At 58.7% G+C, this 57,671-nt stretch carries 47 protein-coding genes, 1 tRNA gene and 1 pseudogene (2 of these 49 only partly in view); 18 read left to right on the plus strand and 31 right to left on the minus strand.

Going from position 1 to position 57,671, the window contains the following annotated elements; genetic code table 11:
* On the plus strand, positions 1-590 hold the 3' portion of the coding sequence (locus tag E8M78_RS03510; protein ID WP_137133738.1) for a queuosine precursor transporter. The gene continues 46 nt to the left of window position 1, outside the view; 590 of the gene's 636 nt are visible here — the last part of the coding sequence; the start codon falls outside the window, past its left edge; the stop codon is at positions 588-590.
* 992 nt (positions 591-1,582) lie between these two features.
* Here the strand turns inward: E8M78_RS03510 and E8M78_RS03520 are convergent.
* The 4 genes from E8M78_RS03520 to E8M78_RS03535 all read right to left on the minus strand — a co-directional run bounded on the left by E8M78_RS03520 (position 1,583) and on the right by E8M78_RS03535 (position 6,214).
* Positions 1,583-2,575 carry an esterase-like activity of phytase family protein gene (locus E8M78_RS03520; RefSeq protein WP_137133841.1) on the minus strand — a complete coding sequence of 331 codons (993 nt, stop codon included), beginning with the start codon at positions 2,573-2,575 and terminating at the stop codon, positions 1,583-1,585.
* 13 nt (positions 2,576-2,588) lie between these two features.
* On the minus strand, positions 2,589-4,484 hold the full coding sequence (gene cobT / locus E8M78_RS03525; RefSeq protein WP_137133840.1) for a cobaltochelatase subunit CobT: 1,896 nt from the start codon (positions 4,482-4,484) through the stop codon (positions 2,589-2,591).
* A gap of 41 nt (positions 4,485-4,525) precedes the next feature.
* Positions 4,526-5,518: a cobaltochelatase subunit CobS gene (cobS, locus tag E8M78_RS03530; protein WP_137133739.1), complete on the minus strand. Its 993-nt coding sequence runs from the start codon at positions 5,516-5,518 to the stop codon at positions 4,526-4,528.
* A gap of 72 nt (positions 5,519-5,590) precedes the next feature.
* Positions 5,591-6,214: a J domain-containing protein gene (locus E8M78_RS03535; RefSeq protein ID WP_137133740.1), complete on the minus strand. Its 624-nt coding sequence runs from the start codon at positions 6,212-6,214 to the stop codon at positions 5,591-5,593.
* A 106-nt stretch (positions 6,215-6,320) separates the two neighbouring features.
* On the opposite strand from E8M78_RS03535, the gene E8M78_RS03540 reads away from it, so the two are divergent.
* Entirely contained in the window at positions 6,321-6,602 is a 282-nt protein-coding gene (locus E8M78_RS03540) for a BolA family protein (protein WP_137133741.1), read from the plus strand.
* Positions 6,603-6,610: 8 nt separating this feature from the next.
* Here the strand turns inward: E8M78_RS03540 and E8M78_RS03545 are convergent, their stop codons facing one another.
* The 3 genes from E8M78_RS03545 to E8M78_RS03555 are packed head-to-tail and all read right to left on the minus strand — an operon-like array spanning position 6,611 to position 9,651.
* A complete protein-coding gene (locus E8M78_RS03545; protein ID WP_137133742.1) occupies positions 6,611-7,915 on the minus strand; it encodes an HlyC/CorC family transporter in 1,305 nt (434 codons plus the stop codon).
* On the minus strand, positions 7,915-9,048 hold the full coding sequence (aroB, locus tag E8M78_RS03550; protein WP_137133743.1) for a 3-dehydroquinate synthase: 1,134 nt from the start codon (positions 9,046-9,048) through the stop codon (positions 7,915-7,917). Before aroB ends, E8M78_RS03545 begins: the two co-directional genes overlap by 1 nt.
* A gap of 3 nt (positions 9,049-9,051) precedes the next feature.
* Entirely contained in the window at positions 9,052-9,651 is a 600-nt protein-coding gene (locus E8M78_RS03555) for a shikimate kinase (protein WP_170973307.1), read from the minus strand.
* A 174-nt stretch (positions 9,652-9,825) separates the two neighbouring features.
* Between E8M78_RS03555 and E8M78_RS03560 the strand changes: the two genes are divergently transcribed.
* The 5 genes from E8M78_RS03560 to E8M78_RS03580 all read left to right on the plus strand — a co-directional run bounded on the left by E8M78_RS03560 (position 9,826) and on the right by E8M78_RS03580 (position 13,780).
* A complete protein-coding gene (locus E8M78_RS03560) occupies positions 9,826-10,029 on the plus strand; it encodes a hypothetical protein (RefSeq protein ID WP_137133744.1) in 204 nt (67 codons plus the stop codon).
* Positions 10,026-10,973 (plus strand): site-specific tyrosine recombinase XerD, encoded by a 948-nt coding sequence (gene xerD / locus E8M78_RS03565; RefSeq protein WP_137133745.1) that lies wholly within the window; start codon positions 10,026-10,028, stop codon positions 10,971-10,973. Before E8M78_RS03560 ends, xerD begins: the two co-directional genes overlap by 4 nt.
* A 39-nt stretch (positions 10,974-11,012) precedes the next feature.
* Positions 11,013-11,966 carry an acetyl-CoA carboxylase carboxyltransferase subunit alpha gene (locus E8M78_RS03570; protein WP_062556049.1) on the plus strand — a complete coding sequence of 318 codons (954 nt, stop codon included), beginning with the start codon at positions 11,013-11,015 and terminating at the stop codon, positions 11,964-11,966.
* A 189-nt stretch (positions 11,967-12,155) separates the two neighbouring features.
* Positions 12,156-13,547: a murein L,D-transpeptidase family protein gene (locus tag E8M78_RS03575; protein ID WP_137133746.1), complete on the plus strand. Its 1,392-nt coding sequence runs from the start codon at positions 12,156-12,158 to the stop codon at positions 13,545-13,547.
* 8 nt (positions 13,548-13,555) lie between these two features.
* A complete protein-coding gene (locus E8M78_RS03580; protein ID WP_137133747.1) occupies positions 13,556-13,780 on the plus strand; it encodes a sulfurtransferase TusA family protein in 225 nt (74 codons plus the stop codon).
* A gap of 21 nt (positions 13,781-13,801) precedes the next feature.
* Here the strand turns inward: E8M78_RS03580 and E8M78_RS03585 are convergent, their stop codons facing one another.
* Positions 13,802-14,971, minus strand: coding sequence for a GTP-binding protein (locus E8M78_RS03585; protein WP_137133748.1), 1,170 nt, complete (start codon positions 14,969-14,971; stop codon positions 13,802-13,804).
* Between the two features lie 23 nt (positions 14,972-14,994).
* Positions 14,995-16,056: a D-alanyl-D-alanine carboxypeptidase family protein gene (locus E8M78_RS03590; protein WP_137133843.1), complete on the minus strand. Its 1,062-nt coding sequence runs from the start codon at positions 16,054-16,056 to the stop codon at positions 14,995-14,997.
* A gap of 202 nt (positions 16,057-16,258) precedes the next feature.
* On the opposite strand from E8M78_RS03590, the gene E8M78_RS03595 reads away from it, so the two are divergent.
* Together E8M78_RS03595 and E8M78_RS03600 are read left to right on the plus strand one after the other, a co-directional pair.
* A complete protein-coding gene (locus E8M78_RS03595; RefSeq protein ID WP_137133749.1) occupies positions 16,259-17,422 on the plus strand; it encodes a M20 aminoacylase family protein in 1,164 nt (387 codons plus the stop codon).
* A 64-nt stretch (positions 17,423-17,486) separates the two neighbouring features.
* Positions 17,487-17,563 (plus strand) — tRNA-Arg (locus tag E8M78_RS03600).
* Between the two features lie 60 nt (positions 17,564-17,623).
* Here E8M78_RS03600 and E8M78_RS03605 read toward each other — a convergent pair.
* The 3 genes from E8M78_RS03605 to E8M78_RS03615 form a co-directional block, all read right to left on the minus strand.
* Positions 17,624-18,256, minus strand: coding sequence for an exopolysaccharide biosynthesis protein (locus E8M78_RS03605; RefSeq protein ID WP_170973308.1), 633 nt, complete (start codon positions 18,254-18,256; stop codon positions 17,624-17,626).
* Positions 18,257-18,438: 182 nt separating this feature from the next.
* Positions 18,439-18,786: a hypothetical protein gene (locus tag E8M78_RS03610; protein ID WP_137133751.1), complete on the minus strand. Its 348-nt coding sequence runs from the start codon at positions 18,784-18,786 to the stop codon at positions 18,439-18,441.
* A gap of 293 nt (positions 18,787-19,079) precedes the next feature.
* Positions 19,080-20,303 carry an FAD-dependent oxidoreductase gene (locus E8M78_RS03615; protein WP_137133752.1) on the minus strand — a complete coding sequence of 408 codons (1,224 nt, stop codon included), beginning with the start codon at positions 20,301-20,303 and terminating at the stop codon, positions 19,080-19,082.
* Between the two features lie 138 nt (positions 20,304-20,441).
* On the opposite strand from E8M78_RS03615, the gene dxr reads away from it, so the two are divergent.
* The gene (gene dxr / locus E8M78_RS03620) at positions 20,442-21,608 is read left to right on the plus strand and encodes a 1-deoxy-D-xylulose-5-phosphate reductoisomerase (protein WP_137133753.1); all 1,167 of its coding nucleotides are present in this window, start codon (positions 20,442-20,444) and stop codon (positions 21,606-21,608) included.
* A gap of 3 nt (positions 21,609-21,611) precedes the next feature.
* Here the strand turns inward: dxr and scpA are convergent, their stop codons facing one another.
* Positions 21,612-23,750, minus strand: a complete 2,139-nt coding sequence (gene scpA, locus E8M78_RS03625) for a methylmalonyl-CoA mutase (protein WP_137133754.1) — start codon at positions 23,748-23,750, stop codon at positions 21,612-21,614.
* A gap of 106 nt (positions 23,751-23,856) precedes the next feature.
* Here scpA and E8M78_RS03630 point away from each other — a divergent pair, with 106 nt between their 5' ends.
* Both E8M78_RS03630 and E8M78_RS03635 read left to right on the plus strand, forming a co-directional pair.
* Positions 23,857-24,126, plus strand: a complete 270-nt coding sequence (locus tag E8M78_RS03630; protein ID WP_137133755.1) for a type II toxin-antitoxin system ParD family antitoxin — start codon at positions 23,857-23,859, stop codon at positions 24,124-24,126.
* The gene (locus E8M78_RS03635) at positions 24,116-24,478 is read left to right on the plus strand and encodes a type II toxin-antitoxin system RelE/ParE family toxin (protein ID WP_137133756.1); all 363 of its coding nucleotides are present in this window, start codon (positions 24,116-24,118) and stop codon (positions 24,476-24,478) included. The genes E8M78_RS03630 and E8M78_RS03635 overlap by 11 nt, the downstream gene beginning before the upstream one ends.
* A gap of 26 nt (positions 24,479-24,504) precedes the next feature.
* On the opposite strand, the gene E8M78_RS03640 is transcribed toward E8M78_RS03635, so the two are convergent.
* The 5 genes from E8M78_RS03640 to E8M78_RS03660 form a co-directional block, all read right to left on the minus strand.
* Positions 24,505-26,520 carry an acetyl/propionyl/methylcrotonyl-CoA carboxylase subunit alpha gene (locus E8M78_RS03640; RefSeq protein ID WP_170973309.1) on the minus strand — a complete coding sequence of 672 codons (2,016 nt, stop codon included), beginning with the start codon at positions 26,518-26,520 and terminating at the stop codon, positions 24,505-24,507.
* A gap of 1 nt (position 26,521) precedes the next feature.
* Positions 26,522-26,896 carry a hypothetical protein gene (locus tag E8M78_RS03645; RefSeq protein WP_137133758.1) on the minus strand — a complete coding sequence of 125 codons (375 nt, stop codon included), beginning with the start codon at positions 26,894-26,896 and terminating at the stop codon, positions 26,522-26,524.
* A gap of 39 nt (positions 26,897-26,935) precedes the next feature.
* Positions 26,936-27,313, minus strand: a complete 378-nt coding sequence (locus E8M78_RS03650) for a hypothetical protein (RefSeq protein WP_137133759.1) — start codon at positions 27,311-27,313, stop codon at positions 26,936-26,938.
* A 68-nt stretch (positions 27,314-27,381) separates the two neighbouring features.
* On the minus strand, positions 27,382-28,275 hold the full coding sequence (gene yghU, locus E8M78_RS03655; RefSeq protein ID WP_137133760.1) for a glutathione-dependent disulfide-bond oxidoreductase: 894 nt from the start codon (positions 28,273-28,275) through the stop codon (positions 27,382-27,384).
* Between the two features lie 90 nt (positions 28,276-28,365).
* Positions 28,366-29,898, minus strand: coding sequence for an acyl-CoA carboxylase subunit beta (locus E8M78_RS03660; protein ID WP_137133761.1), 1,533 nt, complete (start codon positions 29,896-29,898; stop codon positions 28,366-28,368).
* 132 nt (positions 29,899-30,030) lie between these two features.
* Here E8M78_RS03660 and E8M78_RS03665 point away from each other — a divergent pair, with 132 nt between their 5' ends.
* Positions 30,031-31,440: an XRE family transcriptional regulator gene (locus E8M78_RS03665; protein WP_137133762.1), complete on the plus strand. Its 1,410-nt coding sequence runs from the start codon at positions 30,031-30,033 to the stop codon at positions 31,438-31,440.
* A 4-nt stretch (positions 31,441-31,444) separates the two neighbouring features.
* Here E8M78_RS03665 and E8M78_RS03670 read toward each other — a convergent pair whose 3' ends face one another.
* From E8M78_RS03670 to E8M78_RS03690, 5 genes are all read right to left on the minus strand, one after another.
* Positions 31,445-32,560, minus strand: coding sequence for a serine hydrolase domain-containing protein (locus E8M78_RS03670; RefSeq protein WP_137133763.1), 1,116 nt, complete (start codon positions 32,558-32,560; stop codon positions 31,445-31,447).
* 79 nt (positions 32,561-32,639) lie between these two features.
* Entirely contained in the window at positions 32,640-33,854 is a 1,215-nt protein-coding gene (gene hemA, locus E8M78_RS03675) for a 5-aminolevulinate synthase (protein WP_137133764.1), read from the minus strand.
* 217 nt (positions 33,855-34,071) lie between these two features.
* The gene (locus E8M78_RS03680; protein ID WP_137133765.1) at positions 34,072-34,869 is read right to left on the minus strand and encodes a xanthine dehydrogenase family protein subunit M; all 798 of its coding nucleotides are present in this window, start codon (positions 34,867-34,869) and stop codon (positions 34,072-34,074) included.
* 14 nt (positions 34,870-34,883) lie between these two features.
* Complete coding sequence (locus tag E8M78_RS03685) at positions 34,884-37,247, minus strand: xanthine dehydrogenase family protein molybdopterin-binding subunit (protein WP_137133766.1); 2,364 nt, start codon at positions 37,245-37,247, stop codon at positions 34,884-34,886.
* A gap of 99 nt (positions 37,248-37,346) precedes the next feature.
* Complete coding sequence (locus E8M78_RS03690) at positions 37,347-37,838, minus strand: (2Fe-2S)-binding protein (RefSeq protein ID WP_137133767.1); 492 nt, start codon at positions 37,836-37,838, stop codon at positions 37,347-37,349.
* 267 nt (positions 37,839-38,105) lie between these two features.
* Here E8M78_RS03690 and E8M78_RS03695 point away from each other — a divergent pair, with 267 nt between their 5' ends.
* From E8M78_RS03695 to E8M78_RS03715, 5 genes are all read left to right on the plus strand, one after another.
* Positions 38,106-38,369: a glycine zipper domain-containing protein gene (locus tag E8M78_RS03695; protein ID WP_137133768.1), complete on the plus strand. Its 264-nt coding sequence runs from the start codon at positions 38,106-38,108 to the stop codon at positions 38,367-38,369.
* 182 nt (positions 38,370-38,551) lie between these two features.
* Entirely contained in the window at positions 38,552-40,468 is a 1,917-nt protein-coding gene (locus E8M78_RS03700; RefSeq protein WP_246658210.1) for an autotransporter assembly complex family protein, read from the plus strand.
* A gap of 64 nt (positions 40,469-40,532) precedes the next feature.
* Positions 40,533-46,628, plus strand: a complete 6,096-nt coding sequence (locus E8M78_RS03705; RefSeq protein ID WP_137133769.1) for a translocation/assembly module TamB domain-containing protein — start codon at positions 40,533-40,535, stop codon at positions 46,626-46,628.
* 193 nt (positions 46,629-46,821) lie between these two features.
* Positions 46,822-47,298 carry a chemotaxis protein CheW gene (locus E8M78_RS03710; RefSeq protein WP_137133770.1) on the plus strand — a complete coding sequence of 159 codons (477 nt, stop codon included), beginning with the start codon at positions 46,822-46,824 and terminating at the stop codon, positions 47,296-47,298.
* Positions 47,299-47,434: 136 nt separating this feature from the next.
* Positions 47,435-48,283: an asparaginase domain-containing protein gene (locus tag E8M78_RS03715; protein WP_281405050.1), complete on the plus strand. Its 849-nt coding sequence runs from the start codon at positions 47,435-47,437 to the stop codon at positions 48,281-48,283.
* A 162-nt stretch (positions 48,284-48,445) separates the two neighbouring features.
* Here the strand turns inward: E8M78_RS03715 and E8M78_RS03720 are convergent.
* From E8M78_RS03720 to E8M78_RS03755, 8 genes and pseudogenes are all read right to left on the minus strand, one after another.
* Positions 48,446-49,643, minus strand: a pseudogene (locus E8M78_RS03720) (MFS transporter).
* 163 nt (positions 49,644-49,806) lie between these two features.
* Positions 49,807-50,151 carry a formate dehydrogenase subunit delta gene (locus tag E8M78_RS03725; protein ID WP_137133771.1) on the minus strand — a complete coding sequence of 115 codons (345 nt, stop codon included), beginning with the start codon at positions 50,149-50,151 and terminating at the stop codon, positions 49,807-49,809.
* Positions 50,141-50,941 (minus strand): formate dehydrogenase accessory sulfurtransferase FdhD, encoded by an 801-nt coding sequence (gene fdhD / locus E8M78_RS03730; protein WP_246658214.1) that lies wholly within the window; start codon positions 50,939-50,941, stop codon positions 50,141-50,143. The genes E8M78_RS03725 and fdhD overlap by 11 nt, the downstream gene beginning before the upstream one ends.
* A gap of 30 nt (positions 50,942-50,971) precedes the next feature.
* On the minus strand, positions 50,972-53,854 hold the full coding sequence (gene fdhF / locus E8M78_RS03735; RefSeq protein WP_137133773.1) for a formate dehydrogenase subunit alpha: 2,883 nt from the start codon (positions 53,852-53,854) through the stop codon (positions 50,972-50,974).
* 3 nt (positions 53,855-53,857) lie between these two features.
* Positions 53,858-55,414 (minus strand): NADH-quinone oxidoreductase subunit NuoF, encoded by a 1,557-nt coding sequence (locus E8M78_RS03740; RefSeq protein ID WP_137133774.1) that lies wholly within the window; start codon positions 55,412-55,414, stop codon positions 53,858-53,860.
* On the minus strand, positions 55,411-55,890 hold the full coding sequence (locus E8M78_RS03745) for a formate dehydrogenase subunit gamma (RefSeq protein ID WP_137133775.1): 480 nt from the start codon (positions 55,888-55,890) through the stop codon (positions 55,411-55,413). The genes E8M78_RS03740 and E8M78_RS03745 overlap by 4 nt, the downstream gene beginning before the upstream one ends.
* A gap of 120 nt (positions 55,891-56,010) precedes the next feature.
* Positions 56,011-56,946 carry a LysR family transcriptional regulator gene (locus E8M78_RS03750; protein ID WP_137133776.1) on the minus strand — a complete coding sequence of 312 codons (936 nt, stop codon included), beginning with the start codon at positions 56,944-56,946 and terminating at the stop codon, positions 56,011-56,013.
* Positions 56,947-57,031: 85 nt separating this feature from the next.
* A protein-coding gene (locus tag E8M78_RS03755) for an L-lactate dehydrogenase (RefSeq protein WP_137133777.1) crosses the window boundary here: on the minus strand, positions 57,032-57,671 show its 3' portion. 293 nt of this gene lie beyond the right edge of the window; the window shows 640 of its 933 coding nt (coding positions 294-933); its start codon lies beyond the right edge, outside the window — the gene reads right to left on this strand; the stop codon is at positions 57,032-57,034.

A 57,671-nucleotide genomic window follows, 5' to 3' on the forward strand; every position in this document is an offset into this window, starting at 1 on the left:
TTGTCGTCGTCTCGTCCAACTATCTCGTTCAATTCCCGATGCCCGGCACGCTGCTCGGCATCAACCTGAGCGACCTGTTGACTTGGGGCGCCTTCACCTATCCCGCCGCCTTCCTCGTGACAGACCTGACGAACCGCCAGTTCGGGCCAAAGATTGCCCGCCGCGTGGTGTTTGCCGGTTTTGTTGTCGGTGTTGCACTCTCCTTCTACACATCCATGCCCCGTATCGCGATGGCATCTGGCACGGCCTATCTGGTTGGACAATTGCTAGATATCTCCGTGTTCAACCAACTGCGCCGTCAAAGCTGGTGGCAGGCCCCGCTGGCCGGTTCCATGCTGGGTTCGGCGCTGGATACGCTGCTGTTCTTCTCGCTCTCCTTCGCGCCGGTCTTCGGCTTTCTGGGTGCCAATGACGAATTCGCCATCGGCTCCGCGCCGATTCTGGGCGTCTTTGCCACGGAAGCACCGCGCTGGATCTCGTGGGCCATCGGTGACTTCGTCGTCAAAATCCTCGTCGGACTGCTGATGCTCTTGCCCTATGGGGCTCTGATGAGCGTTCTGAAGCCCATGCCGCCGGCAAAGACGATCTGAACAGCCACACGGCACGTCCTACCTGCGGCTTGAAGCTGAGTTCGCACCAAGTTCTTATTTGGCTTACCCCCTCTGTCCTGCCGGACATCTCCCCCTCAAGGGGGGAGATCGATTCGTGGTTAGCCCTTCGCTCCAGATCTTGCCCTATCGTGCGTAGCAAAACTCCATCGATGGGAGATGGTGTGCAAGCATCAGCCGTTCTGCCGATCTCCCCCCTTGAGGGGGAGATGTCCGGCAGGACCGAGGGGGGTATCAAACGTTTGCACTGCATCCACGCCCCCGGCTCTTAACCACCTGATTGCATGCGCATGCACGGAATAAATCCCCCACATCTTGCAATTGCAGCTGCAACCTTGGCGACATAGTCTGACCACGGAACCGGAAGTAACGGGCCGGTTTCGGGGCGTCGAAAACCCCTCACGTAACGGCTGGCATCCGCGATACGAGATGCCCTCTCAGTCACTGGTTGGTGGCTGAGTGATTGAGCTTGGCTTATAAGCTCTCCACCTTCTATGGCTGGGGAGGCCCTGGCGCATGTCCAAGGTGCTTGCACCTAAAGGTCAGGGCGGTCGTTTACGTGCGATTTTTCGAACTCCCCGGCCGCCAGAGGCCTCCAAGCAACTGGGCCTTTGGCGCGCCATTCCCCCCGTTTCAAACACTGCGTGTTACACGATGCGGCGTGTCGGTGGGCGGGCTTTTGATCGTTCACCGGCTGCCCGCGCTCCACGCATCAACAATGCAGAGACCGGGAGGCGTCAAAACCATGGACAATTACAATCTCGCTGCCGACCTGCTCGCCACCTTCCGAGCCTCGCCGGATATCATCAAGGCGCTGCTGGTCATCATACCGCCTGCCTTCTGTCTGGCTCTTTTGAAACTTCTGCTTTTTGCTCGAACCATAAAAAGGCCGATGACCGCAGCGTCAAAAGCGGAGTGTCTGGACGGGGAAATTCTGCTGCCTGCAATCGACCGGGGCCGTTTCCCTGTCAGCCCTATTCGGCCAGCCGGAATTCCAGAAGCAGATTGCGCTGAAGGATGGAGTGATTATCGTCCGAAATCAGGATCAGATGCGGGCGGCCATCCGGGCCGGTGATCACATCAAGTCCCTCCATATTGTCGATCTGATCGTTCTGATTGGCCTCCAGAAGAACTGGCCCGTCGATAACAGCTCCGGGCTTGATGCTATCACCGGCAATGCGGCGAACACGCATGCCAACCCCGCCGATAAAACTGAACCGCCGCTCCAGAAGCAGCAGATCCCCGCCGGGCAGAAACGCGCCATCCGTGACATCCCAGGGATCATTGCGCTTGACCTTGAACTGCCCCTTTAGCGGTCCTTCCAGAATGGCGGCGTAGAGATTGCCCTGCTTGTCGACGCTGCGCTCGGCAATCGTGAGAACCGCACCGCGGAGCGCGCTTGCTTCCGGCGCAACGACGACTGTTTCCAACGAACCGTTGCCGCGCAACTGGCGCTTCGGAATGAGGATATCCAGTGTGCGCAGAGGCTTCGAACCTTCGAAACCGGGATCGGGATAGACATCAACCCGATGATTTCGCTCAAAACTGACAAGCACCTGTCCGGATCGCAGTGCCACGCCCTCGGCATCGATATCGCCCTTACCGGAGGGTTCATCACCACTCGCATCCCGCATAGCGGTGATCTTCACATCCGAGAGGCCAGCTGGCTTGCCCTTCTCGTCATGCTCAAGCTTTCCCGTCAGCCAGTGCCCCGTATCCAGGACAGACACGAAGCTCTTGCCGTCGGCATAGAAGCGTATGCTGGACATGGAACCCAGCAAGGATTGTTTTGAGGTAAATTCGAGCCCACCGATGAACTCGACCTGACCAAAACGGCTCTCGGTGGAACCCGGCTTGAAGGTCGAAATCTGGCGAACCTGAACAGGTGCCTCCAGCGTTTCGCCAGCGACAACAACCTGCGGCGGCGCCAGCATCAGCAGACTGGCTGCAACCAGCCAGGAGGACATTGCCAAAACAGACCTAGCCAGCACGGCGAACGCCGCGGCCACGACCGGTATTCTCATCGAAGAGTGCAGCCAGTTGCTCTGTCATCGCGCCCGCCAGTTCATCCGCATCCACGATGGTAACAGCACGCTGGTAATAGCGTGTGACATCGTGGCCGATGCCGATGGCCAGAAGCTCAACCGGCGACTTCGCCTCGATCTGATCGATGACGGCCCGCAGATGGCGCTCCAGATAATTGCCCGGATTGACCGACAGCGTGGAATCGTCCACAGGCGCACCATCCGAGATCATCATCATGATCTTGCGCTGTTCCGGGCGGTTGATGAGGCGGTTATGAGCCCACATCAGCGCTTCGCCATCGATGTTTTCCTTGAGCAGCCCCTCGCGCATCATCAGGCCAAGGTTGCGACGCGACCGACGCCATGGCGCATCCGCTGACTTGTAAATGATATGGCGCAGATCGTTGAGGCGACCGGGTGTCGGCGGCTTGCCGCTGGCCAGCCACTGTTCGCGGCTCTGGCCGCCCTTCCACGCCTTGGTCGTGAAGCCGAGAATTTCAACCTTGACGCCGCAACGCTCCAACGTGCGGGCCAGAATATCGGCGCAGGTTGCGGCAACGGTGATAGGGCGTCCACGCATGGAGCCAGAATTATCGATGACCAATGAGACAACCGTATCGCGGAATTTCGTGTCGCGCTCGCGCTTGAAGGAGAGCGGCTGCATTGGATCGATCACCAGACGAACGAGACGCGCCGGATCGAGATAGCCCTCTTCCAGATCAAACTCCCAGGACCGGTTCTGCTGCGCCATCAAGCGGCGTTGCAGACGGTTTGCCAACCGGCCCACAGCGCCTTGCAGATGCGAAAGCTGCTTGTCGAGGAAGGCGCGCAGACGGTCGAGTTCCGCCTCGTCGCACAGTTCTTCCGCCGTTATCTCCTCATCGAATTCCTGCGTGAAGATATTGTAATCCACCTTCTCGTTGAAATCGTCGAAGGGCAGGTTGGGTCGCTTGGTTTCACCCGGCGTTTCCGACTGGTCGGAATCATCATCGGACATATCGTCGTCGGAGATTTCCGCGCCGTCCATTTCGCCTTCGTCGAGCTGTTCCTCGGCAGCCTGGCTTTCTTCGGCTGGAGCGGCATCGGCACCAGCGTCTTCCTCTACCTCTTCGTTCTCGGTCTCATTGCTGCGCGGCTGCTCCTCGTCATCCGGATTTTCCATCTGCTCCGGATCGGATTCTTCGTCGCCATAGTCTTCCGCCATCTGCATGGAGGACAGCATGTGGCGCACCAGCTTGCCGAAGGCCTGCTGATCATCGATGACCGACTTCAGATTATCAAGGTCCCCCGCGATCTTTTCATCGAAGAAGGGACGCCAGAGATCCAGAACTTTACCGGCGGAGGCTGGTGGGGCAGTGCCAGTCAACTTTTCACGCACCAGCATGGCCATGGCCTCGCCGATGGGCGCGTCTTCCCGCCGCTGGACGCCGGAAAAATTCGCCTTCGAATATTTCTCGGCATTCATGCTGTTGATGTTGCTGGCAACGCCTTCCATGCGCAGCGAGCCGATGGATTCCACACGCGCCTGCTCGACAGCATCGAACACGGCGCGCGCATCCGTGCCCTGCGGCGACATGGCCGCATGCACATTCGTATCGTGGCAGGCAAGCCTGAGCGCCATGGAATCACCCAGGCCACGGGTCACCGCCAGTTCATGCGCGGTTGGCCGCTTGGAAAGTTCCGGCAGGCGAATGCGCTCGCCCGCCATACCCGGCCGTTCGTTGGCGAAGGAAACCTCCACCTCCCTATTGCCCGCGATGGAACGCACGCAACCGGTAATCGCGCGACGCAACGGCTCGGTATCCACCGGTCCGCTTGTCTTTGCCTTGGTGTTGTCGCCGCGGCCTGCCATGCTCATCTACCTTGCTGCCTGCGCTACCTGCCTCTCGGCACTCAAGCCCCGAGAACGATGTTCGCGGCGCTTTCCTTCAGTTCGACGCCAAAGGCGCGCTGATACTGTTCCGCCACCAACGTCCGCTCCAGTTCATCACACTTGTTGAGGAAGGTGATGCGGAACGCGAACGCGACATCGCCGAAGATCGCCGCGTTTTCCGCCCAGGTGATGACCGTACGCGGGCTCATGACCGTGGAAAGATCGCCGTTCATGAAGGCCGAACGCGTCATGTCCGCAACCCGAACCATTTTGGATACGGTTTCGCGACCCTGCGCCGAACCGCCGAACGCCTTGACCTTGGCGGCGACAATATCGACTTCCTTGTCATGCGGCAGATAGTTCAGCGTTGTCACGATCGACCAGCGGTCCATCTGCGCCTGGTTGATCTGCTGCGTGCCGTGATAGAGGCCCGTGGTATCGCCGAGGCCGACCGTGTTGGCGGTCGCAAAAATGCGGAAGGCGGGGTGAGGACGGATAACACGACTTTGGTCAAGCAGCGTCAGGCGGCCGGAGCTTTCCAGAACACGCTGGATGACGAACATGACATCCGGGCGACCGGCATCATATTCATCGAACACCAGCGCCACATTGTGCTGATAGGCCCAGGGCAGAATGCCATCCTTGAACTCGGTGACCTGCTTGCCATCCTTCAGGACGATCGCATCCTTGCCGACGAGATCGATACGGCTGACATGGCTATCGAGGTTGATACGCACGCACGGCCAGTTGAGGCGTGCCGCGACCTGTTCGATATGGGTGGACTTGCCGGTGCCGTGATAGCCGGACACCATGACGCGTCGGTTATGAGCAAAACCGGCCAGGATCGCCAGCGTCGTATCCCGGTCAAAGAGATAGTCGGGATCGAGTTCCGGAACATAGGGGTCGCCGCTTGAATAGGCGGGGACCTGCAAGTCCGTGTCGATGCCGAAAACGTCCCGGACAGAAACGGTGGTATCCGGAAGATTGGTTATATCAAGATCGATTTTGCTCATCACCACTCCACGCCGAACCGGTTACGGTCCGGTCGCAATCCTCTCTGTCATGTTGCCTTGCACCAGAACGGCTTAGCAGAAACCGGACTGCTTTAACAATTGGTAGGCCTGTATCACAGCCCTAAATCGTTCTTCCGAACCGCGATCGCCGCCGTTCGCATCCGGATGGTGCTTCTTGACCAGTTCCTTGTAGCGGCTCTTGATTTCTGCAGCCGTTGCTGCTGCCGTCAAGCCCATTGTGTCGAAAGCTTTCGCTTCCAGTGTCTTTACCTTGCGAACCGCCGTCTGCGTTCCCGCTGCAGCGCCGCCCTCGCGTACGAAACCGAACGGATCCTTGACGCGATTGAAGCTGGCCGCCGAACCGGAGCGCGTGGACGCATGGCGCGGCGCATCTTTCGCCGCCTTGTTGACGCCGATGGTCCAGGTGGGGCGATGGCCGGTGATCGCCTCCTTCTGGTAGCGCGCGATCTCGCTGTCCGACAGGCCGGAGAAGTAGTTGTAACCCTTGTTGTATTCCTTCACATGCTCGAAACAGAACAGGAAGAACTGGTTTTCGGCATTGCGCCCCACGGGTGCCCGATGAACGCCCGGCTTGTCGCACCCGTCCCACTGGCAGGTCGGCGTCTGCGGTGCCGCATCCTGCTCACGTTTCCGGCGCGTCCGGATGCGGTCGAAATATTTGGAATCGAGTTTCATGTGGCCACATTATGGGGTGCAGGAAAGGTCAGAACAAGAATTGACAAACCCCTTTGTTGCTGCTTTCTGGAGCGCCCTTTTCAACAACCAGCAGAGGCATTGAACCATGTCCGTCCGTTCCCGAATCGAAGCGGTTCTACAGGAAAATCTGGCGCCTCAGCGACTGGAAGTCATCAATGAGAGCCACCACCATGCGGGCCATCAACCGGACATGACCGGTGAAGGCGAAACCCATATGCGGGTGCGCATCGTTTCGGAACGCTTTGCCGGAATGACCCGTCTTGCACGGCACCGGCTGGTCAACGAGCTTCTGAAACCCGAACTGGATGCAGGCCTGCATGCGCTTGCGGTGGAGCCCGCCGCTCCGGGCGAAGCGACGCGCTGGTAAGAAGCGTTCTACTGCCCCGGCGGCAGATCTTCCGCCGGGCGGATGCGCAGCTTGGTGATGCGGTTCTTCTCGCGCTTCATGATGATGAAGCGTTTGCCGTGGAAGGTGAAGGTCTGCCGCTCCTGCGGGATCAGCTTCGATTCGTGGATGACAAGACCGGCAATCGTGGTCGCTTCCTCGTCCGGCAGTTTCCAGTCAAGCGCACGGTTCAAATCGCGAATCGGCACTGATCCATCGACGACGATGGAGCCGTCCGCTTCCTGACGAACCCCCTGGATCTCAAGATCATGCTCATCGGCAATATCGCCGACGATTTCTTCGAGGATATCCTCCAGCGTCACGATGCCCTGCACCTCGCCGTATTCGTCCACCACGACGGCGAAATGCATTTTCTGCCGCAGAAAGGCGTTCAGCTGGTCCTTGAGGCTGGTCGTATCCGGCACGAACCACGGCTTCTGCGCTATTTTGCCAATATCGAGGTCGCGCGGCTCCATATCGGGCTCGGCCAGCGCCCGCAGCAAATCCTTGGCATGAACGATGCCGATGATGTTTTCCGTCGAGCCACGCCAGAGCGGCATGCGGGTGAACGGGCTTTCCAGCACCGTGCGCACAATGACTTCGGGTGGATCGTCAGCATTGATGGCCCGCATGACTGTGCGGTGCTTCATCACATCGGAAACTTCCAGTTCCTCAAGATCCAGAAGCCCGCCCAGCCGGTCGCGATCCGCCTTGATGACGGAGCCTTCGCGATGCAGGAGGTCGAGAGCGCCGCGCAGTTCCTCATGCGCCGTCAGCATGGAAACTTCCTGCGAAAGCCGAATGCCGAACAGCGACAGAATGAAACGAACAATGGCGTTAACGGCGCTTGAGAGCGGCCCCGCAATCGCCACGAATATCCGCACAACAGGCGCAACGGCAATGGCGAACCGGTCCGGCGCCGAAATCGCCCAGCTCTTCGGCAGAACTTCCGAGAAGATGACGAGCAACACCGTCATGACAATCGTCGCAATGGCGACGCCGGAGGGGCCCAGCAGCCCGAGAAACAGACTGGTGGTCAGCGAAGAAGCAAGGATGTTGACGAGATTGTTGCCGATCAGCAGCGCACCGATCAACCGGTCGCGCCGCTCGATCAAGCGGCTCACGAGCCCCGCGCGTTCGTCACCATTGGCTTCCAGCGTATGCATCCGGGAACGGGACGCCGCCGTCAGTGCCGTTTCAGAGCCGGAAAAGAACGCCGAGAACCCGATCAACAACAGGATCGAGATCAGCGTCAGCCAGTATTCCGCAAGGAAGCCATACAGCTGGTCAAACATTACCGCGCCAAGGTCTCCTTCAGGAAGAGCTCGACCTCCGATGCCGCAACATCGTTGGCAACGAAGCTCTGGCCGATCCCATGAGTCAGGATAAAGGTCAGCTTGCCGCTCTTGACCTTTTTGTCCTGCGCAATCGCATCCATCAGCACATCGGTTGGGGGTAACTCGCCCGGAATATCCGATATCTCGGTAGGCAACCCAACGGCCTTAAGATGTGCTTCCACACGCTTGGCGTCATCGGTGCTGGCAAGATTGAGGCGCGCTGAGAAACGATGCGCCAGAACCATGCCGATCGCGACACCCTCGCCATGCACAAGTCGACTGCTGTCATACTGCGTGGCGGCTTCCAGCGCGTGGCCGAAGGTATGGCCTAGGTTGAGCAGCGCGCGGCGTCCGGTTTCACGCTCATCTTCAACCACGACATCCGCCTTGGACTGGCAGCTGATGGCGATTGCCTCTGCCCGCGCAGATCCACCCGCAAAGACTTCCCGCCAGTTTTTCTCCAGCCATTCGAAAAAGTCCGGCCGGTCGATGAGGCCATATTTGGCGACTTCGGCGTAACCGGCGCGAAACTCGCGCTCGCTCAGACTATCGAGCGCACTTGTATCCGACAGCACCAGATCCGGCTGGTGAAAGACGCCCAGCAGGTTCTTGCCGTGGCGCGAATTGATGCCGGTCTTGCCGCCGACGGACGAATCCACCTGCGACAGAAGCGAGGTCGGGATCTGCACGAAGCGAACACCGCGCCGGACAATCCCCGCCGCAAAGCCCGCGAGATCGCCGATCACGCCGCCACCCAGCGCGATGATGGCATCGTTGCGCTCGATGCGCGCGGAAAGCGCCATGTCGCAGACGGCGGCCAGCGGCTCAAGGCTCTTGGTCTTTTCACCCGGCGGCAGTGTCAGCGATACCGTCTCAACGCCATCCGTCTGAAGGCTGTCCACCAGCCGGTCGAGATAGTGGCTTGCGACATTCTCATCCGTCACGATCGCTGCCTTGCGAACTTTCAGGCGCGAGGTGATTTCACCGCCGGCATGGCTTATGAGATCCGGCCCGATCAGGATGTCGTATGCCCGATCTCCCAATGGCACATGAACCACACGCTCGTTTTCACGCGATAATGTTACAGTCACTTCTCAACGCCCCTCGCCCAGCGACGCAACGGCCGCCAGCACTTCATTCGCAACGATTTCCTTGCGCACATCGCGCGATTCCACCGTCAGATCGGATTCGGAATAGATCGGGTAACGCTGGTTCATCAGGTTTTCCAGCGTCTGCTTAGGGTTTTCGGTTTTCAGCAGCGGGCGATGATCGCGCTTATTGACACGCTCCCAGAGAATGTCGAGATCCGCCCGCAGCCAGACGGATACGCCGCCGCGCTTGATGACGCTACGCGTCCGCTCGTTGATGAAAGCGCCGCCACCCGTCGAGATCACACGCGGACCACCCTTCAGCAACCGCTCGATCACGCGGGTTTCCAGCGCGCGAAACTCCGACTCGCCATAGCTCGCAAACAGCTCGGAAATCGTCATGCGGGAAACGCGCTCGATTTCCACGTCGGTGTCGACGAAGGGTAACGACAACTGCTGGGCAACCATACGCCCGATGACGGATTTGCCAGCCCCCATCAGGCCGATGAAAATGAGGTTGCGACGACCGAGAGCCGCGCGCGCCTGCTCGACCAGCGGATTGATGCCGAGTGCAGGCTTCGTGATATCGGGCATCGAATTGGACATGGGCCTCTCAATAGTCCACAAGATCAGAACCCTATCGACAAATGATTGTTCAGCGTCAAGCACCGGCACAGGGCTTGACACCATAATCACGCCAAATCTCTCACATCTTGCATGCGGCCTTGCACCTTTGAGCATCAATGTCGATAAATGCGCGGCGACAATCCGGAGCGCTCCATGCCAACACTCTTCCGTTTCCTGTTTACCATTGGCGTCATTGTGGGCCTCGTCTACGCGGGACTTTTTGCTTTAGCCATCTTCGTGGAACCGCGCGAACGCGATGTGACGGTGCGAATTCCTTCGGAACGACTGAACCCGTCGCAGACACCACCAGCAGCACCGGCAGCAGCACCGGCAGCGCCCGCCGCAGGCACACCATGAGCGATCGCTCCCACGCGCATCTGGAAGCCTTTCTGGAAATGATGAGCGCCGAGCGAGGCTCGGCTGAAAACACGCTGTCTTCCTATGAACGCGATCTGGATGATCTGTCGTCGTTTCTTTCCGAGAAGAAGACCTCTCTTCTGAAAGCGGACAGCAACGATCTCGGCGCTTACATTGCTCACCTCGCAAAGCAGGGCTACGCCGCCTCATCGCAGGCGCGGCGGCTTTCCGCGATACGGCAGTTCTACAAGTTTCTGTTTGCGGAAAACATTCGCGGCGATGATCCAAGCTCCATTCTCGACGCACCAAAAAAACCGCAGTCCATCCCGAAAATCCTGAGCGAGGCCGATGTAAGCCGCCTTCTGGAACGGGCGCAGGCAGAGGCCGCGGAAGAAGGCCCCGGACGGCAGCTTCGTCTTCGCATGCTTGCGCTGCTGGAACTTCTCTATGCCACGGGCATGCGCGTGAGCGAACTCGTGTCGCTGCCGGCAAAGGTACTGGATCAGGAAGGCCGCTTTCTCATTATCCGCGGAAAGGGCAACAAGGAACGTCTGGTTCCGTTGTCCCGATCCGCCATGAAGGCGCTGGCAGACTATGCAGACGCGCGGCGCGCAGCGATCGCAGCCGGGGATATCGACAGCCCATGGCTCTTCTCCGCCAGCAGCGAACAAGGCTTCCTGCCACGCCAGGTATTTGCCCGCGACCTTAAAAGCCTGGCCGGACGGGCAGGCATCCGGGCCGCGACGATCTCGCCCCACGTACTGCGCCATGCCTTTGCCAGTCATCTTTTGCAAAACGGTGCGGACCTGCGCGTGGTGCAGGAACTCCTTGGACATTCAGATATTTCAACCACGCAAATCTATACGCATGTATTGGAAGAACGGCTCAGAGAAGTGGTTGAAACGCATCACCCTCTTGCAAAAGGCGCGAAAAACCCTGATTAGAGCGCGGCACGGCCGCCAAACGATCGGAAAACGGAGCTCATGCATAACGATCTCGACTTCGAAAAGCCCATCTCCGACCTGGAGGCGAAAATCCACGAGCTGAAGAAGCTTGCGGCGGAAGATGAGAGCATCGATACGTCCGAAGAGGTTCAGCGCCTGGAACAACGGATCCAGGAAGCGACACGCGACGTGTACTCCAAGCTGACGCCTGCGCAGAAGACGATGGTGGCCCGTACGGCCCGCCGTCCGCATTTTCTGGACTATGCAAGCCGGTTGTTCACGGAATTCACGCCCCTGGCCGGCGACCGCTCATTTGGCGAAGACGCAGCCATCCAGGCGGGTCTTGCCCGTTTCCATGGCCAGCCCGTTGCGGTGATCGGCCAGGAAAAAGGCAACGACACGAAATCCCGCATCAAGCACAATTTCGGTAGCCCCCGTCCAGAAGGATACCGCAAGGCGATCCGCGTGATGGAAATGGCAGACCGCTTCGGCCTTCCCGTGATTTCGTTGGTCGATACGGCTGGAGCCTATCCGGGCGTCGGTGCAGAAGAGCGCGGACAGGCGGAAGCCATCGCCCGTTCGACCGAGATGTGCCTTGGCATCAAGGTGCCTATGGTGTCGGTCGTGATTGGCGAGGGCGGCTCCGGCGGCGCAATCGCCATTGCCGCGGCCAACAAGGTCTACATGCTGGAACACGCAATCTATTCCGTGATCTCGCCGGAAGGCGCGGCCTCCATTCTCTGGCGCGACGCAACACGCGCCCGCGAAGCGGCAACGGCGATGAAGATCACCGCGCAGGATCTGAAGGCGCTCGGCGTGATCGATGATATCATCCCCGAGCCGCTGGGCGGCGCGCATCGTGATCCGGAAGCCGCCATCGATGCGACCGGTGACGTGATCAAGGCTGCTCTCGCTGATCTTGGCAAGCTATCGCCCGAAGCCGTTCGGAAAGCGCGCCGCGAGAAATTTCTGGCTATTGGCCGCAATCTCTGATGAAATATCGGAAAGATCCGGAAAATCCGGGTCTTTCGCCCTGACTGGGCGAAAGCTTGCAAGCATGTCAGCACCCTTAACCGTGCTGAAGCGGTTAAGAGAATGTAAAGCTTACCGCTTTATTATCGTGAAAATACTGGGTATTAGGATGAACCTGAACCTGTAGCCCGATTGACGTGATCAGTTCCGATGCGCTTGAAACATATCGCCTACATTCTCCTGATGGCCACCGCGCTGGCTGGTTGTAACGATACGATCGATACGGCCACGATTGACCTTTCCAAGGTCAAGAACAAGACGGAGCAACCTCTGCCCGACCGCCTGGTTGCGGAAATGCAGAAGCGCAACATGCCGCGCAATTCACCGATCATGATTCGTGTCTTCAAGGAAGAAGGCAAGATGGAGATCTGGAAGGCGCGTGCCGACAACCGCTTCGAGAAGATCACCGATTACGACATCTGTGCCTGGTCCGGCAAACTGGGCCCCAAGGTGAAGGAAGGCGACCGCCAGGCGCCCGAAGGTTTCTACAATCTGACGCCTGCGCATCTGAACCCGAACTCCAAATATTACCTAGCGATCAATACCGGGTTTCCGAACCGTTACGATGCAGCCAATGGCCGCACCGGTTCCAACCTCATGATCCATGGCGCCTGCTCGTCTTCGGGCTGCTATTCGATGACCGATGAGCAGATCCTCGAGATCTACGCCTTCGCGCGCGACGCCTTCAAGGGCGGCCAGTCCAGCGTGCAACTACAGGCCTTCCCCTTCCGCATGACCGCGGAAAACATGGCGCGCCATCGCACCAGCGAGAACTATGATTTCTGGAAGATGCTGAAGGTCGGTTACGACAATTTCGAGGTGACCAAGCGTCCGCCGGAAGTTGCCGTCTGCGGCAAGAAATACGTCTTCAATCAGGAAATGCAGGGAACGCCCTCTGCCGGTGCCGCCTGCCCGCCGATGTCGACCCCGCCTGCCCTGTCTGCAGCACTGTCTGCCTATGACAAACAGTACGAGTTGGCCTATGCCAAGGCTATGGAAAAGCTTGACGGCATGGTGTGGTACGAACCGACCGAAGCCGAGCGCAAGGCTGTGGTTGCCGACAAGCGCAAGGGTAAGAGCATTGAATACGCGCCGACCGGCACGTCCCTGGCGGCCGGAAAACTGGTCAAGCAGGAAGAGTTCGATGCACTAATGGCCGCTCGCCTGAACAAGGCGGCGAAGCCCGCTCCGGGCACCATGCTGGCCTCTGCGGCACCTGGCGGCGCCGCTGCAAAGCAAGGCCGCGTGACAATGACGGGTTCGGTTCCCGGGCAGCGCTCCACCATGAGCGTAGCGAGCGCCATGGGAAGTGGAGCGCCAGCAGCAGGCCCGATGGCCGTCAGCGCACCGGCACACGCACCTTCGAACAGTCAGTTTGCTTCCATGCAGAAGCAGCCGGGTGCCGGACATTCGTCCGGTAACGCCGCTGCGAGGTCCACAGGCCAGGCACCGGTTCCAACGCAGAACCCGATGGCCTATGCCTCGGTTCAGCAGACGGCCACGCAGGAAGACCTCAAGAAGCCCTTCTGGAAGTTCTGGTAATTACCTCGATGTCGGGGGAGATCTACGATCTGCGCGGGCTGAAATGCCCGCTCCCGGTTTTGAAAACTCGCAAGAAATTATCAGCAATGCCAAGTGGTAGCGAACTGGTGATCGAGACAACCGATCCGCTGGCGGGTATCGACATTCCACATTTCTGCCGCGAGAACGGCCATGCGCTCGTATTGAGCGAGCGCACCGAAAGCGGCCACCGTTTCACCATTCGCAGGGCTTGAGCAGTCCAGCCGCGTGCCGTTTCAGAACCGCATGCCTGGCACCGCAAGTGGATTATCCTCCAGCGCAGCGCGATCCGGCCGGTCGATCTTCGGCTGACCCGTAAAGGCTGCAAAGAGATCCTGCACGAACTCTTCCGAAAGACCCTGCGTGATCAGCACCATACGCGTGCGGCGCTCTGCCCCTTCCGGCCAGCGGGCAAGCCGCTCCGGCGGATGGAAGATGCTCTGCACCCCGTGAAGAACCAGCGGACGCTCCGGATTGTCGGAAAGCTGCACGATGGCTTTCATGCGCAGAAGTTTTTCGCCATGCGCGGAACGCAGGAGATCCACGAACATCTCGACTGCCAGAGGGTTGATCGGCTCATCATGGAGGATCGAGAAGGAGCGGATATCCGCGCCATGGCGGTTCACATCATGATGGTGATGCCCGTGGCCATGCCCGTGCTCATGAGCGTGATCACCATGATCGTGGTCGTGGTCATGCTCGTGGTGGTCATGATGCTCGTCGCCATGCTCCCGCTCCTCCTGCAGCCAGCGAGCGACATCCGGCACCTTGCTTTCGGGATCGTAGAGACCATTGACGAGGAGATTGATCGTACTTGTCACTGGCAGATCGCCATCGAGGATCTGCGCACGCGGATTGAGGTCGTTCAACCTGTGCAGGATGCCGGATGTAGTGGGCGCATCGGCCAGCGTCTTCTTATTCAGCACCAGCCTGTCGGCCACCGCCACCTGCTTGACCGCTTCCGGATGACGCAGAAGGGTCGATACGCCATGCACGGCATCCACCACGGTGATAACACCATCAAGGCTGAAGCTCTGTGCGATTACGGGATTGCCCATGACCGCCTGCATGACGGGTGCCGGGTCTGCGAGACCAGTCGTTTCGATGACCACACGGCGGATCGGCTTCAGGCGGCCAGTCTGGATCTGGTCTACCAGCGAGGCGAGCGTCTCCACCAGTTCACCGCGCACCGTGCAGCAAAGGCAGCCGTTGGACAGTTCCAGCAGCGTATCGCCCGATGATTCCACCAGGAAATTGTCGATACCGACTTCGCCGAACTCGTTGATGATCACGGCCGTATCGGAAGCAGCCGGATCCTTGAGAATACGGTTCAGCAGCGTGGATTTTCCCGCGCCCAGAAAACCGGTCAGAATGGAAACGGGAATACGTTCGCGCGGATGTGACATTGAAATATCTTTCTGAAATACGGTCACAGGCTAGCAGGACGAGGTATCGGAACGGGTACGCTGGCAGGCTGACCTTTGGCGCCTTTTGCAGGCTTTTCTGGCTCGACGACTGGCACGACGCCTGCAAATGTGAACTGCGGCGGCCGTGTCATCTCATGCACATAGGGCGAATGAAGAACCATGCGACCGGCATCATCACGCCCTTCACTGCGTACCTTTGCCGCCTTCGGATTACAGATTTCCGCACTGATGTCCACAACCTGATCCTGATCCGGCCCGTAGGGAGCAAGCGATGCCAACGGCACGCCCTCATTGGCAGGCGCCGTCAGGCCCGCCTGCAAAAGTTCGGCGGAATCGTCAGCCCGTCCTGCAAGACTGTCGGAACCCAGCACGACCGAGATCACGCTGCGGCCATTGCGCGTGGCGGACGAGACCTGATTGAAACCCGACGCGCAGATGAAGCCTGTCTTCATCCCATCGGCACCGTCAAAACGACCAATCAGCATGTTGAAGTTCGGATATTCCTTGGCACCGGTTGTAACGCCTTCGAGCGAAAAATAGCCCTGATACTCCGGAAAATCCCGCTTCAACTGCAATGTCAGCACTGCGAGGTCGCGTGCCGTCGTATACTGACCCTGACCGGGAAGCCCGTGCGGATTGACGAAGCGGCTGGAACGCATGCCCAATTGCTGTGCCTGCGCGTTCATCATGGCAACGAACTGATCGTTGGAACCGCCAACAGTTTCCGCGACCGCGACCGCGACGTCATTGGCCGATTTCACCATCAGGATCTTCAGGGCTGCGTCCAGCGTCATGGATGACCCCGGCTTCAGAAACAGCTTGCTTGGCGGTTGGTCCGCCGCCTTCTTGCTGAAGACGACCGGCGTATCCATGGACACCTTGCCCGACTTGATCGCCTTGAAGGTGACGTAGATGGTCATCAGCTTGGTCAGCGAAGCGGGGTACCACTTGCGAAAGGCATCCTGATGCGAGATCACGCGGCCGCTGCGCACATCCACAACGATCTTGGGATTGGCGAGAGCCTGCGTGCTAATGAGGCAGGTCGAGAGAGCCAGCGACAGCATCAGGGAGAATGGCTTCGGGAAACGAAGAGGGCGAGTGGACCGGTTCGGCAAGGGATCAGACCTCGTCTGGGACTACGCGTGCGACGTCTTCGCTTGGAACGCGTGAATGAGGCCTAGCAATGGCAAAGATGATTGATTCCGTCAATTCCGCGGCGCAATATGTGCGCTTCGATACTATCATCCAAGTCCTACAGGAAGCGTAATGCCCGTTCTCAACAGAGCAGCCGAACTACAGCACGAAGTTACCGAATGGCGCCGCCATATTCATGAAAATCCTGGCATTCTTTATGAGGTCCAGGAAACCGCAGCTTTCGTGGAAGCCCAGCTTCGTGCATTCGGCGTTGACGAGATTGTGACAGGCTTGGGACGCACGGGCGTCGTGGGGATCATTCGTGGGCGGCATCCCGGCCAAGGGGTTATCGGACTGAGAGCCGATATGGATGCGCTGCCGCTGGAGGAAATTACCGGCAAACCCTATGCATCGAAACTGCCCGGGAAAATGCACGCCTGTGGTCATGACGGGCATACGGCAATGCTTCTGGGCGCGGCCAAATATCTGGCGGAGACCCGCAACTTCGCTGGCTCCGTCGCCCTCATCTTTCAGCCTGCCGAAGAAGGCGGGCGTGGCGCGCTGGCCATGGTGGAAGATGGCATGATGGAGCGTTTCGACATTCGCGAAGTCTACGGGATGCACAACATGCCGGGCATGCCGCTTGGAACCTTCGCGATCCGCAAGGGTGGCATCATGGCGGCTCCGGACAAGTTTTCGATCAAGATCACCGGCCGCGGCGGTCACGCGGCAGAGCCCCATCGCACGGCGGATCCGATTGTGATCGGATCGCAGATCGTCAATGGCCTGCAGATGATCGCGGCGCGCAATGCCAACCCCTTGCGCTCCGTCGTGGTCTCCATCACGCAGTTTCATGCCGGAACCACGCATAACATCATTCCAGAAGAGGCCTATCTCGCCGGTACGGTGCGCAGCCTCGACGAACAGGTACGTGATCTTGCCGAAAAGCGGATCCGCCAGATTGCGGAAGGTATCGCGGTCGCCAATGATGCAGTTGCCGAAGTGGACTACGAGCGCGCATGCCCTGTCACGGTCAACCATCCGGAAGAAACGGTTCATGCCGCACAGGCGGCAATTGCCATCGTGGGCGAGACGAATGTGAACACCGAAGTTGACCCAAGCATGGCAGGCGAGGACTTCGCCTTCATGCTGCAGGCTCGTCCCGGCGCCTATATCATGATTGGCAATGGCGACACGGCAGCACTTCACAACCCTGCCTACGACTTTAACGACGAAGCAATTGCCTACGGAATTTCCTACTGGGTCAAACTTACCGAACAACGCCTTGCGGCATAAGCGCCTGTGCAGCCTCAATCCGGGCTTGTTCCCGGGAATAGGCTGCGGTATGACGAAAGAGCGTGTCCACGTAGCTCAGCAGGATAGAGCACAGGATTCCTAATCCTGGGGTCGGAGGTTCGAATCCTCTCGTGGACGCCACTTTTCCATTGTCCATACCAGATAGATGGGTGGAATTGCCCGACGAAGTTCTGATTACGTTTAGGCTGGCGGTGGGGATACGGCGCCCCAGCTGAACCAATCACTGATCAGCCACCAGCCACCCAGGAACAGGAACGCGGTAAAGGCCAAAGCGCCCACGCCGAAGCCCCAGCCGATGAGCACCGTGGCCCCGTCCCGCTGCGCCAGACCTATGCCGATGAGAAAGATGGCAAGTCCCGGAAGCACGTTGCCGAACGGGATGGGAAGCGCGATCAGAACGGCCATGACGAACACGAACAATCCGTGCAGCCGCAAGGCACCATCACGCGACAACCAGGCTATACGGGGCCGCATCCAACTCTCCAGCCAGGCAAGTTTCGGCACCAGCCACGCCAGCATGCGCTGCAGAAGGCCTTGCGGAAGGGTGGTTCTCGCCAGCCTTTTCGGCAGCAGAAACTCACGCCCGCCAGCAACGAGTTGCAGGGAAAACACTGCAAGTGCGCTCCCGAAGATCATTCCCGCGGGGATACCCGGTGTCGGAATAATGGCCGGAATGGCGAATATCACAAGAACCACCGCTGTTGCTTGGTGGCCCAGTCGGTCCAGAAGGTCGCCCAGCGTGACATTCCGTCCGTCGAAAGCCGCGATCAGATCTGCCAGGACAACGGAAATTGGCTTGTGTCTGTCAAACAAGATCAAATTCCGTCCAGTTTGCCAGAGAAGCTGGATGCGTCAGGCCTGACACATTCGTGCGGGTACGGGGGGGCAAGCGTCTCTTCATGCCAGCGATGTAGTGTCGCTCAGGGCAATTCGCCAGAGGAGGCGGCATCCCCGTACACCTACATCTGGAAATGACAGCGCTATCACGACAGGCGTCAAGATCGGTCGTTTGCGCGTAACGCGTCCATGAAGGACATACTCTGCTGACCCAATCGAGCTTCATCCATGAATGCATCAAGGCACTCGAGAAGACGTCCACGCCGACGGGCAACCTCCAGCTCTGGCATTGGACTGCGGTTGAAGGCACCAATCCCTGTCAGAAATGCCTGTACCGCCGCGCTCAAAGACGGAAGAAGGTCAATGAGGTAGACATTCGGCTCCCGGCTGCTCAGGACAGAGCTGATATAGGAAAACAGAGCCTTGGGAATATGGGCTGCATCCTGAAAGTCACACGAAGCGACGAGTTGGCGAACCAGCGCGCCATCAAAATGATCTACGCTCATTGAAATCCCTCAGCATGGATTACGCAAATCGAAAACACATCCACGTTTGAAGCCTTTCATTGCTTCAGTTCTCGCTTCCCGCTCACCTTCACAAAAAAGGAGGCAAGACGACTCAGAGGTACCATTTTACCTCTTGGTAAAAAATTCGGAAAAATATTAGTATTACAAAAGGGGTATATGTCAATAACATACTATCGAGAGGTCTAGACGAAGTGATTCCCGTGTCGGAATAAAACATCTTCGCCACCACTACTCGTTTTATTTTAAATCAAAGCGCCCCAAGATTGTACAATTCAACGTAACGACTTTGTTCGTACGTGCTCCATTCGAAAGCCGAGCCCCATCAAGCGACCTGCCAGATGAGCCAACAATGGAAAGCGGGCAATGTTACGGATGAAGGCCGGAGGGCCTTTTTTCCGCTCTTCCTGCACCAACTCCTTGCGGCGATTGGAGCGCATCATCAACTGCAGCTTCTGGGTTGCCTTGGTCGGAAAGAGGCGTCGTTTCTCCACCGCCGCCAGATGCGCATCCTGCAACTGATGTCGCCGTAGAGGCTCAGCCAGTATATTGGCAGCAGCAACAGCATCCTGGATGGCAAGGTTCACACCCACCCCGCCGATTGGCGACATCGCGTGCGCCGCATCACCGATGGCAATTAACCCCGGCCTCCACCATTGCTTCAACCGGTCGATGCGCACCTGCAGCAGGCTGACATCCGACCAGCTTTGAATTTCATTCATGCGCTCGGCAGGCAATGGCGAGACAGCACGCACCTTGTTGCGGAAATCCTCCAGATCGCGCTGCCGGATTTCTTCAAACGTATCGCCGCGGACGATGTAACCGCATTGCCAGTAATCACCCCGATCAATGAGCACAAAGCCTTGGCGTGGCCCCGCATGCCCCATGGTTTGCGCCGGATCACCTTCTTTCTTGGATAGCTTCATCCAGACCACTTCGCTGGGACTGCCGAAACTTTCCACCTCAAGCCCTGCCTTTTCGCGCACCACGGAATGGCGGCCATCGGCGGCCACCACTAGCTCGCTTCGAAGCATGAGCGCACCTTCCGGTGTTTCGAGGCGAAGGCCCGACACCTTCCCAGCCTCTTCCAGCACATCCGTCACCTTTGCCTGCATCAGCAGCCGGAAGTTGGGATAGCGAGAGGCCTGCGCGTGCAGGAAGTTCAAAAAATCCCATTGCGGCATGAAGGCGATGAAGCGATTGCGCACGGGCAGGCGGGAGAAATCCGCCATGGTGATTGTCTTACCACCCATCTCGGCCATCAGCTTGGGCGCACGTGTATGCGGCAGCTTGAGAAATTCTTCTTCAAGACCCAGTTCGTAGATCACCTCCAGTGTAGACGGGTGGATGGTATCGCCGCGAAAATCGCGCAGGAAATCATCGTGCTTTTCGAGAACGGTCACATCGACACCGGCACGTGCCAGAAGAAGCCCCAGCATAAGGCCAGCCGGACCGCCACCTGCGATGGCGCAGGATGTGTTCAAAGCCTTTTCCACCATGCGGCATCTCCCGATTCGCCTTTACCTGTGTCATGCCATCTGGCAACGAAACGCGCGAATTTCAATGCGACTTGATAAGCTCTTGTGAGGAAGCGGGGCCGCCTGTAAACGGGCAGGCAACACAGGGTTTGAAAGCATATGACCTCCGCCAGACGCAGCATCTCCATTCTAGGCTCGACAGGCTCCATCGGCACCAGCACGCTGGATGTGCTGACACATCTGGATGACGCTGACGCCTTTGAGGTTATCGCCCTGACCGGTGCCGGAAACATCGAGCTTCTGGCCGAACAAGCCAGGACGCACCACGCGAAACTGGCCGTAACAGCGGATGAAAGCCAGTATGTGGCGCTGCGTGATCTCTTATTCGGCTCCGGCATTGAAGTGGCCGCCGGACAAACCGGTCTTCTGGAGGCAGCCAGCGCCGACGCCAGCATGGTGATGGCGGCCATTGTCGGCACAGCTGGCCTGAGCCCAACCCTTGCTGCCGCGAGGCGCGGTGCAGACATAGCCCTTGCCAACAAGGAATGCCTGGTTTCAGCGGGCGACCTGTTCATTTCTGCCGTCAAGGAGGGCGGCGGACGGCTTCTGCCTGTTGATAGCGAGCACAATGCCATCTTTCAGGTTCTGGAAGACAACCAGCGCCATGCCATCGAGCGCATCATACTGACTGCCTCCGGCGGGCCTTTCCGCACCTTCACGCGCCAACAGATGGCGGGCGTGACGGTGGAGACGGCACGCGCGCACCCCAACTGGTCCATGGGACTGAAAATTTCCATCGACAGTGCCTCCATGTTCAACAAGGCGCTGGAAATGATCGAGGCGAAGCACCTCTTCGGCCTAACGCCTGAGCAAGTGGAGGTGATTATTCACCCGCAATCGATCATACATTCCATGGTTGGCTATGCGGATGGTTCCGTACTCGCCCAGCTCGGCTACCCGGATATGCGCCATGCCATCGGCTATGCGCTCCATTATCCACGCCGTGGGAAGCTGCCGGTGGAGCGGCTGGATTTCGCGAAACTTTCCCGTCTAGATTTTGAAGCCCCCGATGAGGACCGGTTCCCGGCACTTCGGCTGGCGCGACTGGCCATGACGCGCGGCGGCGTGCAAGGTGCTGTGCTGAACGGGGCCAAGGAGATTGCGCTGGAAGCCTTCATTTCAGGAGAGCTTCCCTTCCTTGCCATGGCGGAGATCACCGAAGCGGTGATGGAAGAGCTTGGCCATCTGCCGCCAGCCGCAAGCATGGACGATGTGTTTGCAGCCGATCTGGAAGCGCGCCACCGAGCGAAGGCGAAGTTACCTTAAAGATTACGCATTACGCCGCCGCCCTTCCATCAGGTCGAGAATGGCACGCGCCGCGTCCAGCACATTGGTGCCGGGACCGAAGACGGCGGCAACGCCGCAATCCAGCAGGAACTGGTAATCCTGCCGCGGAATGACGCCGCCCAGGACAACAATCACATCCTCCGCACCCTGTGCCTTCAGCGCCTCGATCAGTTGCGGGGCGAGCGTCTTGTGACCGGCAGCAAGGGAGGACATGCCGACGACCTGCACCTTTTCCGATACGGCAAGGTTTGCCGCCTCTTCCGGCGTCTGGAACAAGGGACCCGCGATCACCTGAAAACCGATATCGCCGAAGGCAGAGGCAATGACCTTCGCGCCGCGATCATGCCCATCCTGCCCCAGCTTGGCGACCAGCATCTTTGGTTTGATGCCCGTTGCTTTAGCGAATTCCGAAAGACGCCCGGTCAGCGTCTGGTACTCCGGATCATCCGCATAGGCCGGGCCGTAGATATCGCTCACCACTTCCGGCACGGCAGAGTGATCACCGAAAACGGCGCGCATGGCATCGGAAATCTCACCGACACTCGCGCGCGCGCGGGCAGCCTCGACCGCCTTCTCCAGAAGATTGCCCTCCCCGGTTTCGGCCACCTTGGTGAGTGCGGCAAGAGCTGCCGCCACACGCTTCGGATCGCGCTGGCGACGGATCTGCTCCAACCGCTTGATCTGCGAATTGCGCACGGCGGTGTTGTCAATGTCGAGAATGTCGATCGGTTCTTCGTTTTCCAGCCGGTATTTGTTGACGCCGACGATGATTTCCTCGCCGCGATCCACACGCGCCTGCCGCCGGGTTGCCGCCTCCTCGATCAGCCGTTTAGGAAGACCATCGGCAACCGCCTTGGTCATGCCACCCATGGCCTCCACCTCTTCGATCAACGCCCAGGCTTTATCCGCCAGTTCCTTCGTGAGGCTCTCGACGTAATAGGAACCAGCCAGCGGATCGACCACCTTGGTCACACCCGTTTCATGCTGAAGGATCAGCTGCGTGTTGCGGGCAATGCGCGCCGAGAATTCCGTCGGAAGCGCAATCGCCTCATCCAGCGCATTGGTATGCAGGGATTGCGTGCCGCCGAGCACGGCAGACAGCGCCTCATAGGCGGTGCGGATAACGTTGTTGTAGGGGTCCTGCTCCTGAAGCGAGACACCTGAGGTCTGACAGTGGGTGCGCAGCATCAGCGAGCCCGGCTTCTTGGGCTCGAACTCTTCCATGATCCGCGACCAGAGCAGGCGGGCAGCGCGAAGCTTCGCCGCTTCCATGAAGAAGTTCATGCCGATGGCGAAGAAGAAGGACAGGCGGCCGGCAAACTCATCCACGTTCAGCCCACGCGCCAAGGCGGCCCGCACATATTCCCGCCCATCGGCCAGCGTAAACGCCAGTTCCTGCACCAGCGTCGCGCCCGCTTCCTGCATGTGATAGCCGGAAATCGAGATGGAGTTGAAGCGCGGCATTTCCTTGGCCGTATAGGCAATGATATCCGCAATGATCCGCATGGAAGGCTCCGGCGGATAGATGTAGGTGTTGCGGACCATGAACTCCTTCAGAATATCGTTCTGAATGGTGCCTGAAAGCTGATCGCGAGAAACGCCCTGCTCCTCCCCCGTCACGATGAAATTCGCAAGGATGGGGATCACCGCGCCATTCATGGTCATGGAGACGGAGATATCCTGCAACGGAATGCCGTTGAACAGGATCTTCATGTCTTCGACCGAGTCGATCGCCACACCCGCCTTGCCGACATCGCCGACGACGCGGGGGTGGTCTGAATCATAGCCGCGATGGGTGGCGAGATCGAAGGCGACGGAAACGCCCTGCTGACCGGCAGCCAACGCCTTGCGATAGAAGGCATTGCTTTCTTCCGCTGTGGAAAAGCCCGCATACTGGCGGATCGTCCAGGGGCGACCCGCATACATGGTGGCGCGCGGCCCGCGCACAAACGGCTTGAAGCCGGGCAGGCTTTCCAGATGCTCGACGCCTGCGAGATCCTCCGCCGTATAGAGCGGCTTCACCGGAATGCCCTCCGGCGTGTTCCACACCAGCCTGTCCGGGGATGCTTTCAGTTCCTTCTCGGCCAGCGCCTGCCAGTCGGCGACGGTTTTCTTGCTCATCGGGCTGATCCTCCGGGGGCTGCTGCCATGATCGGCGCGGCATTCAGATTGACGAAATTGCTACTGGGTAGCATATTGGACTTACTCTTAACGGGAGCCTTGAGCCATGACCGTAAAAGCATCTGTTTCCATTTCCGACCAGCAGGACGCCTTTGCCCGCCGACTGGTAGAAGAAGGCCGCTATTCCAGCGTGAGCGCCGTAGTGCAGCAGGGGCTGGAGCTGCTGCGCGAGCAGACGGAGATGAAAGAGGCGGAGCTGGCAGCTTTGAAGGCTCTTCTTGATGAGCGCCGCAAAGGCCCCTTCCTGACAATGGAAGAGAGCCGCGTTCAGATTCAGGAGATGGTTGCGAACGTGAAGGCCTCTTATGGGCTTTAAAGTCGAACGCTCGAAACAAAGCATTCGCGATCTCGAACTGATATTTCGCCATCTGATCCAAAGTTATATTGGCTTTGGCGATCCGGTTGAGGAGGCGATTGAGCGCGCGCTGCAACGGCTTCACTCCATTGAGAGCGACATGGATGGTCTTGCGCAGACGCCTTATCAAGGAACGGTGTGGACTACCGAAAGTGGCACCGAGCTCCGTTACGTGACGAAGAAAAAAGTTGTTTTCTACTTTGAAATCAAAGCGGAAGCGCAGGTTATCAACCTGCTTGCCGTCTTCTTCGGCGGACAGGATCACCGACGTCATATGCTGGAGCGGCTGAGCAAGCAGACGACAAACGCCTGATTGCTTGGAAGCTCCTGCACTCCACATCACTCGAACTCCATGATAAGCTCATCCACTGCGAGGCTCTGGCCCGCACTCGCAGCAACGCGCTTCACCACGCCCTTCCGCTCTGCCTTCAGTACGTTCTCCATCTTCATGGCCTCGACGGTGGCGAGGGTCTGACCGGCTTCCACCGTATCACCCACCTTCACCGCCACGCCGGTAATGACACCCGGCATGGGGCAGAGCAGCATCTTGGATGTATCCGGCGGCAGCTTGACCGGCATCAGCTTTGCCAATTCCGCCACACGCGGCGAGCGAACCCGCGCCAACACATCCATGCCGTTGGCGCGCAGGCGAATGGCGGAACCGACGAGATCCACCTTCACACCCAGCTCTTCACCGTTCAAAAGAAAATGCGCGTGTGTTTGCCCCGGATGCCATGAACCGGCGACCGTGATGCTTTCGCCAGAATCATTGAAGACAACCACATTGGCATCCGCACCGCCGGAAAGCGAAACGGCATGGCTGACATCACCCAGCTTCACCACCCAATGCTTGCCGACCTTGCGAGTATGGTTGCCGATAGTACCGGAAATCTGCGTCGCGCGGCTCTGCACATGAGCATTGATGACGGCGGCAATGGCGGCCAGCTTCTGGGAGGCAGCAGCATCCGGTGTGACTCCGGTAAAGCCATCGGGAAATTCTTCCGCGATATAGGCTGTCGTTAGCCTGCCGGAGCGGAAACGCTCCTGCCCCATGACAGCCGAGAGAAAGGGCAGGTTGTGACCAATGCCTTCCACCTCGAAATCATTGAGCGCCGCTGCCATGGCATCGATTGCCACCTCGCGCGTCTCACCCCAGGTGCAGAGCTTGGCGATCATGGGATCGTAATACATGGAGATCTCGCCGCCCTCATAGACGCCGGTATCGTTGCGCACCACGGTGCCATCTGGCTGCCTGCCTTCGACCGGTGGGCGGTAGCGGCTGAGACGACCAATGGAGGGCAAGAAGTTGCGTAACGGATCTTCCGCATAAAGCCGGCTTTCGATCGCCCAGCCGTTCAGCTTCACGTCGTCCTGAGCAAGCGACAGCTTTTCGCCCGAGGCAACGCGGATCATCTGCTCCACAAGATCGATGCCGGTGACGAGTTCCGTGACCGGATGCTCCACCTGCAAACGGGTGTTCATCTCGAGGAAATAGAACTTGTTGGCCTTGCCATCGACGATGAACTCCACCGTGCCTGCCGAGTGGTAACCGACAGCTTTCGCCAAAGCCACGGCCTGTTCGCCCATGGCGCGACGGGTCTCAGGGCTAAGGAAGGGCGACGGAGCCTCTTCGATCACCTTCTGGTTTCGCCGCTGGATGGAGCATTCACGCTCGCCGAGATAGAGGCAGTTGCCGTGCTTATCGCCCAGCACCTGGATTTCGATATGGCGCGGCTCGGTGACGAATTTTTCAATGAAGATACGGTCATCCCCAAACGAGCTTTTCGCCTCGTTCCTGGAGGATTGAAAGCCTTCGCGGGCTTCTGCATCGTTCCAGGCAATGCGCATGCCCTTGCCGCCGCCGCCAGCGGAAGCCTTGATCATGACGGGATAACCGATCGATGCGGAAATTTTTACCGCTTCGTCAGCATCTTCGATCAGCCCCATATGGCCGGGGACGGTGGAAACGCCCGCTTCCGCCGCAATCTTCTTGGAGGTGATCTTGTCGCCCATGGCCTGGATGGCACCGACCGGCGGGCCAATGAAGGTCACACCTTCCTTTTCCAGCGCTTGCGCAAACAGCGGGTTTTCCGACAGGAAGCCGTAGCCGGGATGCACAGCATCGGCACCCGTCTGGCGGATGGCATCCATGATCTTGTCAATCACGATATAGGACTGTGACGAAGGGGCCGGGCCGATATGCACCGCCTCATCGGCCTCGCGCACATGCAGCGCATTGGCATCGGCATCGGAATAGACGGCGACCGTTTTGATACCCATCTTCTTTGCCGTGCGTATGACGCGACAGGCGATTTCGCCTCTGTTGGCAATCAGGATCTTCTGGATCGGCATCATATCACCCCTGACCTAAGTCTTCGAAAGCACTCGGGAAATTCTTGCGAGCAGCGGCCTCATTGATCTTCAGCAGTGCCGTATAGGAGGTCGGATCGAAGCCGCGCTCTGCGGCAATCACTTCCCGCCCGAACAGACGCCCGAGCCGTTCGCCATCCAGATTGCCACGCTCGAAGGGTTCAGGCCCGAAAAACTGCCAGAGCGCCTGCAGAAACCCCGCATCTGCCAGCGCCACCGTCTGGTCCATGGTGCGATGGCGCGGCATCGCCGTCAGCTTCGTGACCTTGGAATTGGCGCGGCGCAGCGTGTACTGCCACTGCGTTCCGGGAAGCCCCAGCGGAAAACCGCGATGCTTCGGCATTTCAGGGGTCTTGGCCATCAAAAATGTTTCCCGATCCGAACAAAAGCCACCATGGCATCACACCTCAAACACGTCTTCGAAGGATTCGGGAAAATTCTGCCGCGCCACCCGCTCATTGATCTGCAACAGCGCCTCATAGGATTGCGGATCGAAATCCTTTTCCACGGCCACGATTTCGCGCCCAAACAGCAGGCTGAGGCGGGCGGCATCCAGATTGCCGCGCTCGAAGGGTTCTGCGCCAAAGTGATGCCACAGCGCATGCAGGAAGGCCGCATCGATGCGATGTTCCTTGGTGCCGGGGCGCGCTTTGCGGGGAATGGCCTTCAAAGGCGTCACACCCTTGGGATTGGCGCGACGAATGGTAAACTGAACGCCGGTACCCGGCATTCCGCCCGGAAAGCCTCGGTGTTTCGTCATTTCGGGCAGATTGGCCACAGGCAGTCTCCAGTTTAGTCTTTGTTTTCAATGGCCTGTCCCTGGACGAGGCAGGCCGATATGTGCGATCAGACGTTCAAGCCGTTGAAGTCCGATGCGTCGTGACGCTCAGGCAGGAACGTGCCCGGATCGCCCGAAGCCTTGTTGACGATGCCACCGCGCTTCACACCCGGACGGGCCGCGAGCTGCTTTGCCCAGCGCACAACATGTTCGTATTCAGCGGTTGAGAGGAACCCGCCTGCATTCGGATAGGACTGGTCAAGTGAAAGACGGCCGTACCAGGGCCAGATCGCCATATCGGCGATTGTGTACTCGCTGCCTGCCACGAACTCATTATCAGCCAGCTGACGGTTCAGCACATCCAGCTGACGCTTGGTTTCCATGGCATAGCGATCAATGGCGTATTGGATCTTGACCGGCGCATAGGTGAAGAAATGGCCGAAACCACCGCCCACGAAAGGTGCAGAACCCATCTGCCAGAACAGCCAGTTCAAGGCTTCCGCACGCCCGCGCACATCCCTTGGCAGAAAAGCGCCACACTTTTCCGCCAGATAGACAAGGATAGAGCCGGATTCGAACAGGCGCACAGGTTCGCCGCCACCAACCGGCTGATGATCCGCCAGCGCCGGGATCTTGGAATTCGGGTTCACGCTGACAAAGCCGGAGCCGAACTGGTCACCCTTGCCGATATTGATCAACCAGGCATCATATTCGGCACCCGTGTGACCGGCTTCCAGAAGCTCTTCCAGCAGGATCGTCACCTTCTGGCCGTTTGGCGTGCCCAGCGAATAGAGCTGCAGCGGATGCTTGCCGACCTTCAATTCCTGATCATGGGTGGGACCAGCAATTGGCCGGTTGGTGCTGGCGAAAGCGCCACCATTGCCCGGCTCCCAGGTCCAGACCTTTGGCAGCTCGTAGCCGGCTGGCAGGTTTTTTTCCGGCGGAAATTTGGAATCGCTCATGGAATTTCAGATCCTTGTTTCGTGAGGACGACGCCGAGGAGGAATGGCGCAGCCCCCATGATATAGGTGACGCAATGCGCGACGCGAGGCTCAAAGCGGAATCGTGTCGTGCTTTTTCCAATGTGTCGTAATCTGCTTGTTACGCAGCGAGGCAAAGGCACGCGCGATCCGCCGACGCGAGGAATGCGGCATGATGACCTCATCGATGAAGCCGCGTTCTGCTGCCACGAAGGGGTTGGCGAAACGCTCCTCATATTCCTTGGTGCGCGCCGCGATCTTTTCCGCATCGCCAAGCTCGGAACGATAGAGGATTTCCGTCGCGCCCTTGGCACCCATGACGGCGATTTCCGCCGTTGGCCAGGCATAGTTGATATCTGCGCCGATATGCTTTGAAGCCATCACGTCATAGGCACCGCCATAGGCCTTGCGCGTGATCAGCGTCACCATAGGAACGGTTGCTTCCGAATAGGCGAACAGCAGCTTTGCGCCGTGCTTGATCACGCCGCCATATTCCTGTGCCACGCCCGGCAGGAAGCCCGGCACATCCACCAGCGTCAGGATGGGGATTGAGAAGGCATCGCAGAAACGCACGAAGCGCGCCGCCTTGCGCGAAGCATCGATATCAAGGCACCCGGCCAGCACCATGGGCTGGTTGGCGACGATGCCGACCGTTTGTCCTTCGAGCCGAATGAAACCGGTGACGATGTTGCGGGCAAAAGCTTCCTGAATTTCAAAGAAATCGCCCTCATCCGCAATCGCGTAGATAAGCTCCTTCATGTCATAGGGCTTGGTAGCCGAATCCGGAATCAGGCTATCGAGCCGCATTTCCACCCGCGCCGGATCATCGAAGAAGGGGCGAATAGGCGGCTTTTCGCGGTTGTTGAGCGGCAGGAAATCGAAGAGCTGGCGCACCGCTTCCAGCGTTTCGATATCGTTCTCATAGGCCGCATCGGCCACGGAAGACTTTTTCGTATGGGTGGACGCACCGCCCAGCTCTTCCGCCGTCACAATCTCGTTCGTCACCGTCTTCACCACATCCGGGCCGGTGACGAACATGTAGGACGAGTCCCGCACCATGAATATGAAGTCTGTCATGGCAGGAGAATAGACAGCACCGCCCGCGCACGGCCCCATGATGACGGAGATCTGCGGAATGACGCCGGAGGCTTCCGCATTACGACGAAACACTTCCGCATAACCAGCGAGCGAGGCCACACCTTCCTGAATGCGCGCACCGCCGGAATCATTCAGGCCGATGACGGGCGCACCGACCCGCACGGCCATATCCATGATCTTGCAGATCTTCTGCGCATGAGTTTCAGACAGGGAGCCGCCAAGAACCGTGAAATCCTGGGAGAAGACATAGACCTGACGGCCATTGATCGTACCCCAGCCGGTGACGACGCCATCACCCGCCACCTTCTGACCCTCCATGCCGAAATCGACACAGCGATGGGTGACATACATATCATATTCTTCGAAGGAGCCTTCATCGAGCAGGACTTCGATGCGCTCGCGGGCAGTCAGCTTGCCCTTGGCGTGCTGCGCGTCGATACGCTTCTGGCCGCCGCCCAGACGCGCCTCTGCCCGCCGTGCTTCCACTTCGTTCAAAACTGCGCGCAATGCTGCCTCCCTTGGAATGTGCAACTCTCTTGTATCGCGTTGACCATGCAGGCGAAACATGGATTTTGGTTGAAGAGGTGGCAATGTATAATCTATAAATATGCAAACTGCATTTTGCGAAGTTGCAAACTCATGGCTATTGGCAAGCTTTACATCGGTCGAAAAGTGAGGGACGTGCGGGAGGCGGCCCGCGCCACCCAAAGCCAATTCGCAGAGCGCCTTGGTATTTCAACCAGTTATCTCAACCAGATCGAAAACAACCAACGCCCGGTTTCCGCCGCCGTTCTGCTGGCACTGGCGGAGAAGTTCAGCGTTAGCATTGCCGATCTCTCCTCCGGCGAAGGCGATAGGCTTCTCTCCGCCCTCTCCGAAGCCCTCTCCGATCCACTGTTTGAAGGCTATACTGGCAGCCTTCAGGATCTGAAGCTGGTGACGCAGAATGCGCCGGCCATTGCCCATGCGCTGATTGCCGCGCATCAGGCCTATCGCCGTTCCAGCGAACAACTGGCCAGCATGGACGATCGGCTGGGCCGGGCAGCGCTCAGTGAAACCACCTCTTACGACGAGGTGCGCGATTACTTTCATTTTGTCGACAACTATATTCACGAACTGGATGTGATGGCCGAACGGCTGGCAGAGGAGATCGGCCTTGGCGGCGGTGACAATCATGCCGCACTTCAGCATTTCCTTCTCAGTCGATTTGGTGTGCGCGTGGAGCGGACCGCCCTGAAGGACGAACTCATCCGCAGCTTCGATCCAGCCTCCCGTCGTCTCTCGCTGAACGCCTATGCCACGCCTGCTACCCGCGATTTTCAAATGGCGCTGCAGATCGCCCAGCTATTTGCCGCCGACCCCATTGACCGCATCGCCCGCGAGGCCGGTTTTCGCACAGCCGAAGCGGTGGAAATCTGTCGTATCGGGCTGCAGAACTATTTCGCCGGAGCCCTGCTCCTGCCCTACGAAAGCTTTTTGAGACGCGCCCGTGAACTCCGTCACGATCTGGACCTTCTCGCCGCCCAGTTCGGTGCCAGTCTGGAACAGATCTGTCACCGGTTGAGCACGCTGCAAAGACCGGGGCAGAAGGGCATCCCGATCTTCTTCGCGCGGGTGGATCGTGCCGGAAACATCACCAAGCGTCACAGCGCAGCGAAACTTCAGTTCGCCCGGTTCGGAGCCGCCTGCCCGCTCTGGAATGTGCATCAGGCTTTCGAAATGCCGGGGCGGATCATCCGGCAACTGGCAGAGACTCCGGATGGCGTGCGCTACCTCTGTCTCGCCACCCAGATCACCAAGGGAAGCGGGGGCTTCCGCGCGGTGCAGCCACGCTATGCGCTGGCGCTCGGCTGCGAGATTTCCTATGCAGACAGCTTCGTCTATGCAGATGATCTCGACCTCGACACCCGCGCCGCCTTCGAGCCGATTGGCATATCCTGCCGGATCTGCGAACGGCACACCTGCCCGCAACGCGCGGTGCCGCCGCTGAAAAGCAGGCTGGCGGTGGATCACGATAACCGTTCCATCGTGCCTTACCGGATTTTGTGAAGCGTCAGAGACTTTTGCAGACGGCTGCGCGCAACATTTCCACATAGGGACCATTACAGCCTTCCAGCGCATTGTTGGTAAGGCTGACGACCGTCATGCCCTGCTCCGGCAAGATGAACCATGTGTTGCCGTAAACGCCGCCCCACTGGATGGCACCCTTTGGCAGCGCCGTTCCGGCCGCCAGAGAATCGGTGATAATTGCGCCGAAATAGCCAAACCGCTGACCCGGATTGCCAGCCACCTGACCAATCTGATTGGAGAGACCGGCTTCGGCCAGATACGCTGAGAAGATGGGATCGCCACCGGTGCGGATTGTTTCCAGAAGCCGCATCACATCACGCGCGGTTCCCGCCATACCCGCCCCGCCCGACTGGAACGCCTGGGCGTTGAAAATGCGCGAGGGTGAGAATACGCCGTCGAACCTTTCGCTTCTTGAATGCCAAGGGTCCGGCATGCGGATCGGGCCATCGGTTGAATCGGCATAGGCAACGGCCAGCCGGGAGAGATCGGTAACGTGGAAACGCGCATCCCGCATCTGGAGAGGCCCGGCCACATGATGAACGACCGCATCCTCCAACGAAGCGCCATGCACCCGTTCCACCACCGCACCCAAGACATCGATCGCGGTGGAATAGGCCCACTGATCCCCTGGCCGAAACGCCAGCCTGGTGCCACTCAGCCGTGAGAAATTCTGCTCCAGCGAAAGATTGGTATTGCCAAGCCCCTGATTGACAGCACGTTCCGGTTCCAACCCTTCGAGGCTTGCATCATAAATCAGGCCAGAGGTGTGGGTGATGAGGTGGCGCACACGCAGATCAGCCAGGGTTCCATCCGGGTTGAGAGGCCGGAACCACGGCAGATAATCGGCAACAGGATCGCTCAGGCTGAGAAGGCCGCGATCCACCATGGAAAGCGTAGTGGCAGCAACGATGGGCTTCGTCACCGAGGCGTAACGGAAGATCGTATCGAGGCGAACCGGGACAGCAGCCTCCCGGTCCTGAAAGCCGACAGCCCGCTCGAAAATCGGCTCGCCATCGCGATAGATCAGCACCACGGCCCCGGTGATGCGGCCGCTGCCGGTGACCCGGTCAAGAACATCGTTGACGCGGTCCATGGACATGGGCCAGCACTCCCTGAAAAACAAAAGACGGACCATGTGTCCATGATCCGTCTTTAATTTCAAGCTGTGAAACTATGGGTCAGGCGACCGCACGGGCCAGTGCGCAACGCGACCAGAGCTGATGCAGCGCGCCAACCAGATGCTCGATGTCGGCATCGGAATGCAGCGGCGTCGGCGTGATGCGCAGGCGCTCGGTCTTGCGCGGCACGGTCGGATAGTTGATCGGCTGCACGTAGATATCCGAATGATCGAGCAGCAGATCCGAGATCCACTTGCACTTGGCCGCATCGCCCACCATGACCGGCACGATATGGCTCGGGTTCATCATGTGCGGAATGCCGCGGGCATCCAGCGAAGCGCGCAGCTTGCGCACGCGATCCTGATGGCGGGCGCGCTCGAAGGGACTGTTCTTCAGATGGCGGATGGAAGCCAGGGCCCCGGCGGCCAGAGCCGGCGGCAGCGACGTCGTGAAGATGAAACCGGAAGCGAAAGAACGGATGAAATCACACACGGCAGCCGAGCCAGTGATATAGCCACCCATGACGCCGAATGCTTTAGCGAGCGTGCCTTCGATAATCGTAACACGATCCATCAGGCCTTCGCGCTCGGCAATGCCACCGCCGCGTGGGCCATACATGCCAACGGCATGCACTTCGTCGAGATAGGTCATGGCGCCGAATTCATCGGCGAGATCACAGATGTCCTTGATCGGGGCGATATCGCCGTCCATGGAGTAGACTGATTCGAAGGCGATGAGTTTGGGGGACTTCGGGTCGGCAGCAGCCAGCTTGGCGCGCAAATCATCCAGATCGTTATGCTTCCAGATCACACGCTCGCACTTACCATAGCGAATGCCCTCGATCATCGAAGCGTGGTTCAGCGCATCCGAAAACACAATGAGGCCAGGGATCTTCTGGCCAAGCGTGCCGAGCGTGGCCCAGTTGGACATGTAACCGGAATTGAAGATCAGAGCGGCTTCCTTGCCGTGCAGATCGGCAAGTTCCTGCTCGAGCAGAACATGATAGTGGTTGGTTCCAGAAATATTCCGGGTGCCGCCAGCACCCGCGCCACAGTGATCGATCGCCTCATGCATGGCAGCGATTACAGCCGGATGCTGGCCCATGCCGAGATAATCATTGGAGCACCAGACGGTAACATCACGCTTGCCTTCCGGAGTGTGGCGCGTTGCCCGCGGAAAATTGCCACGGTGACGCTCGAGATCAGCGAACACGCGATAGCGGCCTTCCTGATGAAGACTGTCCAGTTCGCCTTTAAAAAATGCCTCGAAATCCATTCCTACACTCCAGAACCTGCACCCCGTTTTTGGGTGCAGAGGTTTGTCCCGTCAAGCCTGCAGCCGCCGATTCAAGCGCCCCTGCGTCATTTGGCCCATTATTTTGAATCATTCCAATATCAATTTATGAAAGGTCCGATAAGAAAAAATTGATTCACATCAAGCCCTCGGAAAAAGGGCGACCGAAGCCGCCCCTCTCAATCGGATCGAAGCACCGTTAACCGGCCATGGCCACGGCGCGTTTGGCCATGACCTTTACCAGGTTTGCGCGATATTCCGGTGTCGCGTGCATATCCTCCATCAACTGACCTGCGTCGACAGCAACAGAGGCAACGAAATCTGACGACCAGCTGGCGGACAGCGCTATTTCGATGTCAGTCGCACGAAAAACGCCGTTCGATCCGGCACCGGTCACGGCCACGCGCACACCCGATGCCCCCTTGGCGACAAACACGCCGGTGAGCGCATAGCGGGATGCCGGATTGGGGAACTTGGCATAGCCCGCCTTTTCCGGCGCCTCGAAGGTGATGGCGGTGATGAGTTCGCCTTCTTCCAGTGCCGTATCAAACATGCCCTGGAAATAATCATCCGCTACGATCTCCCGGCGATCCGTCACGACCGTCGCGTTCAGTGCGAGAACGGCGGACGGATAATCCGCCGCCGGATCATTATTGGCGACAGAGCCGCCAATCGTTCCCATGTGGCGCACATGCGGATCACCAATCATGCCGGCCAGATGGCAGATGGCCGGACATACAGATTTCAATGCCGAAGAGGAGGCAACTTCCGCATGGGTCGTGCCTGCTCCGATGCGCACCTTGCGGCCTTCGACCGATATGCCCTTCATGCTGGCCACATGGCGCAGATCGACAAGATCGGAAGGCGCGGCGAGCCGCTGCTTCATCGTGGCAATGAGCGTCATGCCGCCGGAGAGATAGCGCGCCTCATCCTGCGAGGAGCGCAGCTTTACGGCCTCTTCGACCGAGGAGGCGCGGTGGTAATTGGTATCGTACATGCCTTTCCCTCCCCTTATTCTGCAGCCATGCGCGGCTGCGCAGCCTGCAACGCCTGCCAGACCTTGAGCGGCGTGGCGGGCATGGTGATCTCGACACCGATCGCATCCGTGATGGCGTTGATAAGCGCCGGGGGCGAACCGATGGCACCGGCCTCACCACAGCCCTTGATGCCAAGTGGATTGCTGGGGCACGGCGTGTTCTGGTGCGAGAGCTTGAACGATGGCAGATCGTCAGCCCGCGGCATGGCGTAATCCATGTAGCTGGCTGTCAGAAGCTGACCGCTCGTTTCGTCATAGCGCACCTCTTCCAGCAGCGCCTGACCAATTCCCTGCGCAAGCCCACCATGCACCTGACCTTCGACGATCATCGGATTGATGATATTGCCGAAATCATCCGCTGCAACGAACTGGATGATCTCCGTCTTGCCGGTATCCGGGTCGATTTCCACCTCCGCGATGTAGCAGCCCGCCGGGAAGGTGAAGTTGGACGGATCGTAAAAGGCGGTTTCCTTCAGGCCCGGCTCCATGCCTGCCGGAAGATTGTGGGCGGTATAGGCCGCAAGCGCCATCTGGAACCAGGGAAGTGTCTTGTCCGTGCCCGCCACCTTCAGCGCGCCGTTTTCGATGACGATATCGCTCTCGTCCGCCTCCATCAGATGCGCAGCGATCTTTTTCGCCTTCATTTCCACCTTGTCGAGTGCCTTGACGATGGCCGACATGCCAACGGCACCGGAACGCGAACCATAGGTGCCCATGCCCATCTGCACCTTGTCCGTATCGCCATGCACGATATTGACACTGGCAAGCGGTACGCCAAGGCGATCCGCAACCAGCTGGGCGAAGGTGGTTTCGTGGCCCTGCCCATGGCTGTGTGAGCCGGTGAGAACCTCGATGGTACCAACCGCATTCACCCGCACTTCCGCCGATTCCCAGAGGCCGACACCGGCACCAAGAGAACCGACCGCCTGCGAGGGTGCGATGCCGCAGGCCTCGATATAGCAGCTCATGCCGATCCCGCGCTTCTTGCCGCGCCCTTCTGCCTCGGCCCGACGCGCCGCGAAGCCATCCCAATCCGCAGCAGACATGGCCGCGCTGAGCGAAGCTTCGTAGTCGCCCGCATCATAATTCATGATGACCGGCGTCTGGTAGGGGAAGGAGCGGATGAAGTTCTTGCGGCGAAGCTCTGCTGGCGAAACACCCAGTTCACGCGCCGCCACTTCCATCGTGCGTTCGAGAAGGTAGGTGGCTTCCGGACGGCCTGCCCCGCGATAGGCATCCACAGGCACCGTATTGGTGTAAACCGTGCGGACATTGGCGTGGATCGCCGGAATGGCATATTGGCCCGACAGCAGCGTCGCATAGAGATAGGTCGGCACCGCCGACGAGAAGAGCGACATGTAGGCGCCGAGATTGGCGATCGTATCCACCTTCAACCCGATGATGCGGTGATCCTTGTCGAAGGCCATCTTGACCTTTGACACATGATCGCGGCCATGGGCATCCGTCAGGAAGGCTTCCGTGCGGTCAGACGTCCATTTTACCGGAACGCCGGTCTTTTTCGAGGCCCAGAGACAGACGATTTCTTCCGGATAGATATAGATCTTGGAGCCAAAACCGCCACCGACATCCGGCGCAATGACGCGCAGCTTGTTTTCCGGCGCGACATTATAGAAGGCGCTCATGACCAGACGCGCGACATGCGGGTTCTGGCTGGTGGTGTAGCAGGTATAATGGTCTTCTGCTTCGTCATAGACGCCGAGAGCCGCACGCGGCTCCATGGGGTTTGGCGAAAGACGGTTGTTGAGGATCTCAATTTCCGTGACATGCGCCGCTTCGGCGATGGCCTTGTCGGTCGCCGCACCATCGCCGATCTGCCAGTCGAAGATCAGATTGCCTGGTGCTTCCGGATGGATTTGCGGCGCCCCGGCTTCGAGTGCCGCCACAGACGTGATGACAGCCGGAAGTTCCTCATAATCGACCGTCACGACCTCAGCCGCATCGCGAGCTTCCGCAACGGAATTGGCCACCACGATGGCAACGGCATCGCCCACATAGCGCACCGTATCCACCGCCAGAGGGCGCCATGCGCCCATTTTCATCGGAGACCCATCCTTCGAGTGGATCATCCAGCCACAGATCAGGTTTCCGATACCATCAGCCTGCAACTGCTTGCCATCCAGAACATCAATGACGCCGGGCATGGCCTTGGCCGCTGAAACATTGATCCCGGTGATCTTTGCATGCGCGTGCGGACTACGCACGAAATAGGCATATTTCATGCCCGGAACGACCATGTCGTCAGTGTAGCGACCCTTGCCCGTGAGGAACCTCTTGTCCTCCTTGCGGGCAACGCGCGCACCAATCCCTTCCATACCCATGTCATCTCCTCCAGATGAAAGCGATAGAACAGCATTGAAAGGCCACGGCGAAAGCTGCCATCGGAGACAGAAATGATCCGCCGGATGCCCGTTCGAAATCTACTCGGCAGCCTGGCGCGATGCGCCATGCATCTCTTCATTGGCGGAAAGCACGGCCTTGACGATGTTGTGGTAGCCGGTGCACCGACAGATATTACCTTCCAGCTCGTGTCGGACGGTCACCTCATCCAGCTGGCCGCCATGGCGATTGATCATATCGACTGCCGTCATCACCATGCCGGGCGTGCAGAAGCCGCACTGAAGCCCGTGGTGCTGGTTGAACGCCGCCTGTACCGGATGCAATTCGCCTTGAGATGCAATGCCTTCAATGGTGGTGACGCTGGAACCGGCAGCCTGCACCGCCAGGATGGAACAGCTTTTGACCGACTTTCCATCCATATGCACCACGCACGCACCGCATTGGGTCGTATCACATCCCACATGGGTGCCGGTCAGGCCCAGTTTATCCCGGATGAAGTGTACGAGCAGAGTGCGGTCGTCGCACTCGCCCGACATCGTCCGGCCATTCACCGTCAACGTCACTTTCGCCATGATTTCCTCCCAAAATCCCCGAACAGGGAACGTGTCTCCTCAAACACGTGGGGTGCATCATTGGTCTTTTTTTTAGCAGTGAGCAACAGATAGTTTTTTCCTGCGGCATCAAATCAATGAGGATCAATGAAACTTCTTCGGGCAGGCTCTAGACTTCCTGGATTTGAGTCATATCCTCCCGTTCAAGCTGGGTTAATCTTGGCTGGTGTTAGCCTAGACGGGACCGGCCGAAGAGCTGGAAACGATCGTTCAAAGTTGGAGAGAGTAATGAAGAAGGCAATTATGCTTCTCATGGTGGGCGCGACCCTCGCAGGCTGCACCGCCACAGAACGTGGCGCCGGCATCGGCGCGGGCGCAGGTGCCGTCATCGGCGGCCTGGCAACCGGCAATGTTCGCGGCGCCGCTGTGGGCGCTGCCATTGGCGGCCTTTCGGGCGCTGTCATTGGCTCTGTTTCCGAGCAGCCTGGCCAGTGCTACTACCGCGACCGTTATGGCCGTCGCTATGTGGACGCGTGCCCGCGCGGCTACTGAGCTCTTCAACGCCAGTTTATTGAACAAGAAAATTGGCCCCGGACTCGATCCGGGGCTTTTTGCTGACAGTGTGGCATATAAACGGTACCCTGGGATGCCATTTTCAGATACATTAGATAAATTGATTATAGACGCTCGCGTCTGAACGGGTGGGAAGAGCCGAACTGATTACGAGCAAGACGATGTGCGTACCGGTCCGCATGATGGCGTACCGGAAAAGAAATCTCGCAGTTCTTCTGGCGGCGGGAATAGCCACGAGTCTGGGATTCACTGAACCTGCCCATGCCTTCAAACTCTTTGGAATAAACCTCTTCGGAAGTGAGGAGGAAGAGGCCGCCGATGTCATAGATCCGGTCCGTTACAGCACCACCCTGAACCTGACGACGGCAACCGGCGACCTGAAGGATCGGCTGGAAACGACAAGCGCTCTCAAATCGGATGAGAAGCAACCGGTCTCGGGCGATCTCGGCCTTGTCATCAAGGCGCGCGAAGATCGCGACCGGCTTGTGGCCGTTCTTTATGAAGAAGCGCGTTATGGCGCCGTCGTGCGCATAACGATTGCGGGCCAGGAGATCGACAGGCTGCCACCGGTTCCCGCGTTCGACCATAGCCAGCCCGTCCCCGTTGTCGTGACGGTCGAGCCTGGGCCCGAATTTGCACTTGGCAAGGTAACGCTCGAGGGCGATGCCGCCGGGATCGATCCGATATCCGTAGGCCTGGAACCGGGCAACAAGGCGGGCTCCGTATCGATCATCCAGGCGGGCGAGCGGATCATTCGCGACCTCAAAAAGCAGGGAAGGCCGCTTTCGAAGATTGGCAAGCGCGACGTCATCGCCGATCATGCGACGAATACCGTCGCAGTAACAATCAGCGCGACAAGCGGGCCTGTCGCGCCTTTCGGTACTGTGACTGTACGAGGCTCTGAGGGCGTCGATCAGGATTTCATCCGCCGTTATTCCCGCCTCGACAGACGCGAGACCTATTCCCCGGAACAGCTAAAGAAAGCTGGTGACCGATTGCGGGAACTCGGCGTTTTCTCGAGCGTGACGATACGCGAAGCCGATGCGCTGATGCCGGATGGTTCACTGCCGCTCAGTATCGAGGTTGCTGACGGAAAGTTCCGCTACTTCGGTTTCGGGGCGGAATTCTCCTCCATCGATGGCGCAGGCGTTTCCGGCTACTGGGGACACCGCAATCTTTTCGGCCAGGCGGAATCTCTCCGGATCGAGGGACAGGTTTCCGGCATTGGTGCGACGACCGACCTCAACACCTATGATTACTCGGCAGGCATCATCTACTCCGAACCCGGCTTCAAGATTCCGGAGATGACCTTCGATGCCAGCCTGCGGGCGAAGCGCGAGACGCCTGACGTCTACACGGCCAACACGATTACCGCACTTGCGACCCTGACCTACGAACTGAACGAACAGGACAAGGTGAAGGGTGGTGGCGAAATTGCCTGGAGCGAGAGCGAAGACGCGTTCGGCCGGAACCGTTACCTGACCTTTTCGCTGCCGATCGAGTTCGAAAGTGACGCCCGCGACAACAAGCTGGAGCCGACCGAAGGCTATCGCCTGACCGCATCGGCAAAACCAAGCTACGAGACCTATCGCGGCTCGATATTCTCGTCCTTCGAGGGGTCGATTTCCGGATATCTGGGACTGGGCGAGGAGAACCGGGTGGTTCTGGCAGGGAGGCTGTCAGCGGGAACGATCGTCGGCACCGACAACCTGCGGGATATTCCGACCATCAGGCGCTTCTATATGGGTGGTGGCGGCTCGGTGCGCGGCTACACCTTCCGGGAAATTTCCCCCTACGATACGCAAAACCGCGCGCTCGGTGGCCGCTCCTATACGGTTGCGAACCTGGAGGCGCGCGTCAAAATCAACGAAAAGATCGGAATTGTGCCATTTTTTGACGTTGGAACCGTTTCCACCGAAATCGCGCCCGATTTCTCCGATATTCGCATGGGCGCCGGAATCGGGGTTCGCTACGCAACTCCGTTTGGCCCTCTGCGGTTAGACATCGCATTACCGTTGAACCGCTATCCGGGCGGGAGCCAATACGGTATCTACGCTGGCATTGGACAATCATTCTGATGTCGCCAAACACCAAGGATCAGGATAAGGAATCCAGGACCGTGCCAAGGATGAACCCGCACCAATGACATCGTCATCGCGTGCCAGAAGCTGGATATTGCGCACCGCGCTTGCCGTGGTAACGATCCTGCTCGTCGGTATCATCGGCTTCGTGCTGTTCCTTGGCTTCGTTCCTGCGGGCAGCCGCTTGGCCGGAAAGTTGATCTCCTCCGCGATTTCGTCGCCCGACCAATCTATTTCCGTGTCAGCGCCGCAGGGGCTGCTGACGGGCAACCTGAAAATCGACCGCATCGCGCTGTCCGATCGCAACGGTGTTTACGCCGAGGCAAGCAACATCCTGGTGGACTGGTCTCCGCTTTCGCTTCTGCGCCGCACTTTCCACGCGGACCGGATCGAAATCGCCGAATTGAAGGCAATTCGCCCCCCGGTTCCGGCGCAGCAGCAGCCCGCAACAAGTTCCGGCAGCGGCGGCTTCTCATTACCTGTGGCCATCGAAATCGATCGCTTCGCCTTGCCGGATATCGAGCTTGAGCCTGCGATCACCGGGCGTCGCTTCGAGCTTTCCGCAGAGGGCGCCGCAAACGCGACCGGCGAACGCGTGGCACTGCAGCTTGCCGCGCGGCGCAAGGATGTACCAAATGCACTTGCGAAGACAGACCTCGTCTTCGCGCCGCAGCAGAACGAACTGAAGCTTCAGGCCCTTGTTTCGGAACCGCAGGGCGGACTGCTGGCGCGCCTCCTGCATTTGCCGGGCGCACCTTCGCTGGCGCTGGCGCTGGACGGACAGGGGCCATTGTCCAACTGGTCCGGGCAGTTGCGTGGCACGGTCGACAACAAGCCCGTGATCAGCATTGATGGCCGGCATGAATTATCTGCCGAGGGTGTTCACCAGCTTCAGATCCATGGCGGTGGCCAGCTTTCCGAGCTTCTGCCCCCGGCATTTCGTCCGCTTTTCATCGGGCGAACGGATGTCAATCTGGGCGCCCTGGTCAGCCAGAGCGGGCGGATTGAAATCAAGAAGGGCGAACTGGCTACAGGTTCCATGAAGGTGCAGGCATCGGGAGCGCTGGATCCTTCCGGTGACAACAGCCTGACCGTTAGCGCGACCGCGACCAACGGCTCGATCAATCTTGAATGGCCTATGCAGCCGCAATCCGCGCGCTTTGCAATCGATAACCTGAACTTCACGCTGACCGGACCGGCTGAAGGATCACGTTTCAATGCGACAGCAGCGCTGAAGTCCATCAATGCAGCAGGAGCTTCCCTGGCTCAGGTGCGACTTCAGGCAGAAAGCGAAGACCTGAACCTTGTCGAGCAATCCGGCAGCGTTCGCACGCGGCTCAGCATCGCCCAGGCCGATTTTGAAAATCCGGATCTGGATCGTCTGGTCCAGGGGCCGATCCGGCTCGACGCTCCGATCAGGCTCGCTCCGCCCGCAATTGGTCTCGATGCATCGACCTTTGAAAGCGGCAAAGCATCCGGCACCATCAGCGGTGCCTTCAATACGGCAAAACAATCGGTTACCGGCAATATCCGCATATCGCTGAACCCGACTGGGCTGCCAATAGCCGCAGGACGTTACTTCGATGATGGGATCGGTGTCGAAGGCTATGTCGATGGCGTCATCGGCGGCCGGATCAGCCTCGAAAACCTCGTCGTCAAATCAAGCACGATCGAAGGCCACGGCAATGTGCTGTGGGACGGCACGAAACTCAATGCGCATCTGGCGGGACGCGTGCCCGAGATTGGACGCTTTCAGCCCGACGCCAAGGGCGCAGCAGGCTATGACGTCGTATTGGACGGGCCGCTGAACGCGATCGGCGTAAAGGCCGTCGTCAACTCCGCAGAAGCCCGCTACAGCGGCCGGACGCTTGAGGCCGTCAGCGCCCGCTTCGACGGTACGGTCGGCACGTCTTCCATTGGTGGCATGGCGCTCGTATCGGGTCGCGTGGACGGCAAGCCGCTGAAACTCGATGCTGAAGTGCGCCGCGAAAACGGAACCATTCGTCTGCCGCGGCTGGCGCTGGATGCGGGTGCGAACCGGCTGAGCGGAAATCTGGCATTTTCTCCCGACTTCCTGCCGCAAGGACAACTTGCTTTCGATTGGCCGGATATTGGTCTGCTTGCTTCCTTGGCTGGTCAACAGGCGGGCGGCGACCTTCGCGGCTCCTTAAGCCTCGGCCAGTCGAACGGCAAGATCTCCGCGACGATCAACGCGACGGGTCAATCCGTTTCCTACGACAGTACCGTGATCGAGGGCCCTGCTCTTAACATCACAAGCAAGGATCTGCTTGGATTTTCGGTCGATGGCGTCATTCACGCGGCTAAGCTGAACGCAGGCGGACAAGTACTGGCCGACACGGCGCTGACGCTTGCCGACAGGTCTGGCATTCTCGGATTCAATCTGGCAAGCCGTTATTCCGACGCGCCGCTCGTCATGACGGGCGCCTTCGATCGCTCTCATCCGGACGGCATGACGCTCGTTCTGGATCGTCTCGAGGCAAAGCCCTCCGGGTTGAATCTCGCACTGGCGAACCCGGCTCGGGTGACGATTTCTGATGGTGTGGCAAATCTCGGCAGCATCGTCTTGAACGCAGGCGGCGGCCGTCTCGTCATCGAAGGCAGTGCGGGGGGGCCCCAGTTGAATGTGGCGCTCCGGCTGAGCGACCTGCCAGCGGCCATAGCCGACGAATTCCGCCCCGGCCTCGGGGCCGAAGGCATGATCGGTGGCGCAGTCACAGTCTCCGGCACCACATCTAGTCCCGTCATTCGATACAGCCTCGGATGGCAGAATGCTCATGTTGCCGAAACGAAGGCACGCGGCCTGGGCCCCCTGTCGCTCTCCAGCCGGGGACGCTTCCAGAACGGCACGCTGACGCTGGAACAGACGACATTGACCGGCCGCGACGGCCTTTCAATCAATGCGGGTGGAACGGTAGGAACCAACACGCCGCAGAGTCTAGATATCCGCGGCAATCTCGTTTCGGTGCCTGCGAGCCTTGCCAACGCTTTCGTCGCGGATCTCGACGCACGTGGCCAATTGACCGGCACCGTCACGATTTCGGGTTCGGCAAGCGCTCCAGAAGCCGCTTTTCAAGCAAAACTCTCGAATGCTTCCCTGGCTCAGACACGCGCCGCAGAAATGAACCGCATCGACTCCGATCTCTCGGGGCGCTTCTCCGGCGATACTGTGATAATCGACCGGCTGTCAGTGACTGGCGAGCAGGGCCTTTCGGCGGAAGCGAGTGGCACGATTGCCGTGAGCAACGGCAATGCCTTGGGGCTCCAGGCAAAGTTGCATGCAATTCCGGCAAGCCTTTTGAATGCCTTGCGTCCTGACATCGGCGCAGAGGGCGTTCTATCGGGAACGATCAACGCAAGCGGTTCATTGAGCACGCCTGCTGCTGTCTTCGAGATGGCTGTGAAAGACCTGACGCTGAAACAGACCCGGGATGCTGTAATGACACCGCTTGGCATGACCGCAAGCGGACGCCTCGAAAACCAGGTTCTCAACCTGTCGAACGCCAGCCTCACCGGCGCCAACGGGCTTTCCCTGGCAGCTTCCGGAACGGCAGCGCTGACTGGCGACAAAGCGCTTAGCATGACGGCGAATATCGCCAATCTGCCGCTTTCACTCGCCGATGTGCTGCATCCGGGTCTACAGGCAGGAGGCATCTTGAACGGCTCCATTACGCTGTCCGGCCGCACCGATGCACCCGCGGTTCAATATCAACTGCAAGGTTCTGATATTGCGATTGCCCAGAGCCGCCAGACCGGCGTTCGCGACATGACGTTGCGCGCTACCGGCAGCTTTGAGAATGGTACTCTTACTCTCGGCGATACATCCCTGACCGATCCTTCAGGCCTTTCCGTCAACGCCAAGGGGCGCGTCGTCGTGAGCGGCACGCAGGGACCGGCCATCGACGTGAACGCATCGATCGCTGCCCTGCCTGCAGCCTTGGCAAATGCATTTGCGCCCGATCTTGATGCCGGTGGGATCATCTCCGGCACTGTTTCCTCGACCGGCACCCCTGAAGCACCGATTGCCAACTTCAAGCTGCGCTGGGCGGATGTCGCAACGTCACAAACACGCACATCTGGCCTTGCAGGACTGAATCTCGACGCAGACGGACGCTTGGCCGAAGGAATGTTGAGCCTGAATGATGTGCAACTGACGGGGCCGCAAGGACTATCAGCGTCCGCAAAGGGTACGATTGGCCTGGCAGGCGAGCGTCCGCTGGATCTGACCGCCCAGCTTGTGGCGCTTCCAGCAAGCCTCGCCAATGCCTTTCTTCCAGGCGTGCAGGCATCCGGTTTGGTGTCCGGTTCGGCAAACATTGCCGGAACTGCTGCCTCACCGTCCGTCCGCTATGACGTTCAGTGGGCTGACGGCGCAATTCGGCGTCAGGGTGACGCCGCAGTTGGTCCCCTCAATCTGCGGGCAGAAGGCTCCTTCTCAAACAACCGCCTGACACTTGGCACAACGCGTCTCACTGGCCCCAGCGGTCTTTCGGTCACCGCTGGCGGTGATGTATCGCTGCCGCAGGGCGGTCAGGGAGCCCCTGCCCTCAACCTCAACGCCGACATCAATGCGCTGCCTGCCAATCTTGCCAACGCCTTTGTGCCGAACCTCGGCGCTTCCGGCATTATTTCCGGCAAGGTTTCCGCACTCGGCAATGGAAACACGGGCGCCCGTTTCGATCTGGCCTGGAATGATGCATCGCTTGCACAGACCAGAAGTGCAGGGCTGCAAGGCTTCCGTATCACCACGGAAGGCACGTTCGCCGACAACCGCCTCAACTTCCAGACGACGCTTGGCGGCGCTGGCGGATTGAACCTGTCCGGCGGCGGAAGCGTCGGGCTGGCGGGTTCAAAGCCGCTGGATCTGCGCTTTCAGGGCACGCTGCCCTTTGGCCTTCTGGCAAGCCAGCTTTCAGCACAGGGCTTTGTTCCGGAAGGCACGGGCACCATCAACGTATCGGTCTCTGGAACCGCGGCGGCGCCTCAGATAACCGGTAACGCCTCCACCAGCGGAGCCCGCCTCATCGATGTTCGTCGTAACCTGGCCCTCAACAACATCAATGCCCAGGTGAATTTCAATCGTGATCGCGCAGAAATCGCGACAATCTCTGCGTCGCTCTCGACGGGCGGTACAATTGCAGCACAGGGCAGCGTCGGGTTGACGGACGGCTTTGCCGCAGACCTGCGCATTGCATTGAACAACGCCACCTATGTTGATGGAACCTTGTTCAATGCCACCGCCAACGGCAACCTGACTGTGACCGGTCCATTGCTGCAAAATCCGTCGCTGGGCGGAACGGTGACCCTCACGCGTGCAAACATCACGGTTCCTGCGAAGCTTCCAGCCTCGCTTGCGGAAATCAACGTCAAGCATCGCAACGCGCCGCCTGATGTGCGAGCTCTTCTCGCTGCACTGGCGCCGAAGGGGGGCGAAGGCACGAACAGCAATCTTTCCCTCGATCTGGTTCTGAATGCTCCTAACGGTATCTTTGTGCGAGGACGCGGGATAGATGCGGAACTTGGTGGCAATCTCACCATCCGTGGCTCAGCGTCAGACCCTGTCGTCGCCGGTGGTTTTGAAATGCGCCGCGGCCGTATCGTCATCCTCAGCAAGCGCCTCGATTTTACCAGCGGCAAGATTACGTTTGGCGGCAGTCTGATCCCCGTGCTGGACATGGCCGCCGAGACCAGTTCCAACCAGACGACCATCACCATTACCGTGACCGGTGTCGCTAACGACCCGGACATTGCCTTCACCTCGTCGCCCTCCCTTCCGCAGGACGAAGTGCTGGCACGCCTGATTTTCGGCCAATCCATGTCGCGTCTTTCGGCCCTTCAGATCGCCCAATTGGCGGATGCCGTCAGCCAGCTTGCGGGCGGTGGGGACAGTTCGCTGTTCCAGACCTTGCGCGGCAAGCTGGGTGTAGACGATCTGGACCTCAAAACAGACGATAATGGCCAAACCAGTGTCTCATTGGGACGGCGCCTGAATGACAAGACCTACTTTCAGGTGGAACAAGGCGGCAGCAGCGGAGCCAAGGCCAGCATCAACCTGGATGTGGGCCGTGGCGTGAAGCTCAAGGGCTCAGCCGGGAGTGGTGGCGGTTCGGCTGGCATCTTCTACGAAAAAGAATATTGATCTCGCTCGTCCAAGCGGTCGCTGGACATAAATTCGGCGGATCGATTCAGCATTAAGAAACAATCTTCCTATAATTTTAACGAAACGCCGTCGCGAGACAAAGACCCGTCGCGCATGAGGCGATCAATTTAACAGCTTGCTGCACTCGCGAGGGGTGGGTGCAGACTTGCAGCAACGCTTAAGGACATCCGGAATGGCGACGATCACTTCCAACAGCTTCAGCGGCGACACTCTCGAAATCATCGCATTCCGCCTTCACGATCAGGAATTCTGCGTGAAGACGACGACGATCCGCGAAATCCGCGGCTGGGCTCCCTCCACACCGATTCCGCATGCTCCGGCAGATGTCATCGGCGTCATGAACCTGCGTGGCTCCGTCATTCCAATCATCGATCTCTCCTATAAGCTTGGCATGAAAAGCACCGTTGCCAACGAGCGTTCGGCGATTGTCGTTACCGAGGTTCACAATATGGTTATCGGCATGCTGGTCGATCGCGTATCCGACATCCTGACGATTTCCTCCAGCCAGATCCAGCCTGTGCCGGAAGTCTCCGCGTCGTTCGACAAATCTTTCTCCGAAGGCATTATTGCATCGGAAAGTGGTATGATCTGCTTCCTGAACCTCTCCAAGATGTTTAAAGGCAGTGAGATCGACGACTTGGCGGCTTAATTTAGAAAAATCGAAATTATAAAGGCAGCCTTATAACTGCCTTTTATTGTTAAGGTTATTTTCAACTTGGTAAACAATGTATTGATATTACCAAGATCGTTGGATACGAAACTCCTGAGTTCAGGAGGAAAATCCGTTGAATAAACTGCTTCTGATTCATACCGGTGGCGCAATTGGGATGGCTCCAGGTCCTAAAGGACTGACGCCGATGAGGGGACTCGTCGAAAGTGCACTCAGCGCTCGGCTTCCTGCAGATATGAAGCTGGTTGCCAATGTTTTCAGCCCACTGCTCGATAGTGCGAATGTCGGCCCGATTCACTGGAACGCCATGTTGGAGGCGATCCGTACACACCCCGGATTGCCGGTCATCATCACCCATGGCACGGACACCATGTCCTTTACCGTCGCTGCCCTTTCCCAGGCTCTGGTGGACGAAGGAAGACGGGTGATCCTGTGTGGGTCAGTCGTACCATTGGGTGAAGATGGCGATGCTGAAGCAAACCTGACACTCGCGATCGAAGCTGCCACGCAGGAAGGCGACGGGGTCTTTCTTGCTCTCGGTGGCAAACTTATGACTGCCGATGGACTGGTGAAGCATCAAGGCAATAATGCAGTTTCTCTTAGCACCAAACAGGATGAGAAGCTGGACCCTCCACGGTTTCGAACCTTCCCAGAGAGGCGATTGGCGATCCTGACACTGACACCCGGAATGCCGGCAGAATTCCTGTCTGCCGCGCTTGCGACCTTGGACGGCGCAGTGTTGCGAGTCTTCGGATCCGGGACCGTCATGGCAAATCCTCTTGTTCTAGAAGCAATCAAACAAGCCATTGCTGACGGCAAGCGTATCCGCGCGGTGAGCCAGTCACAGGATGTCGGCATTATTCCGGGCTATTTCGCAGCAGGTGCAGCACTTTGGGATATCGGCGTCGAGAATGGTGCCGACGAAACGCCGGAAGCGGCTCTGATCAAGCTCTGGCTGAACTAACGTCATATAGCGGCTATGCTGAAAGGGCACCTTCAATGAAGACGCCCTTTTGCTGCGATCCAAACCATGCCAGCGAGCGGTTGCTAGGTCTCGCTGACACATCGCGTTGTCGGAACCTTATCCGAACAGCGCGAAGCTGCTTTTGAGGGCTACCCAGACACCCTACAGAAGCTGAAGTCCAACCGCCGCCCAGGCAAGCATGGCCTGGGCATCCAGCCCGCCCTTGCCAATCCCGAAGGATCCTGTCGGACCCGAATTCGCTGCGGCTGATTTGGCCTGTAGAGAGGCCACTTCCTCATCCGACATGAACCACCTGTCGGGTAGTGGCTTGACAAAGACATTGGCTACGAGGCCGTAGTGCCAGCATGCCTGCGAGGATGTACATGGTGCTCGTATAGAGAGCAGGGCCCGGTGTGACGCCGACCGCGATCTGCGCTTCACGAATGCAATTCACCACGACCGATCCAACGATGCCTGCGGTTGCCCAGGCTGTCAGAAGCCGTCCATGGATAGCGCCAACGAACTGCGTTCCAAAGATATCGGCGAGATAGGCCGGGATGGTTGCAAACCCGTCGTCATACATCGACAGGGTGATACCGAAGGCGAGAACGAACAGTGCCTCGGGGCCCATCATAGCGAGCTTGGGAGCCAGCACATAGAGCACGATGCCGAGAATAGAGAAGCAGAAATAGGTGTTTTTCTACCGATTCTGTCGGACATGGAGGCCCAGAAAAAGCGACCGCCAAAGTTGAAGAGCAAGAGAAGACCGGTGAAGCCCGCGGCGATTGCGGCAATCTAGGCCTTCTGCGCAGCGTCTAGCTGGGCGAAGGCAACACCTGGCTGACCGCTCAGCAAACCTGCAAAGATTTCCGGCATCGTGGGAGAAGCCATGCCGATCATGCCGATGCCTGCCGACACATTGAGGCAGAGCACCGCCCAGATGAGCCAGAACTGTTTCGTCTTATGAGCATCGCGCAGGTGAACGTGGCGGGTCGTGATCATCGAGCTTTTCTGCGACAGGCGGGATCCAGCCTTCAGGACGCCAGCCAGCCGGGGGAATCCGATATCCGAAAGTACCGCCCATGATGAAGACGAAATAGATAAGCGCCGTGACGACGAAGGTCTGCCAGACGCCGACCGAACCATCCGTCTTGAAATAGGCCATCAGCAGGTTGGCCAAGGGTGCGCCAATCATCCCACTGCCGCCGAAGCCCATGATGGCCACGCCGATGCAAAGATAAATGGCCAAAGCGGCTGGCAGAACCAGCCATCGATTGAAACCCGGTTGAGCGATGATCCGCGCGCGATCAAGAAGACCGGCCTGCGCCACGCCTCCGCCAGTTACGCCCGCTACCGCCATTGCGAAAACCTCCCTTGCAATGTCAGAGCACAGAATATCGATCCGCCACACGCCCGTGCGCCGGTTCAGATGATGTGACGAATACGCACTACGTTGCTCGTCTATGGCTTCGGAAGCCTGCTCCCCGATCCGCAATCCCCACTGCGGATGTCATCAGGAAAGGTCAGGTAGAGCCCGCCGGAATACTCGGTTCCGACAGGGATTCGCCAGCCACCGGTCCACGACCTCCGGGTGCGCTATGAGCGGCATCCTGCCCGAGGCCGACAGCATTCGTAGTGGCAGCGTTCGGCCGCCTGATCTTCGATGAGGCCTGGACGACGAGCGGAAGAAAGCCGCCAATGCCCTGATCGATCATCTCGAAGAACCGGCAGCGCATACGTGGTTCCCAAAACTTGTTGATGTGGGTGGCAACACCATCCACCCGCACCTCTTCCGGCTGCGACAGAAAGAAGGTTGCGATCTGGTTCGCCATCCGAACCAGCTTTTCGTCGGTGTGATTAAGCGACATGGGCAGCTTCCCCGGACATGACACGATCGGGCCTTGTAAACACTTCAAATTCTTCTCCCCGCGCAATTCCGATAAGGGTTATCCCCGCTTCATTCGCAGTGTCGATCGCAAGCGCCGTCGGCGCAGAAATTGCAATGAGAATGGGACAGCCAAGAATGGCTGTCTTCTGAACCATTTCGACCGAGAGCCGGCTGGTCACAACCACGGCGCCATCGCGTGCAGCCTCGCCTTGGCGCACAATAGAACCGACAAGTTTGTCCAGCGCATTATGGCGACCGACATCCTCGCGCAACGCCATCAATCCTCGCCCCGGAAGATAGAAGCCTGCGCCATGCACCGCGCGTGTTTCGCGATTGAGTTTCTGGGCGTCGCCCAGCATCCGCATTGCCAAGGCGACATGATGGGCAGACAGCCATGGCGAGGGTTCCGGAACCTTCACGACCTGTCGCGCAGCCTGCTCTATTGATTCGATGCCGCACAGACCACATCCAACCGGGCCCGCTATCTTGCGCCGGCGCGCGCTCAGTGCATCGGCAGTGCTGTCCTTCAGGGTAATCTGCACATCGATGCCAGCTCCAGCTTCGACACTATCCACGGCGACGATATCGTCACCCGAGTGGATTATCTCTTCCGCCAGCGAAAAGCCGTAGGCGAAATCCACCAGATCGGACGGAGTTGCCATCATGACCGCATGGGTGGATCCGCCATAGGAAAAGGCCACAGGAACCTCCTCCGGCACCAGACGAGAGGCGTCCGAAAGCCTCCCCTGCCGGAAGCTCAATACGTCTATCCTGCGGCTCGTCTCCCCAGCCACCGCAGCCTACTCCGCCGCTTCCAGCTTGCCGACAATGCGGCGGGACTTGCGGCTGAGTTCCTCATATTCCTGCTGCCATTCGGTCGGGCCGTTGGATGGCGAGATCTGCACTGCGGTCACCTTGTATTCCGGACAGTTCGTTGCCCAATCCGAGAAGTCGGTGGTGATGACATTTGCCTGTGTCGTCGGGTGGTGGAAAGTGGTGTAGACGACACCCGGCGCAACACGGTCGGTAATCAGCGCCCGCAAGGTGGTATCACCTGCCCGACTTGCGAGCTTGACCCAATCACCGTCCTTGATACCACGCTGTTCGGCATCATGCGGATGGATTTCCAGCCGGTCCTCCTCGTGCCAGACGACATTCTCCGTGCGGCGGGTCTGAGCGCCGACATTATATTGCGAGAGAATGCGGCCAGTGGTGAGAAGCAGCGGGAAACGCGGACCGGTGCGTTCATCGGTCGCCACATACTCCGTACGTATAAACTTACCCTTTCCACGCACGAAGCCGTCCACATGCATGATGGGCGAACCATTGGGGAACTTCTCGTTGCAGGGCCATTGGACGGACCCCTTTTCCTCCAGATAGGCGTAGGAAACACCGGCGAAACTCGGTGTCGTGGCTGCAATCTCATCCATGATTTCGGACGGGTGGCTGTAGGCCCATTTCAACCCCATGGCCTGCGCCATCTTCTGGGTCACTTCCCAATCCGCATAACCGTTCTTTGGCGTCATGACCTTGCGCACGCGGTTGATGCGACGTTCGGCATTGGTGAACGTGCCGTCCTTTTCCAGAAAGGTAGACCCCGGCAGGAAGACATGCGCATAGTTGGCGGTTTCGTTCAGGAAGAGGTCGTGCACGACGACGCATTCCATGGCCGCCAGACCGGCAGACACATGCTTTGTATCCGGGTCGGACTGAAGAATATCCTCGCCCTGGATATAAATGCCCTTGAACGTGCCTTCGACGGCAGCATCCAGCATATTGGGGATACGCAAGCCCGGCTCGTTGTTGAGCGTGACACCCCAGAGCTTTTCGAAGGTCTCGCGCGTTGCATCATCCGAGATGTGGCGATAACCGGGAAGCTCGTGCGGGAAGGAACCCATATCGCAGGAGCCCTGCACATTGTTCTGGCCACGCAGCGGGTTCACGCCCACGCCCGGACGACCGATATTGCCCGTCGCCATGGCAAGGTTTGCAATCGCCATGACAGTGGTGGAACCCTGGCTGTGCTCAGTCACGCCGAGACCGTAATAAATAGCGCCATTGCCGCCCTTGGCATAAAGCCGTGCGGCTCCACGCAGGTCCTCTGCCGTTACGCCGGTGAACTTCTCCGTTTCTTCCGGCGAATGCTGCGGTTCGGAAACAAAGGCTGCCCAATCTTCGAACTCGGACCAATCGCAGCGTTCACGAATGAACCGCTCATCGAACAGGCCTTCGGTAACGATGACATGCGCCAGCGCCGTTAGAACCGCAACGTTGGTGCCGGGCTTCAGCGGCAGGTGACAGGAGGCTTCGATATGCGGCGAGCGCACGAGATCGATACGGCGCGGATCGATGACGATCAGCTTTGCACCCTGACGAAGGCGTTTTTTCAAGCGCGAACCGAACACCGGATGACCGTCCGTAGGGTTGGCACCGATAACGATCACGACATCCGTATGTTCGACACTATCGAAATTCTGCGTTCCCGCCGATGTACCAAACGCCTGACCGAGACCATAGCCGGTTGGCGAGTGACAGACACGGGCGCAGGTATCGACATTGTTGTTGCCGAAGCCAGCACGGATTAGCTTTTGAACCAGATAGGTTTCCTCATTTGTACAACGGGACGACGTGATACCGCCGATGGATTCACGACCATACTGATACTGGATGCGACGGAATTCGGAGGCTACATGGGCAAACGCTTCTTCCCATGTCACTTCGCGCCAGGGATCGGAAATCTTGTCGCGAATCATCGGGTTGAGGATACGATCCTTGTGGCTTGCGTAACCATAAGCGAACCGACCCTTGACGCAGGAATGACCACGATTGGCCTGACCATCCTTCCAAGGCACCATGCGGACAAGCTCTTGGCCACGCATTTCGGCCTTGAAGGAGCAACCAACACCACAATAGGCACAGGTGGTGACGAGCGAATGCTCCGGCTGGCCGATCTGGATGACGGACTTTTCAGTCAAAGTTGCTGTCGGACAGGCCTGTACGCAGGCACCGCAGGACACGCATTCTGACTCGAGAAATGCCTCATGCGCACCGGGAGAAACGCGGCTGTCAAAGCCGCGACCTTCAATCGTCAGTGCGAACGTACCCTGAACTTCCTCGCAGGCGCGAACGCAGCGCGAGCAAACGATGCACTTGGAAGGATCATAGGTAAAATAAGGATTGCTCTCGTCCTTCGGCATCCACTGTGCGTTGACTTCGCCAACGGCAGAGCGCGCCTTGACGTGGTTTTCACCGTCATAACCGTAACGAACATCACGAAGCCCGACCGCCCCTGCCATGTCCTGCAGCTCGCAATCGCCGTTGGCGGCACAGGTCAGACAGTCAAGCGGATGGTCGGAGATGTAAAGTTCCATCACACCCTTGCGGATCTGCTTCAGCCGCTCCGTCTGGGTATGCACGACAATGCCAGCCGCAACGGGCGTGGTGCAGGAGGCGGGGGTGCCGTTGCGGCCCTCCACCTCGATGAGACAGAGGCGACAGGATCCGAAGGCATCGACCATGTCGGTGGCGCAAAGCTTTGGCACCTGGATACCGGCTTCCATGGATGCCCGCATGATGGAGGTTCCGGCTGCAACCGTGACCTCGCGACCATCGATGGTCAGCGTTACCATGTCAGTGGATCTGGAGGCAGGTGTGCCGTAATCGATTTCAGAAACGAGGGACATTTTTCACTCCGCCGCTTCAACAAGTGGTGCAGGTGCAAAATCTTCCGGGAAATGCTTCAGGGCGCTCATAACCGGATAGGGCGTGAAGCCGCCGAGCGCGCAAAGCGAACCGAACTTCATGGTGTTGCAGAGATCCTCCAGCAACGCCTTGTTTTTTTCCGGCTCGATGCCGCACGCGATCTTGTCGACAGTCTCGACGCCACGCGTCGACCCGATGCGACAGGGTGTGCATTTGCCGCAGCTTTCGACGGCACAGAATTCCATCGCAAAACGCGCCTGTTTGAGCATATCCGCCGTATCATCGAAAACGACCACGCCAGCATGACCGATCAAACCGCCCGCAGCCGCAAAGGCCTCGTAGTCGAAAATGGTATCGAAGAGCGAAGGCGGGAAATAGGCGCCGAGCGGTCCGCCGACCTGAACCGCCTTCACGGGACGACCGGTGATCGTGCCACCGCCAATTTCGTTGACCAATTGGCCAAGCGACAGGCCAAATGCGGTTTCGTAAAGCCCGCCATGCTTCAGATTACCGGCGAGCTGGATCGGGATCGTTCCATGGGAACGCCCGACGCCGAAGTCACGATAGAACCCAGCGCCTCGATCCATGATGACCGGAATGGAAGCAAGCGACATGACGTTGTTGACGATAGTTGGTTTACCGAACAAGCCCTGCAGCGCCGGAAGCGGCGGCTTGGCGCGCACAACACCACGCTTGCCCTCCAGGCTGTTCAGCAGTGAGGTTTCCTCGCCACAGACATAGGCACCAGCCCCGACCCGGACTTCCATGTCGAAAGCGTAAGTTGAACCTAACACTGAAGATCCGAGAATCCCTTCCTGACGAGCGGTTTCGATTGCCTCGCCCATGGTTGCGATTGCATGCGGATATTCGGATCGGATGTAGATATATCCCTTTGTTGCACCTACTGCGATGCCTGCGATGACCATGCCTTCGATCAGGACGAAAGGATCACCTTCCATGATCATACGGTCTGCAAAGGTGCCGCTATCGCCTTCGTCCGCATTGCAGACGATATATTTCTGGTCGGCCACCGCATCCGCAACCGTTTTCCACTTTATGCCGGTCGGGAAGCCTGCACCACCTCGACCACGCAAGCCACTATCAGTGACCTGCTTCACGATATCCGCGGGAGCCATGGCAAGCGCATTGGCCAGACCCTTCAAGCCTTGATAGTGCCGGTAGTCTTCGAGCGACAATGGATCCGTTACACCACAGCGGGCGAAGGTAAGCCGCGTCTGGCTTTTGAAGAAAGGGATCTCCTTGCTCAGCCCATGACAAAGCGGATGGTGTCCACCGTTGAGAAAATCTGCATCGAACAGCGAGGCGACGTCGGAAGCCTTCACCGGTCCATAGGCGACGCGCCCCTGGGAGGTGCGAACCTCCACCAGAACTTCCAGCCAAAGCATGCCGCGCGAACCGTTGCGAACGATACGGACATCCACGCCGCGCAAGGCAGCTTCCTTCTCGATTGCCGCAGCAACCCTGTCAGCACCGACAGCCAGGGCGGCGGCATCGCGAGGAACGAAAACGGTGACACTCATCGGCGCGCCTCCGTCAGGATGTCACCAAGACAGTCTTCGTCCAGGCGGGCATAGACATCGCCGTCCAGCATTGCGGCAGGAGCCTGCGCACAAAGCCCGAGGCAAAAGACCGGTTCGAGCGTAATCGCACCGTCCGACGTCGTCCCATGCCAATCCACGCCCAGCTTGGCCTTGATCTGCTCCGCCAGAGACTCGCAGCCCATCGACTGGCAAGCCTCGGCGCGACAGAGTTTCAACCTATGCCGACCAGCAGGATGATCGCGAAAATCGTGGTAGAAGGTGACAACACCATGGACGTCCGCGCGCGACAGGTTCAAGGCCTTGGCGATGATTTGCTTTGCACTTTCGGCAACGAAACCGAATTCTTCCTGTACTTTGTGAAGCACAGGAAGAAGAGGCCCTTCCAGATGACGACAGCTTTCAACGATCTCGGAAACCCGTGTTGCCTCATCCACTGCAACGGCACGAATGTTCATAGGTCAGTCCTCCCAAACCGACAATCGACAGGTTGCCCCAGAGAGGTCCCCGTTAAGTCGGCTCGCTCATCTTCGACGACGTATGTTTGTCTTTTGCAAAGATTGGCGAATTTACCGACACTAGGTCAATAACGGCTTTCCGTCGCTCGATAGGAGATTTCTATCAAAATCCAATGCTGCAGCGCGCAATCTCGCCTCATGCAACAGGGCAGAAACCAGTGGCGTATGTGGCTCGCGATGCGTTGCGACCAACCCAACCAGATGTTCGGCATCTGGCTCAACAATCGGGATCATGCGTATCTGCTCCGGAAAGCCAAATGATTCCGCAACGTTACGCGGCATAATCGAAGCCCATTGACCAGTCCTGATATGGGAAAACAGCACGATCATCGAGTTTGATTCAAGCGTTGGCTTGGGCCAGACACCCGCCTCCGCCATGTGTTTGTTGATGATGCGGCGATTTTGCATGTCCGGCGTCAATAGGCAAAGCCGAAGAGAGGAAACTTCCTTCCAGGTCACCGAATTCTGGTCTGCCAGTGGCGTTCCCGTTGCGGCAATCAGGTGATACCGCTCGGAATAGAGCGGAACCGTCGTCACGCGGCCAAGCGGCTCGTTGTCGAGATAGGTGATACCGGCATCGATCTCGAGATTTTCCAGCTGACTGAGCACCAGAAGTGAGGTGCGCGACGTGACCGAGAACGTGACTGCCGGGTGTCGCGCTTGAAACGGCTCAGTGAGGCGGGGAACCATAGCAAGCGCTGTCGGAATGACGGCCAGCCGGATATGGCCCGCGAGCCCCTTCCGCGCGGCCCGCATCTCTTCCCGCATGGTGCGCGTATCGCTGACGATCCGACGCGCCCATTCCAACACGCGCTGCCCCTCTGGTGTGAGGCCTTGATAACGCGAGCCGCGCACAACGAGAACGACGCCCAACTGGTCCTCAAGCTGGCGAATGGCCGCCGAGAGTGTTGGCTGAGAGACTCCGCACTCCTCCGCAGCACGACCGAAGTGACCAGCACCGGCCAAGGCAATGAAGAATTCGAGCTTATCGATCATGTTTGTCCCGACCCCTGTTCTCTGGCCGGCACGACAGTTCCACAGGGTTGCAGGATCGACAACAGAGGAGGCATTCCTTTTCGCGCTACAGTCGGAGCTTTCCCGACAAATCCTTCAGAATCTGGGCACTCCTCTTCAGCCCTTCCCGCTCCTCATCGTCCAATTCGGGATGAAGATCGAGGCGTACCCCGGTCCGACCGATCACACGTGGCAAGGAGAGCGTGACATCCTCAATGCCCTCCACACGCTCAGTTGTTATCGATACGGAGAGGATCGCCTGCTGATCCTGCGCTATAGCTCTGACGATCCGTGCCAAGCCACCGCCGATCCCGTAGTAAGTCGAGCCCTTGCCCTCAATGATGCGATAGGCCGCGTTACGGACATCGTGGTCGATCGATTGACGCAGATCCTTCGTAAGAGGACGGCCGACCTGCTCGGCGAAAGCACTGAGGCCTATGGAGCCAGCACGCGCATTCGACCACGTCAACACTTCGCTGTCGCCATGCTCCCCCAGGACATAGGCGTGCACGGATTGAGGTGAGATGCCAAGGTGACGGCCGATAAGGCTCCTGAACCGAGCTGTATCAAGAATGGTGCCGGAACCGATGACCTTGTTCCTCGGCAGGCCGGAAAGCCGCGTTGCAACATGCGTCATGACGTCGACCGGATTCGACGCGATTAACAAGATAGGATCATAAACCACAGCCAGCACGGCGCCGACGACA

It is taken from the genome of Rhizobium sp. FKY42 (genome assembly GCF_005222835.1).
In the GTDB taxonomy this organism is placed as follows: Bacteria; Pseudomonadota; Alphaproteobacteria; order Rhizobiales; family Rhizobiaceae; genus Neorhizobium.

Bases quoted from the DNA above. Each gene is read 5' to 3' on its own strand.
- hemA (WP_137133764.1), bottom strand. From the start codon at position 33,854: ATGGATTTCGAGGCATTTTTTAAAGGCGAACTGGACAGTCTTCATCAG.
- E8M78_RS03555 (WP_170973307.1), bottom strand. From the start codon at position 9,651: ATGTCCAATTCGATGCCCGATATCACGAAGCCTGCACTCGGCATCAAT.
- E8M78_RS03690 (WP_137133767.1), bottom strand. From the start codon at position 37,838: ATGGCGAAAGTGACGTTGACGGTGAATGGCCGGACGATGTCGGGCGAG.
- E8M78_RS03610 (WP_137133751.1), bottom strand. From the start codon at position 18,786: ATGAGCGTAGATCATTTTGATGGCGCGCTGGTTCGCCAACTCGTCGCT.
- E8M78_RS03680 (WP_137133765.1), bottom strand. From the start codon at position 34,869: ATGTACGATACCAATTACCACCGCGCCTCCTCGGTCGAAGAGGCCGTA.
- E8M78_RS03700 (WP_246658210.1), top strand. From the start codon at position 38,552: ATGTGCGTACCGGTCCGCATGATGGCGTACCGGAAAAGAAATCTCGCA.
- E8M78_RS03705 (WP_137133769.1), top strand. From the start codon at position 40,533: ATGACATCGTCATCGCGTGCCAGAAGCTGGATATTGCGCACCGCGCTT.
- E8M78_RS03740 (WP_137133774.1), bottom strand. From the start codon at position 55,414: ATGAGTGTCACCGTTTTCGTTCCTCGCGATGCCGCCGCCCTGGCTGTC.
- E8M78_RS03595 (WP_137133749.1), top strand. From the start codon at position 16,259: ATGCCCGTTCTCAACAGAGCAGCCGAACTACAGCACGAAGTTACCGAA.
- E8M78_RS03635 (WP_137133756.1), top strand. From the start codon at position 24,116: ATGGGCTTTAAAGTCGAACGCTCGAAACAAAGCATTCGCGATCTCGAA.
- E8M78_RS03590 (WP_137133843.1), bottom strand. From the start codon at position 16,056: ATGCTGTCGCTGGCTCTCTCGACCTGCCTCATTAGCACGCAGGCTCTC.
- E8M78_RS03640 (WP_170973309.1), bottom strand. From the start codon at position 26,520: ATGATGCCGATCCAGAAGATCCTGATTGCCAACAGAGGCGAAATCGCC.
- cobS (WP_137133739.1), bottom strand. From the start codon at position 5,518: ATGAGCAAAATCGATCTTGATATAACCAATCTTCCGGATACCACCGTT.
- scpA (WP_137133754.1), bottom strand. From the start codon at position 23,750: ATGAGCAAGAAAACCGTCGCCGACTGGCAGGCGCTGGCCGAGAAGGAA.
- E8M78_RS03710 (WP_137133770.1), top strand. From the start codon at position 46,822: ATGGCGACGATCACTTCCAACAGCTTCAGCGGCGACACTCTCGAAATC.
- cobT (WP_137133840.1), bottom strand. From the start codon at position 4,484: ATGGCAGGCCGCGGCGACAACACCAAGGCAAAGACAAGCGGACCGGTG.
- E8M78_RS03645 (WP_137133758.1), bottom strand. From the start codon at position 26,896: ATGGCCAAGACCCCTGAAATGCCGAAGCATCGCGGTTTTCCGCTGGGG.
- E8M78_RS03535 (WP_137133740.1), bottom strand. From the start codon at position 6,214: ATGAAACTCGATTCCAAATATTTCGACCGCATCCGGACGCGCCGGAAA.
- E8M78_RS03685 (WP_137133766.1), bottom strand. From the start codon at position 37,247: ATGGGTATGGAAGGGATTGGTGCGCGCGTTGCCCGCAAGGAGGACAAG.
- fdhF (WP_137133773.1), bottom strand. From the start codon at position 53,854: ATGTCCCTCGTTTCTGAAATCGATTACGGCACACCTGCCTCCAGATCC.
- E8M78_RS03585 (WP_137133748.1), bottom strand. From the start codon at position 14,971: ATGTCACATCCGCGCGAACGTATTCCCGTTTCCATTCTGACCGGTTTT.
- dxr (WP_137133753.1), top strand. From the start codon at position 20,442: ATGACCTCCGCCAGACGCAGCATCTCCATTCTAGGCTCGACAGGCTCC.
- E8M78_RS03580 (WP_137133747.1), top strand. From the start codon at position 13,556: ATGTCGGGGGAGATCTACGATCTGCGCGGGCTGAAATGCCCGCTCCCG.
- E8M78_RS03520 (WP_137133841.1), bottom strand. From the start codon at position 2,575: ATGTCCTCCTGGCTGGTTGCAGCCAGTCTGCTGATGCTGGCGCCGCCG.
- E8M78_RS03540 (WP_137133741.1), top strand. From the start codon at position 6,321: ATGTCCGTCCGTTCCCGAATCGAAGCGGTTCTACAGGAAAATCTGGCG.
- E8M78_RS03630 (WP_137133755.1), top strand. From the start codon at position 23,857: ATGACCGTAAAAGCATCTGTTTCCATTTCCGACCAGCAGGACGCCTTT.
- E8M78_RS03670 (WP_137133763.1), bottom strand. From the start codon at position 32,560: ATGTCCATGGACCGCGTCAACGATGTTCTTGACCGGGTCACCGGCAGC.
- E8M78_RS03560 (WP_137133744.1), top strand. From the start codon at position 9,826: ATGCCAACACTCTTCCGTTTCCTGTTTACCATTGGCGTCATTGTGGGC.
- E8M78_RS03545 (WP_137133742.1), bottom strand. From the start codon at position 7,915: ATGTTTGACCAGCTGTATGGCTTCCTTGCGGAATACTGGCTGACGCTG.
- xerD (WP_137133745.1), top strand. From the start codon at position 10,026: ATGAGCGATCGCTCCCACGCGCATCTGGAAGCCTTTCTGGAAATGATG.
- E8M78_RS03665 (WP_137133762.1), top strand. From the start codon at position 30,031: ATGGCTATTGGCAAGCTTTACATCGGTCGAAAAGTGAGGGACGTGCGG.
- E8M78_RS03750 (WP_137133776.1), bottom strand. From the start codon at position 56,946: ATGATCGATAAGCTCGAATTCTTCATTGCCTTGGCCGGTGCTGGTCAC.
- E8M78_RS03575 (WP_137133746.1), top strand. From the start codon at position 12,156: ATGCGCTTGAAACATATCGCCTACATTCTCCTGATGGCCACCGCGCTG.
- E8M78_RS03745 (WP_137133775.1), bottom strand. From the start codon at position 55,890: ATGAACATTCGTGCCGTTGCAGTGGATGAGGCAACACGGGTTTCCGAG.
- yghU (WP_137133760.1), bottom strand. From the start codon at position 28,275: ATGAGCGATTCCAAATTTCCGCCGGAAAAAAACCTGCCAGCCGGCTAC.
- E8M78_RS03570 (WP_062556049.1), top strand. From the start codon at position 11,013: ATGCATAACGATCTCGACTTCGAAAAGCCCATCTCCGACCTGGAGGCG.
- E8M78_RS03615 (WP_137133752.1), bottom strand. From the start codon at position 20,303: ATGGTGGAAAAGGCTTTGAACACATCCTGCGCCATCGCAGGTGGCGGT.
- E8M78_RS03725 (WP_137133771.1), bottom strand. From the start codon at position 50,151: ATGTCGCTTAATCACACCGACGAAAAGCTGGTTCGGATGGCGAACCAG.
- E8M78_RS03695 (WP_137133768.1), top strand. From the start codon at position 38,106: ATGAAGAAGGCAATTATGCTTCTCATGGTGGGCGCGACCCTCGCAGGC.